This is a genomic window from Sporosarcina pasadenensis, from assembly GCF_047228845.1.
GTDB lineage: Bacteria > Bacillota > Bacilli > Bacillales_A > Planococcaceae > Sporosarcina.
On sequence record NZ_JBFEGM010000001.1, the window covers coordinates 403,700 to 461,370 of the forward strand.

Below are 57,671 nucleotides of genomic sequence, written 5' to 3' on the forward strand. Positions count from 1 at the left end.
AAAAAAAGCCGGATGCTCTCTCCGGCTTAAAACGGACGTGAATCTTTCCCTCTGTCATCATGACGCTTCTCTTCATCTGCTTTGTGATGGTCATGTTCGTGCCCATGGCCTTGATGGGAAGATGATTCATCCTTGAATGACCATTCTTCTTCGAATTGATGTGGATGGACAGTGATGCACACTTTTGTTTCACCAACGACTTCCGCAACCAATTCCCTTTCCACTTTAATGATGAATTTTTCCCCACACTCGGAAATGAGTGCTTCCGTGCAATTCGGATGCTGGACAACATTGACAATAATTTCTTCCTGACCGGACACCGGCTCATCCCGATAATGAAGCCTAATCCTATCCTTATACGGCACCGATTCCGAATAGACGGACGTCTTGGAGTGATCATGGTGTGAATACCAGACATTCACATCGAATTTCCCAGTCACTTCAATGTAACGACCCACTTTTTTCGCATGATGCGTGTGGTTGATCACCCAACAGCCCAATATGCTCGACGGATTATTCGGCGGCTTCAGCGAGACATTCGATTCCGTCCTTAACTTCCCTTTAGCAATGACTGCCTTCGTCACAATTTGCCGTAAATTCTTCAGTTCGTTTCCTCCTTCGTTGACGTCTATTTATCCTATGCACCAGAAGCCCAGAAAGTGAAAAAACCGACGAGGAAATTATCCTCATCGGTTTTCAGCCTGTTGACATGCGTTTTCAATCAGGCTGAGGAAATCACTATTAATCGTGTTTTCCCTAAAATTATGATAACGGCTTATGTTTTGTATTTTTGACGTATGACCCAGTTTCTCCGCGTCGGACATCTCCGCCTGTGGATTCAATGATTTCGTCCGTTACACTGTTGGCAATCGTGTTCGAGACGAGCTGGAGAAGTTGGTTCACGTCAATTTGTGATTGCTTGAACTCTTGTACAATCGGAACTTCGTCGATTTCTGCTTGAATCGCCTCAATTTTCCCTTCGATGATTGCAAGCGCCCTCTCTTTTTCATACATTTGGAAATTGACCGCTTGCGTTTGCAACGATTTCAAGCTCGCAATTTTTTCACGGATTTTTTGGTTTTCATTAATTTGTTCTTCCGCACGCTTGAAGAATTCAACTTGTTCTGTATTTGCGATCATATGTGCAATTTCACGCGCTTTTTCTATTATCTCTTCTTTAGTATAAAGTTTTTCCATTATGACATCACCTTTTCCTCTTTTACGACACCGATAAATTCGCCGTCGAGCGACCATGTTTTGGCCTCAGTAATTTTTACATTGACAATTTCTCCAATCACCGAACGCGGCGCTTTGAAATTGACAAGCTTGTTTTTCTCTGTATAACCGGCAAGTACATCCGGGTTCCTTTTACTTTCGCCTTCGACAAGCACTTTGACGACTTTCCCTTTATATGGCTTCATCGCTTCCGCTGACATGTCATTGACGAGCTTATTGAGGCGTTGGAGACGTTCCTTTTTCACTTCCATCGGAATATTGTCCACCATCTTGGCAGCAGGCGTCCCTTCACGCGGAGAATAAATATACGTATAAGCCATTTCGAATCCGACTTCCTTATACAAAGAAAGCGTTTCTTCAAACTGCTCGTCCGTTTCATTAGGGAATCCAACAATGATATCCGTTGTCAGCGTGACATTCGGGATGGCAGCCTTAATTTTACCGACAAGTTCTAAAAACTGTTCCCTTGAATATTTCCTAGCCATAATCTTCAAAATATCGCTTGAACCCGATTGGACTGGCAGATGAATATGATCTAGCAAGTTTCCGCCTTTTGCTAGAACTTCAATGAGATGATCGTCGAAGTCCCTAGGGTGGCTCGTTGTAAAGCGGATACGCGGAATATCGATCTGGCGAAGGTCGTCCATCAAATCTCCTAGGCGGTATTCGATATCATCAAAATCTTTTCCATAAGCATTGACGTTTTGGCCAAGGAGCATGATTTCCTTATATCCATGAGCAGCGAGCTGCCTAACTTCCTGGATAATGTCCTGCGGCCGTCTGCTGCGCTCTTTCCCGCGTGTATAAGGTACGATGCAATACGTACAGAACTTATCGCAGCCATACATGATGTTGACCCAAGCTTTTATATTTCCGTGTCGGACTTTTGGAAGGTTCTCAATGATGTCCCCTTCCTTCGACCATACTTCGACGACCATTTCTTTGGACATATATGCTTCGTGCAGAATATTCGGCAATCTATGGATGTTATGCGTCCCGAATATCATATCGACTTGATCGTAAGTTTTCAGGATTTTATTGACGACGGACTCCTCTTGCGACATGCAACCGCAAACCCCAATGAGCAAATCCGGTCTTTCAAGCTTCAACGGCTTCAGATGTCCCAATTCACCAAACACCTTGTTTTCCGCATTTTCCCGGATCGCACAAGTATTCAAAAGAATGACGTCTGCATCATCCACCGTGTTCGTCGCTTCGTATCCCAAGCTTGTGAAGATGCCAGCCATTACCTCGGTATCATGTTCGTTCATTTGACAACCGTATGTACGGATATAAAATTTACGTCCAGCACCCATTCCAAGAAAGCGTTCTTCGATTTGGAAATCGTCGTGGTAGGCAATTTCCTCTTTTCCTCGTTTTTTTGCTTCCTTCAAGGATGGAGGTGTATAGACAGTCTCAAAATATTTACTATAGTCTTTTTCCGGTGCAGATGCAGTTTTAACTGTATCCGGTTTGACAAGCCCGGCTTCCAGGCGTTGTTCTTCATTCATGCAAAAACTTCCCCTTTCTTCAAACCTTGTGGGAATTGAACAGATTCGACTTCATTATACATGAACTTTCTACCACTTTGAAGTGGCGTGATTTTTTTCACTTCTGGAATTCAGTAGTTTTAGGCAACTGTGTGACAAGATAACGGATTCTCTACAAAACGTTATTTATAAGAACAGATGTTAATAAAAACTTTGATTTCCGCTCTAGGTGGACGCTTTCCGCGGGCACGGCTTCAGCCGCTTCCTTCGCTTTGCTCAGTCCAGGGTCTTCAGCTCGTGCTATTCCCGCAGGAGTCGCCACCTTCCGCTCCAATCAACAGAACTAGCCAGCAAATTAAACATTTCAATAAAGACAATATTAAACATCAGATTGTCAGAATGACCTGCAATGCGGTCTAATAAATAATCTATAGATTACTGATAGCGGAATCGATTTGAAAGGTGCATGCTTTTTATAAGTAATCACTGTAGTTTTTAATAATTGGGTATTTTATTAAAACCATTAGAAAAACAAGTGAAGGTAACTGTTTCGCCACCTTCACTTGTTTAAGTAGGAAAATATAGAAAATCGCCAGAAAAGGCGAGACTCCTGCGGGCAAAGCCGTTACGAAGAACGGCTTTTGCGACCATAAGCGATAGCGTTGGGAGCAGCGGATGTATAAATTCTACGAAGAACGCAGAATTTATACAAATCGAACCCTTCGCTGTTCGATTGGCTAAGGCAACGCCCGCGGAAAGCGAGCCGTTTTGGCGATTTTCGGTCTTTCGAGTATCCACATTTTAACTATTACGTTTCTTTCTTAACTTCTTTTTCTCTTTTCCACTAACAGCTTCAGAGCTGTTCTACCTTCGCCGTTAATTTCAATATCGGTAAATGCCGGGGCGCATACGAGGTCGCTTCCGCTTGGGGCGACGAAGCCGCGTGCTATCGCGACCGCTTTAATGGCTTGGTTCAATGCGCCGGCGCCAACGGCCTGCATTTCCGCATACCCTTGATCCCTGATTACCGCTACGAGTGCTCCTGCGACGGAATTCGGATTAGAGCGGGATGATACCTTCAATGGACTCACCATGTTTCCTCCTTGTTTTCACGATGTCTATGGAATGTATTTATCCATAAGTCATCTTATGAAAAGAAGGAGATGATTAGACTCACTTCATGCTTCGAATCGGTGATCCTCATTAATCATTATTCGCTCGATTGCTACCGCTTTCCCGGTTTGGTCATTCAACTCAACGAACAGCCCACTCAATTGAGCACGACCTTTTTTCGGCACTTCAAACCGGACAGGCAAATTCGTACGGAATCGATAGATGACATCTTCTTTCTTCATCCCTAAAATCTCATCATACGGACCCGTCATTCCAGCATCCGTCAAATAAGCTGTACCTCCTGGTAAAATTCGGTCGTCTGCCGTTTGGACATGTGTATGGGTCCCTACGACTACGGATGCTTTCCCATCCAAATGCCATCCCATTGCAATTTTTTCACTCGTCGCCTCTGCATGGAAATCGACGAATATGAGCGGAGAAATCTTGCTTGCTTCTTCTATCAATTCTTCTGCCTTTTCAAATGGATCACCATGAGGAGGGAGGAATGTGCGGCCATGTAGATTGATGACTGACAACGTTACGCCATTTTTTGTAATAGTTGTCATGCCTTTACCCGGAGCATCGTCTGAGAAGTTTGCTGGGCGGATCAAATAGTCGGTATCATCGATGAAATCGTAAATTTCCTTCTGATCCCACGTATGATTACCCATTGTCACAACATCAACTCCCGAACGGAGAAGATCATCAAAAATCGCTTTTGTAATCCCTCTCCCTGACGCGGCATTCTCCCCATTGGCAATGACTACATCCGCCTTATATTTCCTTTTCAACCGTGCGATATGATCAAACACCATGTCCCTTCCGATTGACCCTACGATATCACCTATAAAAATAACTTTCATAATTGTAACCTCTTTCTAGTTATACGAACTTCTTTGGAAACGATAAGAAAAAGACTCCTGAACCATGGCTGGACAGGAGTCATTTTCATCATTTTGCATATTCGACTGCACGCGTTTCGCGAATGACCGTCACTTTGATGTGACCCGGATAATCGAGTTCCTCCTCGATCCGTTTCCTAATATCCCTGGCCAAGCGATGCGCTGTAATATCATCGATCTGGTCCGGTCGGACAATGATTCGGACTTCGCGGCCAGCTTGGATGGCGAATGATTTTTCTACGCCTTCATATGATTCCGAAATTTCCTCAAGTTTCTGTAGCCTACGAATGTAGTTTTCCAGAGTCTCACTTCTCGCACCTGGTCTTGCCGCAGATAATGCATCTGCCGCAGCAACCAATACTGCAATGACTGATGTCGCTTCCTCATCACCATGATGGGAGGCGATACTGTTGATGACAACTGGGTGTTCCTTGTATTTCGTAGCCAGCTCGACCCCAATTTGGACATGGCTTCCTTCAACTTCATGGTCGATCGCCTTGCCGATATCGTGGAGAAGGCCAGCACGTCTTGCAAGGGTGACATCCTCGCCAACCTCTGCTGCCAATAGTCCCGCAAGATAAGCGACTTCAACAGAGTGCTTCAGGACGTTTTGACCGTAGCTTGTACGGAAGTGCAACCTTCCAAGGATTTTGATCAGATCCGGATGCAGATTATGAACTCCTACATCAAATGTAGTCTGTTCCCCTTTTTCGCGGATCAACTCATCTACTTCCCTACGAGCCTTATCCACCATCTCTTCAATACGTGCCGGGTGTATCCTGCCATCTTGCACGAGCTTTTCTAGTGCTAGACGAGCAGTTTCGCGACGTACTGGATCGAAGCCTGAAAGTATTACCGCTTCTGGCGTATCGTCGATGATCAAATCAATACCAGTCAATGTTTCCAAAGTTCTGATATTACGCCCTTCCCTTCCGATGATACGGCCTTTCATTTCATCGTTAGGCAAGTTCACGACAGATACGGTTGTTTCTGCAACATGGTCTGCTGCAAAACGTTGCAATGCAAGGGATAGGATTTCACGAGCTTTCTTTTCGGATTCCTCTTTTGCACGTTGCTCCGATTCTTTCGTCATGACGGCGATATCTGTGGAAAGCTCCTTCTCGACATCATCCAGGATGATCCGTTTCGCTTCATCTCTAGTAAGTGCCGAGATCCTTTCAAGTTCCGTCTGTTGCATGGCAACAAGATCTTCCGCCTTGCGTTCCATTTGTTCAATATGCTGTTGTCTACTGGAAAGCGCGTCGTCTTTGCGTTCCAGTCCTGCTTCTCTTTTATTGAGAGCATCATCCTTGCGGTCAAGATTTTCTTCCCGTTGTAAAAGGCGGTTTTCCTGTTTTTGCAGTTCCGCTCTTCGTTCACGGATTTCTGATTCCGCTTCAATTCTCAGTTTGTGATTTTCATCTTTCGCTTCTAAGAGTGCCTCTTTTTTCATAGCCTCCGCTTCACGTTTCGCATCTTCGACGATTTGTTCGGCAGAGTTTTTGGCACCCGTCACTCTTGAATCATTCACCTTTTTGATAACTAAATAGATAACAACTGCACCGACGAACAGACCGAGCAAAGCGGAGATGATGTTTACGATGATTCCATCTGGCATCCAGGTCACCTCCTCCTGCTATTCTTTTCGTTTTCAGTCGGCTCGTATATCAACATTCAACATACTGCCATTATGATTTCATTGGTGTGAAATTATACAATTCTAATTGTATCTATGAAAATTTGCGATGTCAAGGATTGTAAACAAAAGCGAAGGGGGCCGCCTAGGGGCGACAGGCATAAGGCAAAGATACGCAGTGGCGATTTTTGCCACGTAGTAGCTTTGCCTTATGACCCGAGCTCCTGGCCCCCGGAGTCTAGACGGAAACAAAAGCGAAGGGTGCCCGCCTAGGGGCGACAGGCATAAGGCGAAGATACGAAGTGGCGGTTTTTGCCGCGCAGTAGCTTTGACTTATGACCCCGAGCTCCTGGCGCCCGGAGTCTAGACGATAACAAAAGCGGAGGGCGCCTGCCTAGAGACGACAGGCATAAGGCGAAGATGCGCCGTGGCGGTTTTTGCCACAGAGCAACTTTGACTTATGACCCGAGTCTCTGGCGCCCAGAGTCTAGACGATAACAAAAGCGAAGGGCGCCTGCCTAGGGGCGACAGGCATTAGCTGGATGAAAATAAAACGGACTGCCCTTAAAGGCAGTCCGATTGTAAATCAATTATTTTTCATCTTCTAATAGCAATAGTTCCAGTTCGTCGTCTTCATCCTCGTCATGAGCTGCAATCACGTAGTTGGCTGCAGCCATACCATAAGAAGCCCGGATTTTATTTGCGATTTCAGAACGGACATCCGGATTTTCCTTCAGGAATTGCTTGGCGTTCTCACGTCCTTGACCTAGACGTTCCCCTTCATAGGAATACCATGCGCCGCTCTTTTGTACAATTTCAAGCTCAGCGCCAAGGTCGACGATTTCCCCTTCTCTGGAAATCCCTTCACCATACATGATATCTACTTCAGCAGTACGGAACGGAGGAGCGACTTTGTTTTTCACGACACGGATACGTGTTTTGTTACCCATGATGTCGTTGCCTTGCTTAATAGCTTCACCGCGTCGCACTTCCAAGCGGACCGAAGAATAGAATTTCAAAGCACGGCCGCCCGGTGTCACTTCAGGATTCCCGAACATGACGCCGACTTTTTCACGGATTTGGTTGATGAAGACGGCAATCGTCTTCGATTTATTGATAGCGCCGGACAGTTTGCGAAGTGCTTGGGACATGAGACGAGCCTGCAAGCCGACGTGCGAGTCGCCCATTTCCCCTTCGATTTCCGCTTTTGGCACTAACGCTGCAACAGAGTCTATAACAACGATATCGATTGCACCACTTCTGACAAGTGCTTCTGCAATTTCAAGCGCCTGTTCGCCGGTATCCGGTTGCGATAAAAGCAATTCGTCAATATTGACGCCCAGCTTTTGTGCATAGACAGGATCCAATGCATGCTCAGCGTCGATGAAAGCGGCTTGTCCGCCTGAAGCTTGTACTTCCGCAATTGCATGCAATGCTACTGTCGTCTTACCGGAACTTTCCGGTCCATAGATTTCAATGACACGTCCCCTTGGATAACCGCCAACCCCTAATGCTGCATCGAGAGCAAGTGAGCCGGTAGAAGAGGTTGCAATCTCCCGATCGGTCTTTTCCCCCAATTTCATGACGGAACCTTTACCGAATTGTTTTTCAATTTGTTTCAAAGCTTGGTCCAAAGCTGCTTTACGATCGCTCAAAAACGATTCCTCCCTTAAAAGGCCTTATTCTTTTCTTCCTGTCTCTACTATACTCCTTTTATGAGAAATACTCAAATAAAAAACGAACGCTTATTCGATTTATTTTATCAAAATCCATTTTTAAATGAGAATGAGGGGGAAAATCCATTTTTAATTGAGAATATGCGTCAAAATTCAATTTTCGGTTTCATGCTTATTCATTTCTTTTATCAAATAATAGATGGCGAATCTGGCCGCACGTTTGCGATTGGCATTTCTGGAACCTGAAAGGTTGAGTTTAAATGTGTTCACTTCTTCGCGACAAGCTATCCCGATCCACACAGTGCCCATCGGTTTCCCATCATGCGGATCCGGTCCAGCTGCTCCCGTCAACCCGACGCCGATATCCGAGCCGAATTTCCGTTTCACATTCCGGGCGAGCGCTGCTGCGCATTCCGGACTGACAACGCCAAACTCATCAAGCAATGAAGCTGGAATATCTAGCTGATTCATCTTTGCCGTCTCATCATAGACGACTACCCCGCCTTTTAAGGAAGAGCTGATTCCTGGTTCATCCGCCAACTCCGCCATGAATAGACCTGCCGTCAAACTTTCAGCGGCAGCGATTGTCAGCTTGTTTCCTAACAATAATTCAGCAGCTTTCGATGACAAGGTGTCTTCATCTATGCCATAAATGAATTCGCCTACTAATGAGCGTATTTCAGATTCTACAGGTGCTATTAACTTTTGCGCCGTCTCAACCGATTCTGCCTTTGCCGTCAATCTCAATATGACCGAATCGGGTGATGCCAAAGGAGCGATAGTCGGATTTGTCTGCTTCTCCAAAATCGTTAGGACACGATACTCAAGCTCGGCCTCCCCGATACCATAAAACTTCAACGCTCGGGAAACGATAACTTCACGTTTGCCTGAAGCCCCCAATAAATAGGGAATCGCTTCTTTTTCAAACATCGGTTCCATTTCGTGCGGCGGTCCTGGCAATAATATATAACATTTGCCATTCTTTTCGATGGCCATGCCTGGTGCCATCCCGTGATTATTTGTCAAAACCTTCGATCCGGTAAGTACTAGCGCTTGCTTCTTATTATTTTCAGTCATCGTCCTGCCTGTCCGCTTAAAATAGGCTTCAATAGATGCTAATGCCGTATGATCGCTCTCAAGTTCTTCACCAAGCATTTTGGCAATGGTTTCTTTTGTTAAATCATCCTTTGTCGGTCCTAATCCTCCCGAAAAGATGATAACATCGGTACGGTTTTGCGCAATTGTTATTGCTTCCTCCAACCTTTTGGGGTTGTCCCCGACGACCGTATGATAATACACATTGATGCCAACTTCAGCAAGACGCGCCGAAATGAAGGCTGCGTTCGTATTTGTAATTTGGCCTAATAGAAGTTCTGAACCCACTGCGATGATTTCCGCTTTCATTACGACATCTCCTTACATGGAGTCGAGTAAGATCCTCCGGTTTTTATAGAAATAATCAGCCCCTGACCAAATTGTAAAGAATAGGGCGATATAAAGCATGATGGAGCCGAATGGGAAGTTGATTGCTTCAAAGAATATGTTGTTAAGCAGCAAAGATGCGATTGCAACAAGTTGTGTAGCTGTCTTAATCTTCCCTAATTGGTTTGCAGCCACAACTTCTCCGCCACCTGCGAGCAAGAGCCTCAATCCGGTAACCGCAAATTCCCTGCTAATGATGATGATAACGATCCATGAAGCGGCAGATCCTAATTCAACTAAAATGATTAGCGCAGCTGATACAAGAAGCTTATCAGCGAGAGGATCCAAAAATTTCCCCATGTTCGTGACGAGATTATGTTTTCTCGCTAAATGACCATCGAACCAATCCGTCGCTGCCGCGATGATGAACAATAGCGCACCGATCAAATGCTCCACGGAGAGAATAGTGCCTCCGTACTCAAAGGACCCGAATCCAAAATCCACAACCATGAAGATAATAAATATAGGGATGAGGAAAATGCGGGATACTGTAATTTTATTTGGTAAATTCAATTGTCTCACCTATCCTTCTAGAATGAAAAAAGTCATCTTTGTAGATGACTATTTTTCATTTCTCATATTCTATAAAAATGTTTTGCGTTGAAGCATCTGATACATATTCGAGTTTTTCCCCATTTACATAAATATCGGTAAATGGAGTCACAGCAACTCGAATTCGAACAAACTCAACATCCGATACATCCAACTCAATCGTTTCCCCATTTTTCATAACTCTTGCCATTGGTGTAAGTTCTTCTTTGTTCTCATTTTGCACACCAATCCACGTATCGCCGAATGTATCGATCTTCAGCTTGAATTCTTCAGCATCCGTCAACGTATACTTCGAGTCTTGCCCGCTTGTACTGACGTATGTGAGAGACTGTTCCTTCACTTCTTCCTCAGGTTCAGGATCGGGCTCAGTTGTCTTTTCCTCGTCGGACTTTTCATCCGCCGTACCACCGTCCCCATTACCTGCTGGCGGCTGATTGCCGCGATCCATCGTAATTGGCTGTTCCGGTTCAACGTCCATTCCTGCATTATTGGAAGCGTTTTTCTGCCATAAAACCCATACGACGACGATGATGACTACAATAAATAATGCCACAATAATTTTCGGGATTGCTTCATTCAGACGGCTGTTTCCTTTAATGCCTCTGTTCCTCGTCATGGGAGGAGTGATTTGCGCATTTTCTTCTTCAAGTTTCTCATGCATTGCAGACTCTTTATATAAGGATAACATTTCATCTGAATCCAAACCGACAGCTTCTGAATACTGTTTAATGAATGCACGTACATAGAAAGCGCCGGGCATCATACTGTAATCTTCATTTTCAATACCGGAAAGGTACCGTTTTTGAATTTTAGTTATCGATTGTAAATCATCCAGTGAATATCCCTTAGCTGCTCTCGCCTCTTTAAGACGATCACCTAATCCGGTCATTTGTATCACCTGCCTGTTTAAAAGTTGAACGTACCAAATCCACCCATCGGTCCGACATCGGACATCATATGGTTTTTCTCCATCATTTCATATGTAATTTCCTGGTCGGGATCTGTCCGCAATTCGATGATATAATCAAAATCTTCCATGTCGTATTCAGAATGCTGAACGAACATGTCCGGGTGCTCGACCACTTTGATGGTTGGCATACTCATCATTTCACGGACGAGTTGCATATGCCTTTCATCTCCTGATTTACGTGTGACAATACCGTCGAGGATAAATATATTATCCTTCGAAAACTCATCCCCCGCCAAAGTGTTTCGTACGGTCTGTTTGATCATTGTGGAAGAAAGGAAAATCCATTTCTTATTTGCGCAAACACTTGCAGCTACGACTGATTCCGTTTTCCCGACCCTAGGCATTCCCCGGATCCCGATCAATTTATGGCCATCCTGCTTGAACAGTTCCGCCATGAAATCAACGAGGACACCTAATTCGCTGCGAATGAATCTGAATGTCTTCCGATCGTCGACATCCCGTTGGATATACCGTCCATGCCTTACTGCCAAAATATCGCGTAATTTTGGTTCACGGATTTTTTTCACCTGAATGGTTTCCATCGTCGATGCAATCAATTCGAAACGTTTGATTTGATCGTCATTTTCCGTCCGGACTAGCATGCCGCGATGTCCGCCATCGACACCGTTGATCGTTACGATATTGACTCGCAACATCCCGAGTAGGGAAGCGATATCTCCAAGCAACCCCGGCCGATTTACTTGTATCTCGTATTCGACATACCATTCACCCATTCGACACACCCCTTCAATCCGTTTTCAACACCTTACACCTAAGCTTGAAAGTGATTACCCGACCCTTTTTTGAAGTGCTTCTATTTGTAGGACGCAAAAGACGCAACTTAGTTCTATAATAGCGGATTCGACAGGCGAAGAAAAGGAAAAAAGAAAAAGGGGATAAATGTGTCCCCCTATTATGGTTAGATATACCATCCGCCATTCAGCTTCAAGATATCCCCAGTCATATAATCCGCTTTTCCACTGACGAGAAAACTTGCGAGATCCGCCACTTGCTCGGGCTGGCCGGTTGACTGCAATGGAATTTGATCTATGACTTGCTGTTTATCTTCTTCCGATAATTCCCCATTCATTTCCGTTTCAATCCAACCTGGCGCGATGGCATTAACTCTCGTCCCGGTATAAGCAGCCTCTTTTGCATACGCTTTGACGAATGCATGCTGGGCACCTTTTACTGCGGAATACATCACTTCCCCTGCAGCTCCGGTATTACCCCAGATCGAACCTATGAAAAGGACGTACGAAATGGGATGGCTCCGCAATTGAGGCGATGCCAGGCTAATGAACATTGCAGGGTTTTGCATATGTACACGCCATAATTCGTCCATATCGCTACTACTCGTGTCGGTTAATAATTTTAACATCGACTGACCGAGAGCAACGATAATCGCTTGGACGTGTCCGACCTGTTCTGCAAGCTTTACGGCGCCGTCCTGTTTTGAGAAATCCGATTGGATAATTTGAAAGGAACAGTCTGGGTATTTTTGTGTTAATTCTCTCTTCAACTCTGTGGCCCGCTCTGCGTTACTATTGTAATGAAGATACAAGGACCATCCGTCGGCGGCGAGTTTACGGCTAACCGCTTCCCCGATGCCTCCGGATGAACCTAGGATCACTGCATAGCGTTTCATTTCAGCCTTCTTTTGAGCTTGGGACGATTGTCATGACTGTATGGCTATCTTCATTGGAAATCGTCTTAAACGCGTCCTGCAAATGCTCAATTTCAATTTTCTCAAGTGTCGGTACAACATCGAAAAGGTTCATACCATTGAAGTTATATTGTGTGAACTGATTCGAGATAAATTCGATTGAGTTCAATGAACGCATGAATTGGCCAATCCTACGCTTTCTTGCACGGTTCAAGTCTTCTTCGGAAATCGTCCAATTTTCCGCTAGTGATTTCACTGTAGCGCGAACGGCCGCTTCTAATTCAGCCGGCTTATCCGTATCCGATTCGACCATTGCGAACCCGAAGCCCTTCTCGAATATGAAATCGTAATGATATGTTTCATCGATTAAATGTTCCTTATATGCGTTCGTGTAAAAATCGGAAGTCCGACCGAACAAAATATCGAGGAGAAGATTGACCGACAAATCTTGGCGAAGCATTTCATCGCCTTCCATCAGTGTGTTGTTGCACTTCATGCCATAATTGAATTTCGGACGTAGCACATCCATTTCAAGCACAGTTTTCTTCTTGTTTGCTTCAATTGGCTCTTCAGGATATTTGCGCGTGATTTCCTCAGGCTCCGAAAATTCTTTGCTGTTTTGGTCTTCACGGATATAGTTCATCATCTCTTCGGGATCGACAGCTCCTATGACGAAAACAGTCATGTTCGAAGGGTGATAAAACGTTTCATAACATTCATAAAGGTGCTCGGCCGTAATCTCCTGGATTGTGTCGACCGTTCCCGCTATATCGATATTGATGGGATATTCCTTGTATAGGCTTTGGATTGTCCCAAAATAATTGCGCCAATCCGGATTGTCGTCATACATCGTGATTTCTTGCGCAATGATGCCTTTTTCCTTTTCCACTTTTTCTTTTGTGAAATAAGGCTCTTGCACGAAATCAAGCAGCACTTTCGTGTTTTCATACAAGTTCTCAGTCGTGGAGAATAAGTAGGACGTGCGCGTGAATGAAGTAAATGCATTCGCGGAAGCACCTAGGACGCCGAATTTTTGAAATACGTCTCCTTCCTTCTTATCAAACATTTTATGCTCTAGGAAATGGGCAATCCCATCAGGAACAGTTACGAATTCGTTCTTGCCCCTCGGGATGAACGTCCTGTCAATTGAACCATATTTTGTTGTAAACGTCACATACGTTTTCGAAAATCCTCGCTTAGGCAAAATATACACATGTAGTCCATTGTCGAGCCTTTCGTGGAATAAAGTTTCCTGTAAGTTGTCAAACGTAATTTTTTCCATCGTTACGCCTCTCTTCCCGATAACAAGTAGATGAGTTCAAGGTGGATCTGTGATGCCATTTGTTTAACATCTTCAATGGAGACTGCTTCCCATTTGGCGATCCATTTATCGGCTGTGAAATCCTCATCCAACTGTTTGTATTGATCGTAAACCTCGATTTGGCCTCTTGCAGAGTCGAATGCACTACGGATGCTATTCGTCAATAAAGCGACTGTTTGATCGAGCTCCAAATCTGAAACGACACCATTTTGCAGTGCATCGATCTGTTCATCGATCAATTTCACGGCTTTCTCCTCGAGGTCAGCATCAATTCCAGCCATGACATATAGAATGCCGTAGTAAGCTGAATAAGCACTATTGACAGTGTACGCCATGCTTTCTTTTTCGCGCACATTCATAAACAACTTGCTATGGGCGAACCCGCCCAACACACCATTGGTCACTTGCATTTTAGGATATTCAGGATGGAAGAAGGAAATTGGGGTGCTATATCCGACTTGCAGCTTCCCTTGCTTCATGTCTTGCCGTTCAAATACTTTCTGCACCTCTTTAGCTTCCATCTCTTTCTGTTCATATTGTTTCCTCGTAACGTCCCTTGCAGGAAATGCGAACATCGATTTCACTTTCTCAACAAGCTCATCTTCCTGGACATTTCCGACGACATAAATGTCTATCTCATCTTCATCCAACATTCTCTTGTATGTATCAAGGAGCGTGGCACTCGTAATGCTCTCAACATCCTCTTCGGTGCCGCTAGCCGACATGGAAGCAGGGTCATTCGGACGCATCAGTTCGAGCATTCGTTTATGGGCATATCTTCCCTTATCATCATAAATGGATCGGATTCTCTCAATCACCGTCCGTTTTTCACGGCTGACGACGGACTCATCGAAAGTTCCATCCTTTAAGTTCGGATTGAAGATGACTGACCGAACCATTTTTAACGCTTCATCAAATACGCCGGATGTTGAAAGGTATTCATCGTTTACACATTCCATATTCAACGAGACGATATGTGCATTCCCTCGTTTTCCTGCATCCATGTAAAAAACAGTGCCATATAATTCATCCAACGCTTTCCGCAAATCGCTCTGTTTCGGGTAATCAGCGTTTGAATCTTGGAGGACATTTGATAGAACCGCACGATAAGCTGCCTGTTTTTCATCCAGTTCAGCCAACCATTTAATGGACATCGTAATCGTTTTGAATTGCTCTGTCTTGCGGATATATAAATTGACTCCCTTTTGAAGCTTGACCTTTGTAAACATACGGACACCTCGTTTTTTTCTTTATTATACGAATACCTTCCTACAATATACATTTCATCATGTAGGCAAGGCAAAATAAACGCATTTTAAGATAAAACCGCCTGAACCCCAACGAAGGGAATTCAGGCGGTACACAATTCGATTTATCTGCTGCCTTTGATATAAGGCACTCCGTTCGCTTTCGGGGCATTCGCCTTTCCGATGAACCCTGCCAATGCTAAGATCGTCAAGACGTACGGCAAGATGTGGAAATAGACAGTCGGGATTTTCTGGATGAAGTCGATATCGATGGATCCCGCACTTATTGCTAGCGCTTGGGCAACGCCGAAGAATAATGCTGCACCCATCGCACCAATCGGATGCCACTTTCCGAAAATCATCGCCGCCAACGCCATAAATCCTTGACCGTTGATTGTTGCATGACCGAAATCGCCGGTCATTGTTTGTGAGTAGATAGCCCCACCGATACCAGCGAGACCACCTGAGATGATAACTGCCGTGTAACGGATTTTTGTCACATTGATACCCATCGTGTCTGCAGCCATCGGATGCTCTCCTACTGAACGTAGTCGAAGGCCGAATGGTGTCTTGTAAATGACAAACCATGCAGTCACTGCGACAAGTATCGCCAATACGGAAGTACCGTAAACCGATTTGAAGAACATCGGTCCAATAACTGGGATGTCCTGCAAAAACGGAATGTTAATACGCGGAATTTTCTTTTGGATAAAATCCGTCTGTCCTTTTCCGAACATCATTTTCACAGAGAACAATGCAATTGCAATACCGAGCATATTGATGGCCACCCCGGAAACAACCTGGTCTGCCCGGAAGGAGACCGAAGCAACAGCGTGCATGATCGAGAAGATAGCGGCAGCTAGCATGGCAACTAACAACGCAATCCATGGAGTCCATCCGCCGAATACGTCGGCAAATGCCAAGTTAAAGACGATCCCTATGAATGCACCCATGACCATCAGGCCTTCGAGTCCGATATTTACAACTCCGGAACGTTCAGAGAAAACGCCACCGATGGCAGTTAGAATGAGAGGGGCGGCATAAGCGATCGAAGTCGGTACGATAAAATATAGAACTTCCAAAAAGCTCATGTCATTTCGCCTCCTTTTTCTTCTGATTCAACCGTTGCAGTCCCACCCGGATGATATACCCGCAGGCGACAAAGAATATGATGAGTGCAATGACGATTGAAACGATTTCAAGTGGAATGCTTGCTGCATTCGGCATGTTATTCGCGCCGTATTTCAACGATCCGAACAATGATGCACCGAAGATGACACCAATCGGGGAGTTGGCACCGAGCAAGGCGACGGCAATCCCGTCAAAACCAATGCCAGTGAATCCGCCTTGGTTCGTCATGCTTCCAAATGTCCCGAGACCTTCCATGGCACCCCCCAGACCTGCAAAAGCACCCGAAATAACCATGGACAAAATGATGTTTTTATTTACATTCATCCCTGCATATTGGGATGCGTTCTCGTTAAATCCGACAGATTTCAATTCGAATCCGGTTTTCGTTTTTTCAAGAATGAACCACATGACAACGACCATGGCAAGTGCTATAAAAATCCCATAGTGCAGTGTGGAATAATCGGTCAAATTTGAAAGGAAGTCCGAACGCAAAGAAGCAGTTGGCTGTATTTTGTCTGTTTTATAGCTTCCACCGGATACTGTTTTGATTAACGCGTTCACAACATGAAGTGCAACATAGTTCATCATGATTGTGACAATTACTTCATGGACTCGTAACGTTGCTTTCAAAATGCCCGGCACCAAGCCCCATAGCGCCCCTGCCAATGCCGCAGCCAATAGGGCGAAAGGCAAATGGATGTACATCGGTAATTCAAACGCCGCACCGACGTACGCCGAAGCAAACCAGCCAACCATGAGCTGCCCTTCGACACCGATATTGAAAAGCCCTGTACGGAAAGCGAATGCGACCGCTAGACCCGCTAAGATATACGGGCTTATTTGCCGAATCGTTTCACCGATGGCATAGCTATCTCCGAATATACCGTTCCATAATGCTATATAACCCGCTACTGGATCGTAGCCGCTGAAAAGCATGACGACGGCTCCGACGAGTAAACCGAGAATGATCGAAATGATCGGCACTAAAATGTTGATTACTTTATTCGACATTTCGATCCGCACCTTCTTTCATATCTTGTTGCCCCTTCTCTTTCGCTGAATGCCCGGCCATTAAGAGACCAAGTTCCTTTTCAGTCGTTTCCGATGGAATGACCGTATCGACGATCTGGCCATCGTGAATCACCGCAATACGATCCGACACGTTCATGACTTCATCTAGTTCAAAGGAAATAAGGAAAACCGCTTTTCCATTATCCCTCTGTTCAATAAGCCTTTTATGGATGAATTCAATTGCCCCGACATCCAGTCCTCTCGTAGGCAATGCAGCTATAAGCAACTCTGGATTACGTGAAACTTCACGTCCGATGATCAGTTTTTGTTGATTCCCACCGGATAAGGCGCGAGATAGCTCGTGTTCGCCTTGCGTCCTCACGTCATACTCTTCAATGATTTTCTTTGCCTGCTCGGAGACGACATCATAATGCATGAGGCCTTTTTTGGAATACGGCTCATGGTAATACTCCTGTAGAGCGGCGTTGTAGCCTACTGAGAAATCGAGGACAAGTCCGTGTTTATGACGGTCTTGCGGAATATGTCCCAATCCTGCCTCCGTAATTTTTCTTGGCTTCAATCCCGTAATATCTTTTGAATTGATAGTGATTTTTCCGCTCTTCACTTTTCGAAGACCTGCAATCGCTTCAATCAACTCGGATTGCCCATTTCCATCGATACCGGCCAGACCGACGATCTCGCCTTTTCGAACAGAAAGATTCAATCCCTTTACTTTTTCGATTCCCCTATAATCCAACACTACAAGATCTTCAATCTTCAATACTTCTTCCTGCGGATTAGCAGGACCTTTTTCCGTCTTGAATGTAACTTGCCTTCCAACCATCAAAGTGGCAAGCTCTTCAGGATTCGTTTCGGAAGTTACTACCGTCCCTATCCCTTGCCCTTTTCGGATGACAGTGACCCTATTGGAAACGTCCATGATCTCTTGCAACTTATGGGTAATGAGGATAATTGATTTTCCTTCGGTAATGAGCTTCTTCATAATCGCAATTAGTTCTTGTATTTCCTGAGGCGTCAAGGAAGCAGTCGGCTCGTCAAAGATTAGTATATTTGCACCACGATAAAGAGTTTTCAGAATTTCCACCCGTTGTTGCATTCCAACCGAAATATCTTCGATTTTAGCGTAAGGATCGACATTTAACCCGTAAGTCTTGGAAATCTCAGCCACTTTCTTTGCCGCGTCTTTTATATTGACGACACCCATTTTTTTCGGCTCATTGCCTAAAATGATATTCTCAGTGACTGTCAAGTTTTCGACGAGCATGAAATGTTGGTGAACCATTCCAATCCCTAGATCATTTGCAACATTCGGACTTGTTATATTAACCTTTTTCCCGTTGACGCGTATTTCTCCCTCATCAGGTTGATAAAGTCCGAACAACACATTCATCAATGTCGTTTTCCCAGCGCCGTTCTCACCTAGAAGCGCATGGATTTCCCCTTTCCCCAGTTGCAAGGTGATGTTGTCATTCGCCCGGAAATTACCGAACTTCTTCGTGATGTTCAACATCTCAATGACATATTCCAATGGTTTCACTTCCTTGTATAATAGTTTCTCTCTTATAGTTGGGTAATAAAATGAACACAATAAAAGGTTCTTTTTGTATAAAAACCTTTTACTCTATCATCTTATTGGAAGCTTTTGTCACAACAAAGGCCGGATTAAACCGGCCTTTGTCGCATCATATATTATTCAACAAACTCAGGTACTTCAATTTCACCATCAGCAATCTTTTTGGCAAATTCGTCGATTTGCTTCAAAACATCCTCAGGAATTGCGCCACGTGAATCTGCTAGTTTTACACCGTCATCATGAAGACCATAAACTTTCGTTTCACCGCCAGGGAATTTACCTTCCTGGGCAAGCTTCGCAATGTCTTGGACCGCAACATCAACGCGTTTGAGCATTGAAGTCAATGTGATGTTATCATCGCCGACTTTACCTTCATCATACTGATCAGAGTCAACTCCGATTACCCATACGTAAGCATCTTTGTCAGCCGCTTTACGCTCTTTCGCTTCTGTGAAGACGCCGTTACCAGTTCCGCCTGCTGCGTGGAAGATAATGTCGACTCCAGTAGAATACATACGGCCAGCTGCCGCTTTACCAAGTTCCGCTTTGTCGAAAGCTCCTGTGTATTGTACGTCTACTTTGATGTCAGGATTAACAGCTTCAACTCCAGCAACAAAACCTGCATGGAAACGTTCGATAACCGGAATTTCCATACCGCCTACAAAACCGACCTTGTCAGATTTCGTCATCAACGCCGCAGCAACTCCTGCTAGGAATGCACCTTCTTGCTCCTTGAACAGGATGCTAGCCACGTTTGGCTGATCAACAACACCATCGATAATTCCGAAGTTTGTATCAGGTTGTTGTGAAGCAATTGTATTGATTGCTTCTTCCATCATGTACCCGACACCGAAAACCAAGTCGAAGTCACGGCGGGTAAGCGCATTCAAGTTGGACGTATAATCTGCTTCACCTGTTGATTGAAGGTAATCGAAGCCACCGTTGCCTTTACTTAGACCGTTGTCTTCACCGAACTTTTTGATTCCTTCCCAAGCGGATTGGTTGAATGATTTGTCGTCAACACCGCCGACATCCGTAACCATCGCTAGTGAAAAGTCCGATTCATTTCCACCCTTAGAAGTTGCTTTTTCTTTGTCCGTGCCGCATGCACCGAGTAATGTGCCTGCTGCGAGAACCAATGATAATGCAAGACCGTATTTACGTTTGCTCACTGATTGGACCTCCCTGTTTTTTTATTTTGGTATGAAATATGACGTATGAACGTCTTAAATGCACACTCAAAAAGCAAACTGCTGCAGTCAAAATGACAGGCGGTTATTGCTTACACTAGCTGCCTGTCATTTACTATTGCTTGCCGACCGCTTCAAGAGAATGTGCCTTATACCCTTTTTCGGACTACGTGGAAGCTGAATTTATCAGCCCTAAAATAGTTTTTGGAGTAAAGGACCATTTCGCCTTCCTCACTATAATGATGCTGGATCAAAACGAGAAGAGGAATGTCAACTCCACATCTAAGTATGGATGACGCTTCATCGTCATAACCGACAGGTTCAATGTTCGCCACTGCCTGTACAATCCGGATCTTACCTGATTTCTCAATCGATTCGAAAATCGATTCGTTCAACAATACATCGGAGCCGGCATCGAGATTTTTGGAAAGCACCTGATCGACACAATAAACGACCGGCTCTCCATCTGCTGTCCTGACTCTTTTAATAGTTACGAGACTATCATCTGCTTCGCAATCAAACTTCCCCATCAATTCATCAGTTGGGAGACTCTCATGCACTTCCATGAAAATTGTGCCCGGAACCATTCCTGCATCACATATCATGGAGGAGACACTTGATAGCTGTTCAATGCCAGAAGAAAATAATGGCCGCGGATTTACGAAAGTTCCGACACCGTGTTTGCGGACAATGACTTTTTCCTCTTCAAGGACACGTAATGCTTCCCGAAGCGTTGCCCTACTGACGCCAAGTGATCTGGCAAGCTCAAATTCGGATGGGAATCTTTCGTTTTCCTTGAAGACTCCAGCCTCGATGTCTTCCTTCAACCGCTCGATCACTTGCACGTATAAATGCCTTTGATCCGTTTTAACCACCATTTAAATCCCGCCTCCTGATGAGGTTAGACCTCAGATGTGTTACCTCATTTCCTAATCATCCATACTATATCATTTTCATACTACAAAATAAACATCTGTTTTTCAAAAAAGAATGAATCTATGAATAAACCGGTCTGAAATGTACTTCTTTTGTCACGTTTTCATGAGTGATAATCCGGATCTGCTGTCGATGTCAGTACTTGTCTCGGCTTGCTGCCCTCCGGAGGACCTACGACTCCACGCATTTCCATTTGATCAACAATCCTCGCCGCTCTCGAATAGCCAATACGGAAACGTCTCTGCAACATGGATACGGACGCTGTCTGCATTTCTACTACGAGCTGTACCGCTTCATCATACAACTCATCGGTTTCTTCATACGGTTGGATTTCTTCCACCTCTGTCGGAATCATCTCTTCCTGGTATTGCGCCTTTTGCTGCTCAATGACAAAATTAACGACAGCCTCAACTTCCTGATCGGAAACGAAAGCCCCTTGGACCCTGACCGGTTTGGAAGCCCCTGCAGGCAGAAATAGCATGTCGCCGCGTCCGAGCAATTTCTCGGCGCCCCCTCCATCCAATATCGTCCTCGAATCTACTGCGGATGAGACTGCAAACGCAATTCGTGATGGGATATTCGCTTTAATAATACCTGTAATGACATCCACACTCGGGCGCTGCGTGGCGATGATTAAATGTATTCCCGCCGCTCGCGCCATTTGGGCAAGTCGAGTGATGGAATCCTCTACATCGCTTGAAGCGACCATCATTAAATCGGCAAGCTCGTCGACAATCACGACGATATATGGCATACGAGGATGCTTTTCATCGTTTTCTTCATTCCACTGTTCGATATGTTCGTTATATCCTTCAATATTCCGAGTGCCTGTATGTGAAAACAGCTCGTATCTACGTTCCATTTCAGACACAACCTTTTTCAAAGCTTGGGATGCTTTGCGCGGATCGGTCACGACAGGCGCCAATAAATGCGGGACGCCGTTGTAGACGTTCAATTCAACCATTTTTGGATCGATCATCATCATTTTCACTTCGTGTGGCTTGGCACGCATCAATATACTGATGATAATTCCATTAATGCACACACTTTTCCCGCTTCCTGTCGACCCTGCAACAAGGACGTGCGGCATTTTATTCAATTCGGCCATCATTGCCTGTCCTGTCACGTCTCGTCCAAGAACGATACTTAACTTCGAGTCGGGTCGATTATTTTCCTTCGAATCAATCACTTCCCGCAAACTTACAATGGCAACTGATTTGTTCGGCACTTCTATACCGACTGCCGATTTACCAGGGATCGGCGCTTCAATTCTTATATCGCTCGCAGCAAGAGCAAGCGCGATATCATCCGCCAAGCTGACGATCCTGCTTACTTTCACACCCGTATCAGGCAGCACTTCGTATTTTGTTACGGCAGGTCCTAAATGAACTTGGGTCACTTTCGCTTTTACACCGAAGCTTAAGAATGTCCGTTCTAGCTTCTGGGCATTTGCATGAATAGAGTCATATTCTGCAGATTGATCATTCGCTGGCGTTTGCTTAAGCAATGACGGCGGAGGCAATATGTATGAAACATTTTCCTCCTCGCCAGATACGCCCGAATATGTCGGGATCTCACCAGCTTCAGAATCGATAGCCGGTGGAGCCTCCACTTCCTTCTCGATGACAGCGGCATGCTCATCGTTCGTCGGGGTCGGTTCAATCCGTTCATTGAACGCAGATATGATCGGTTTAGATATAATCTCTTCGTGTTCCTCGATCGTAGCAACTGGCCCAATGCCTGGCTCGTCCATTGGTTGCGACTGTTTGGAACGTGTCGTCCTTGATTGTGTCGGTTGATTTCTCTTTTTGGGAGCTTTCGTACCTTTTCTATCCACTTTCGTTTTTAAAGAAGCAATAAGCTTCGGATAAAGTTCGGCAATATACGGGACGAGTGCCTTTCCAGTAAGAAGTATGATACCGATCATTAAGAGAAGCACACCCGCCACTGTTGCTCCGGCGGAATCAAATAAAGAGTGGAAAAGGGCGAAAAGCAGAGCTCCTGCCAATCCTCCCCCGAGGGCACCGCTTCTCGATGCAATGCCTTCGTTCGTGACGAGGACTTTCCACGTCTCTTTAAATGCTGAATTGGACATGAGCACTTTGCTCTCGTACAACTCCTTGAATAAATAAATATGGCTAAATAATAGCAGACTTGCCAATATGAATAAGCTGCCGCCGACAATCCGGTTTCTCCAACCGATCGTTTGCCGTTTCACCATGAAAAGAAGCGCCTGGACAATCAATAAAAGCGGGACAGCCCCATGCCAATTCCCGAATAATAGTCTCGCAAACGAGGACAAGCCTCTTCCGACGATGCCGAACTCAAAAATGATGATGATAGAGAAGCCGATCATCGTCAACCCGGCCACTTCGTAAATTAGCGGATGTATGCCGTCATTCTTCTTTTTGTACGCGGCAGCCTTCTTCCTTTTCTTCGCCTTTTTAGACAATGTTACTCCTCCTTGTTAAAAAAGGATTTCCCGCCGTCAGGTCGGCATGGAAATCCTTTTTTTGTACCTCGTGCAATTATGTCGATTTGCCAGATGATCAGTATTCCATAATAATCGGAATGATCATCGGTCTTCTCTTCGTTTGTTGGAATAAATAAGAGCTCAATGTATCACGGATCTCTTGCTTTATGTTTGTCCATTCGAACGTATCTTTATTCACATACTTTTCCACGATTTTCCGTACGAGTTTCCTCGACTCATCCAGCAGCTCCTCGGACTCTCTCACATAAACGAAGCCACGGGAGACGATTTCTGGACCTGCAGCAATTCTTTTCTGTCTGCGGCTTAACGTAATGACGACAGTGAAAATGCCGTCTTGCGACAATAGTTTCCTATCACGCAGGACGATATTGCCAACATCGCCGACACCGATTCCGTCAATCAGGATATTTCCAGCTTGCACACGGCCGCTCATCCGCATCTTGTCATTTTTATATTCAACAATATCCCCTTTGTCCGCAATGAAGATCTGGGATTTTTGCAATCCGACCTGCTGTGCCAGTTTCGAATGGGCAATCAGCATTTTGTATTCCCCTTGGATAGGAATGAAATACTTCGGCTGCATTAAGTTCAGCATCAGTTTCAAGTCTTCCTGGCTGCCATGTCCCGATACGTGGACATTCTTTGAAGCGGTGAGGACGTTTGCCCCAGCTTTCGACAATTCATTTGCCATCTGATACATCGACACTTCCATGCTTGGGGATGGCGTGAATGTAATAAGGACCGTGTCAGTCTCTTTTATTTTAATATCTTTATGGAATTTACGGACGATTTTTTCAAGCGCATCCAGCGGCTCGCCTTGATTGCCCGTAACGATGATTACGATTTGATCATCGGAATACTTGCCGATATCTTTTACGGAGATGACCGTTTCTTCGTCAATTTGCAAATAACCTAATCGCTTGCCGACTTCAAAATAGCTTTCCAGACTCTTTCCGACTACTGCTACTTTTTTGCCTGTTTCAAGTGCTTTGTCGAAAACCTGTTGAATCCGGATGAAGTTGGAAGCATACAACGCTACAAGGATACGGCCTTCCGCGCTATGGAATGTGTTTGACAAATGTTCTTCTATGACAGATTCGGAAGTTGTATAGCCTGGACGTTCAGCTTCATTTGAATCGGACATAAGGATAAAGACGCCTTCTTCTCCCAAGGCAGCCATTTTTGCAAAGTCCGGTCGATATTTCCCTTTTGCGGATTGATCAAATTTGAATTCTCCCGTATGAACAATTGCACCTTCACTAGTATGGAAGACGATTCCGAGGGAATCCGGAATGCTATGTGTCGTATGGAAGAAAGTCACATAGGTCTGTTTGAAATTCATCCGGCTTTTATTTGTCACTTCAAAGAACTTCACGCCTGCAGGTGCCGGCATCTCTTTCAGATGTTCTTTGGCGAGGGCGAGCGTCAGCTTGGAACCGTATACAGGCGCTTGCACTTTTTGTAGAAGATAGGCGATCGATCCGATTGCATCTTCGTGTCCATGCGTCAGGAAGATCCCTTTTACCCGATCTTTGTTTTCCTCGATGTATGTCAGGTCTGGTATAACGATGTCAATACCGAGCATTTCGCCTTCTGGGAACATGAGTCCCGCGTCGACGATGAAGAGCTCGTCGTCGATTTCGATGACGTACATCGCTTTTCCGATTTCCCCGACCCCTCCTAACGGAATTACTTTTATAACTTCATTTTTTGTTTTTGCCACATTGTTTCCTCCTATACATTGTTTGAAAAAGACTGGTGTTGGATCATGAACCGTCTATGTATGAATTTTGGTGAACCTTTTGTAATTGCATATAGTTACTTATTTGAATTCCAACTGTCTATTTTCATTTGATTATGTAGTTGCTTGTTTGTTGTATACCCGTCCACAACGACTAAGTTTCATTATACGTGAGAATGCCCTTACTACACAAACAAAAAAAGCCCGGCCTGTTGATTTCCGCTCCAGGCGGACGCTTTCCAATCGAACAGCGAAGGGTTCGATTTGCCGTATTTCTGCGTTCTTTGCAGAAATTAAGGCAGCCCCTTCCTGCTCGCAACGCTACGCTTATGCTCGCAAACGCCGTTCTTCGTGACGGCGTTCGCAGGAGTCGAGCACCTCCACTCCAATCAACTAGATTGCCTCACACTTGATATTACCTATAAAAAAAGGTGTAATCCCCCAACCTCACGGGGATTACACCTTTGTGTGTAGAGTTAATTATTCAAAAACATGATCGTTGCTTTTGAATTTATCCCATACTGCATCGAAGGCGGCGGAGTCTTTTCCGAATGCTGTTAACGGCATCCGGACGCCTCCCGTTTCGATTCCCATCTTGTTAAGGGCATACTTGACCGGGACGGGATTTGGAGCGGAAAATACTGCGTGGAATAACGGAAGCAATGTTCTGTGCATCAATGCAGCCATTGCCGTATTTCCTGCTTTGAATGCATTGATCATTTGCTGCATTTCAGCTCCGACGATATGGGAGGCTACGGAAATGACGCCATCACCACCGATTGATAGTAATGGCAATGTCAATGCATCATCTCCGCTATACACTTTGAATCCATTGTCCGTTCCCGAAATGATTTCGGACATTTGGTCAAGGCTCCCGCTAGCTTCCTTGACAGCGCGGATGTTTTTTATTTTCGATAGTTCGATGACGGTGTCCGCTTCCATATTGACCGCTGCCCGGCCAGGGATGTTGTATAGAAGTATTGGAAGATCCGTTTCCCTTGCTATATGAGTAAAATGTGTAACAATCCCTTTTTGGTCGGGCTTATTGTAATAAGGTGTCACAAGCATAATTCCGTCAGCACCTAGCTGATCTGCCTGCTTTGTCAATTTGATCGTTTCCGCCGTATTGAAAGTACCAGTTCCGGCGATTACAGGAATTCTTTTTTTAACGATTTCTATTGCGTATTTGAATATATTCGATTTCTCTTGATGATTTAATGTGGGCGATTCCCCTGTAGTTCCACAGACAATCAAGGAATCTGTCCCCGTCGCGATCAAATGCTCGATCAGTTGCTCAGTCAAGTCAAAATCGATGTCTCCAGACTTTGAAAAAGGAGTGACCATCGCTGTGCCTATTTGTCCAAGTTCCATTCTGACCATTCCTTTTCATGGCTTTTATGTTGAAGCGATTGCTTCGACATGGAACAATCGTTTCAAATGTTCACTTAATCAATTCCTCTGCAATTTGGACCGAATTCAGTGCTGCGCCTTTCAGCAAGTTGTCTGAAACAATCCACATGTGGAAGCCGGCCGGATGTTTCGGGTCTTTCCGTATACGGCCGACAAAAATCTCATCTTTCCCTTCAGCAAACAGCGGCATCGGATACAATTGTGCAGACGGATCATCCTGAACGACGACGCCAGGAGCTCCAGCCATTGCGGAACGAATATCAGCGACAGTTGCATTTTCATCATCTGTTTCGATATAGACTGATTCCGAATGGCCTGTCACGACAGGAAGACGGACACATGTAGCTGTGACTGCCATCTGCTGATCGCCGAATATTTTTTTCGTTTCATTCATCATTTTCAGTTCCTCTAAAGTGTACCCTGATTCATCGAAAACATCGATTTGAGGAATAGCGTTGAATGCGATCGGATAATGGCGTTCTGCAGAAGCACTTGGAAGCAATTCCGCTTTGATATTCGCTCGTTCCTCGAACTGAGTGCTTTGCTGCTCAAGTTCGTCGATCGCTTCCGCACCCGCTCCTGAAACTGCTTGATATGTCGAGACGATGATCCGGTTGATGCCGAATTTTTCTTTGATCGGTTGAAGCGCTGCAACCATTTGAATCGTCGAACAGTTTGGGTTCGCGATGATTCCTGAATGGTTCTTCAATGTTTGTGGATTTACTTCTGGAACGACGAGCGGAATGTTTTCATCCATTCTGAATGCGCTCGTATTATCGATAACGACCGCACCGCGTTTCACCGCTTCATGTGCAAACTTTTGGGAGATGGAACCTCCCGCACTGAAAAACGCGATATCGACGCCCTCAAAAGATTCAGGAACCGTTTCTTCGACAACATATGTTTGACCGCCGACTGTAATTTCAAGTCCAGCGGATCTTTTAGAAGCAAGTAACTTTATGGACTTTGCAGGGAAATTCCGTTCCACTAGCTTTTCAAGAATTTTTGTTCCTACTGCTCCAGTCGCTCCAACAATTGCCACATTCAAATTAGTATTCTTCATCTCAATCTCCCTTTCATTTATAAGGACTATCGGATAAATATACATCTCTTCGGTTATTAATGCAACGGAATAAAATTCAAATTTATGCATGAATAAAACCGTATCCTATGTCCTGTAAGAGTTCATTGGAGAAATTATAACATATCTAGAAATATTCTGCTTTGTATCTTTAGTTTTATTTATGAATAATTAATAGTGGCTGGAGTTGTCGGTGTTCGAGGGCTGCTGCCGCAGCAGGGACCATCAATGTAAAATCGGAGATCAATGAGTTCGGTTTCTTAAAAGGATCGTCTTGACCGAACGGGATGAAATACACATTTTTCGTATTCAATAATTTCATGATGTTAGGACCATTCAGACCTAATGCGTCATTTGTTGATATGCCTAGCAGCACTGGACTGCCATTCCGCAAAGTGGCCTTTGCCGCCATCAATACAGGCGAATCCGTAGCGGCGTTTGCAAATTTGCTAATGGAATTTCCGGTCATCGGAGCAATAATCATGCAGTCGACCGGCGAACTTGGACCGAACGGCTCAGCTCCAACTATTGTCGAGATAACCTTTTCACCTGTCGCTTCTTCAATTTTAGCAATCCATTCTTCGCCTGTACCGAATCGTGTCGCGGCAGTCAAAACGGAATGTGTAATGACAGGAACTACAGTCGCCCCATTATCCTGTAAATCGCTAATGACAGGCAATATTTGGTCATACGTACAATGGGATGCCGTAATACCAAGGCCAATTCTTTTCCCTTGTAGCATCTTTTTCCCCTTTCATCTACTATTCATCCTCAGCAACGCTTCGGACAAAGCCTTAGCTGCGTCTGCCGGAAAATGTTTTCCCGGCAATCCGAGGTGTATTGTATAGTATTCATCAGGGGCATTGTCCCTTAGGCAACCCGGCGCAGATGCCAAATCATAAATGCGCAAAGTGGAGTCCGTTCCGACATCCAGCCATTTCGCAGGTATTGTATTTACGAGAATTCCTTTTAAGTCAACCATACCTGTCGGCAATTGCATTGTTTCATAGCCGCTTGAGGCCGCTTCACCTAGCTGATCAGGGGAACGCGCCAAAATCGTTACAGAGGCCCCAAGTGACGAGAGGACGGCAGCTGTCATTTTACCGACTTTGCCAAACCCTGCAATATGGAAATGTTCACCTGAAATACGTCGTTTTGACGATTGATAGTATTCAAGCAGAAACCCTTCCGCTGTTAACACTGCATTTTCCCAGACGAATTCAACTTCCTTCAAATAGGGTCGGATGGTGATGCCCGCATCGTGAAAAGCCGCCAGCCAATCATTAGTGGCCATTCCTGGATAGAGAATCGCTGTTTTATTAATTTTATCGACTGGAATGGTGCCTTCCATTTGCAGTATCGGAAAAACGATATGTGTGGGAGCGATTTCGTCAAGGATGTCGGCTAACTGGTCGGAATAATTGTTCCCTTCATAATGAAGCACATCGAAACCGCGTTCCTTCATAATGCGGCTGCATTCGAATATTCTGCGGTCTGTTCCGATGAACAGCCAGTTTCCGTCAATTGTCGTCAATATCAAATTCCCCCAGACTATGCGTTTTTCCAAATAGAATGCGATGTTCGCCAATCAAAACGATTTCACTCCACGGTATGAATTCTGTTGTCTCCTGTTCCCTGCCGCGGAATGGAAATCGACCAAATTTCTTTTTCACTTCGAAACCTATGATCGCTCCTGTTTTTCGATTGAAAATCAGATCCGTATCTGCTAGAAATCCATACCGGATTCCTTCTTCCACTTGGATAAGCTCTTTTTGAGCCATTTCGGATAGCAGCAAGTCGTTGCCCCCTTTTAATTGTCCTGCATTATCATATGATTCGGGAAGGCAAAGCTGCACATTTCTACAAGCGGATCTTTTTCACAGTTTTTTTCGGAGCGATAATGGAAATAGCGCATTCTTTGGCAAATGTCTCACGTGCAATCAAATTTACATTTTCCAATTGCACATTCTGAACCAATTCAACGACTTCATCAATCGTTTTATGTTCAGAAAGGATAAGTTCATTCTTTCCGTTCCGATGCATTCTGGACTCCGAACTTTCAAGGCCGAGCAGGAAGCTGCCTTTCAATTGCTCCTTTGCATTGTGCAATTCCTTCTCTGTAACCCCATCCGCTACGATTTCACCGATGATCTGATTCATCGTTGACACCATCTCTTCCAAATGTTCCGGTCCCGTTCCTCCGTAAACGACGAATGAGCCAGTAGACATATACGATGAGTAATACGTGAAAACGGAATATGCAAGGCCCTTCTCCTCCCTAATCTTTTGGAACATCCGGGAGGACATCGTGCCCCCGATGATGCTATCCAACAGAATCAGATCGTGGAGCCTTTCATCGGTAAGTGAAAGTCCCGGATAACCGATGCAAATATGTGCCTGTTCAATATCTTTATATTTTGTTGACCTGCCGCTATGGAAAATAGGATGCGTCTCTTCATCCGTATCCTTCGATTCGTTTACACTAAACGAGTTGAACAGATTTTCAATGTAGGCGATCAATTTATCATCGTAATTTCCTGCAATCGAAATGACGATATTTTCAGCAGTATAATGTCTCGACATATAACTCTCGATCATTTCCTTATCAAACGAACTGATCGTTTCTTTAATTCCTCCGATAGATCTTCCAATCGAATGTTCTGGATACATGACAGACCACAGACGTTCATCGACATCATCGTCAGGCGTGTCTTCCACTGAAGCGATTTCATCGTAAATGACAGATTTCTCTTTTTGAATATCCATTGCGTCAAAACGGGAATTAAAGAACATGTCAGCCATTATCATTAGCGCTTCTTCTGCATGGTGATCAAGTACGGTCGCATAATAGCAAGTCATCTCTTTGGAAGTGTACGCGTTAATATCCCCGCCCATCCGGTCGAATTGCTCTGCGATCATTTTTGCGCTTCTCGTTGATGTCCCTTTGAAGAGCATATGTTCAATGAAATGGGAAAGTCCCCATTCTGTTTCCGTCTCATCGATGGAGCCCGCCTTTACAAATAGGCCGATTGCCAAAGACCGGACATACGGCATCTTTTCATGAATGATTCTGACACCGTTTTGGCTAATTTGCTTTTGTATCAATTTCATTTCCCTCCACTTTTTGAAAGAAGAAAAAGCCACCATCTTCACACCATCGTAAAGAGGGGCTTTCCATTATAGTATGCAAGCTGATTATTCGTTTTTCCCTTTTTCCGCCGCTTCTTTCTCTTCTTTTAAAACGGCTTTGCGGGAAAGGTTCACACGACCTTGATTGTCGATTTCGATGACTTTAACGAGAAGTTCATCGCCCATTTTCAATACATCTTCGACAGCTTTCGTACGCTCTTCCTGAATTTCGGAAATATGAAGAAGACCGTCTTTGCCAGGGAAAATTTCTAGGAATGCACCGAATTTCTCAATCCGTTTCACTTTACCTAAGTAATATTCTCCGGCTTTCGCTTCGCGGACGATGTTTTCAATCATCGATTTCGCTTTTTCATTCATATCCGAATTAGGGGAAGAGATGTAGATCGTGCCATCTTGTTCCGTATCGATTTTCACATTCGTTTCTTCGATGATCTTGTTGATCACTTTTCCGCCAGGTCCGATGACATCACGGATCTTGTCAGGATTGATACGGATCATGATGATCTTCGGCGCAAATTGTGAAAGTTCTTCACGAGGCGCGGAAATCGTCGCCATCATATGGTCAAGGATGTGCATTCGTCCAATTTTCGCTTGCGCTAAAGATTCTTCTAAAATTTGACGGGATAATCCTTCAATTTTAATATCCATTTGCAGAGCTGTAATTCCTTTTTCTGTCCCCGCAACTTTAAAGTCCATATCGCCAAGATGGTCTTCCATCCCTTGGATATCGGAGAGAACGGAATAATTTTCCCCTTTTTTCACAAGCCCCATAGCAATTCCTGCTACCGGAGCCTTGATCGGAATTCCTGCATCCATCATCGCCATAGTAGACGCACAAATCGATGCCTGAGAGGATGAACCATTTGACTCCAATACTTCCGCTACGAGACGAATCGTGTATGGAAACTCTTTCTCATCTGGAATGATTGCTTCAAGCGCACGCTCACCAAGGGCACCGTGACCGATTTCACGACGACCAGGTCCACGGATAGGACCCGTTTCACCAACGCTGAAGTTCGGGAAGTTATAGTGATGCATGAACCGCTTCGACTCTTCAAGTCCAAGGCCGTCAATGATCTGTACTTCACCAAGGGCTCCAAGTGTACATACGCTAAGTGCTTGAGTTTGTCCACGTGTGAACAAGCCGGAACCATGAGTTCGTTGTAAAATGCCTACTTCCGAAGCTAACGGACGGATTTCATCCAATCCACGGCCATCAGGACGAACCTTCTCATCTGTGATAAGACGACGGACTTCCTCTTTCACAAGGTGATCCAAAATGCCCTTAACTTGCTTGAGTGTTTCCTCATCCGCTTCTTCAGCTGTGTATTGTTCCAACACTTCATCTTTAACGGCAGTGATTGCTTCTTCGCGCGCGTGCTTCTCTTCAGTCTGAATAGCGCTGATCAAATCGGATTCACATTTATCCTTCACTTCAGCTAGCAATGCTTCGTCTAGCTCGAATAATGTAATTTCCATTTTTTCTTTGCCGACTTCAGCAATGATTTTCTCTTGGAATTCAATCAACTTGATGATCTGCTCATGACCGAACATAATTGCTTCGAGAATGATATCCTCCGCAACTTCTTTCGCCCCTGCTTCGACCATATTGATGGCATCCTTTGTCCCTGCAACTACAAGGTCAAGCTCGCTCACTTCCAATTGTTCAGGTGTCGGGTTGACGATGAACTCCCCATCGATGCGTCCGATTTGGACTCCTGCGATTGGGCCTTCAAACGGAATATCAGAAATGGACAACGCGAGTGACGAACCGAGCATTGCAGCCATTTCGGATGAGCAGTTCTGATCTACTGACATGACGAGCGAAATGACTTGCACGTCATTACGGAATCCATCCGCGAACAACGGTCGAATCGGACGGTCAATGAGACGGCTCGTCAAAACGGCCTTCTCTGACGGACGACCTTCACGCTTGATGAATCCGCCTGGGATTTTCCCAACGGCATAAAGTCTTTCTTCATAATTAACGGTCAATGGGAAGAAATCAAGCGCTTTCGGTTTTTTCGAAGCGGTCGCTGTAGAAAGTACAGTCGTGTCTCCGTATCGTACGAGCACAGCACCGTTCGCTTGTTTCGCTAGCTGGCCCGTTTCAATCGTTAACGGTCTCCCAGCCCAATCAAATGTATAAACCTTTTTCTGTTCTGTCATTATGGTACCCCTCTCTAATTTCAAACATGGACATCATACGAAGTATGTATTAAGTAGTAGTGTATCAAAAAAGAAGGACATATGCGAAATATAATCATTCAATAAAAAAAAGCGGGCAAGGCCCGCTTTTTCGTATACATCTTATTAACGGCGAAGGCCGAGTTTGGCAATAAGATCACGGTAGCTTTGAACTTTAGTTTCGCGTAGATATTTAAGCAATCTACGGCGAGTACCGACCATTTTATAAAGACCACGACGTGAATGGTGATCCTTCTTGTGCGTACGTAAATGGTTGTTCAAGTTGTTGATCTCTTCAGTAAGGATAGCGATCTGTACTTCAGCAGATCCAGTATCGTTTTCATGAGTTTTGAATTCGTTGATCAATTCATGTTTACGCTCTTGTGTAATAGCCATCCTTTTCACCTCCTAATCATTAAATATCCCCAAATCCCGAGCAAACGTTGGTGATTCGATCTGCCAAGGAAAGGTTAGTGCTACTGCACTGATTCATCATAACATGCGCGGATTACGGATGCAACAATGAAGTCCCAATTAGCGCTGCTACTTTCCGTTCCAGGCGGACGCTTTCCGTGGGCATGGCTTCAGCCAATCGAACCACGAAGAGTTCGATTTGCCGTATTTCTGCGCTTTTTGCAGAAATTAAGGCATCCGGTCTACCATTCCTGCTCGTAACGCTTCGCTTTTACTCGCAAACGCCGTTCTACGTAACGGCGTTCGCTATTCCCACAGGAGTCACCGCCTTGCACTCCAAGTAGCTGGAATCGCCTATAAAATATTATTAATTCACTTATTTAACAATTGCCGTGCCGTCTCCTTGTCCTTACTGATTTGATCAATCAATTCGTCAACAGAATTGAATTTTTGTTCAGCACGAATTCGAGCAATCCAATCGACAGACGCCTCTATCCCGTACAAGTTCGAATCGAAATCGAGCACATGGACTTCCACATTCGGCTTTCGAATATTCGGATCGTGGAAGGTCGGTTTTACACCGACGTTGCACACCCCTTTATACGATTGACCAGCAACGGAAAAAATGACTGCGTAAACGCCGTTGGCTGGCAGAATTGTCTCTTCGTCAAGCGATATATTCGCCGTCGGGAACCCGAGTTGCCTGCCTCTTTTCTCGCCGTCTATGACGTTGCCAACCGTCCTGAATGGCCTTCCTAGCAACGAAGCGGTTTTCTCAACGTCCCCTTCAGATAGAAGTTTCCGGATCCGGGTCGAAGAAATCTTTTCTTCGGAATCAGTTACTTTTTCGATGATTGTCGTGCCGTATTCACCATCGGATAGGGCCGCCATTTGCTCCATCGTCCCTGCCCCTTTTGATCCGAATGAGAAATCGAATCCCGCGGTCACATGCTTAATTCCTAATTGTTTAATGAAAATCTCAATGAATTGTTCAGGCGAAAGGGAGGCGAGGTTCCAGTCGAAAGTAACGATAAATAGGACATCGATTCCCATCTGTTCCAATAGGCGAGATTTTTCCGGATATTTTGTTATGTATCCGACTTTATCCGCATCTTTGCCAAACAGATGCGATGGATGCGGATCGAACGTCATGACAGCGGAGCGGATTCCCAATTCCTTCGCCTTGGCTTTCGCCTCGGTGATGACTGTCTGATGTCCTTTATGAAGCCCGTCGAAAAAACCGATAGCTAACGAAAAAGGGCCATTGTCATCGATAGTTGTATGAGATGGATATTGCAAATGGTAAATTTCCATATGATTCTCCCCTACTGATTGAATGGAAACATCTTTTCAGGTTTCATCAATCCTTCTTTTGTCGGATGATTGCAATAGATTGCAATTGCCTTTTCCGATCTTGCAAAAACGATTTTCTCCCTTTTTACTAGTAAAGGATGTCGTTCAAGCACTTGTCCGTTCATTATTTTACCATACAAATCCTCGTCGGCTTCAACGAATGCAAAATCTGCTAGCGCGTCTTCCAGTGGCCGGATAAATTGATGAAGTGTTTGGTTTCCTTTCTGCTCCTCCACTTCCGCAAGCGTCAAACAATCATGTTGACGGAAGTTTCCGGAAGCCGTACGGACCAATGTCGCCATATGCGCAGGAAATCCAAGCTGTTCACCGATTTGCACGGACAACGTTCGGATATATGTACCTTTTCCACACGCAATCCGAATCATGAACCGTATTTCTTCCCCCTCGAACAACTCTCTATCATCGAGCATTTCGATTTCATATATATGTACAGTTCGTTCGGGCCTTTCCACTTCAATTCCTTTTCTTGCGTATTCATAGAGTCTTTTGCCATTCACTTTCACTGCCGAATACATCGGTGGAATTTGGACAATCTTACCGGTGAGCTGTTTCAGCGCATGTAGAATTTCTTCACGGCTGATTTTTTTATACGTGTCATCGGACAACACGATTGCGCCATCCGCATCCTCCGTCTCAGTTGAGGAGCCTATCGACACGGTTGCGATATACTCCTTGCCTGCATCGGTAACGTATTCGGCAACTTTTGTCGCTTGGCCGAGGCAGATTGGCAGTACTCCTTCCACGTTCGGATCAAGCGTTCCTGTATGACCCACTCTTTTCATGCCTAAGATTTTCCTAAGCTTGAATACGCAATCATGTGAAGTCATCCCTTTTTGTTTCCATAATGGAAGAATTCCATCCATAGCCATCCTCCTAACTTATTCTTTTTAAAAAAGGAGGAAGCCGGAAAGTCCATTCGGACGCCGACTTCCTCCAATAGTTCATTCCTCTTCGCTGTTCACTTGTCGAAGCAGCGATTCAATACGATTTCCGTATTCAACAGAATCATCAAAAGCAAATTCGATTTCAGGTGTCTTCCTGAGTCTGATCCGCTGCCCGATTTCTGTGCGGATAAACCCTTTCGCCTTTGTCAGGCCGGCAAGAGTAGCTTCTTTTTCTGACTCATTTCCTAATACCGAAATGAAAATAGTTGCCTGTTGAAGATCGCCCGTCACTTCGACGTCCGTCACTGTGACGAAGCCGATTCGAGGATCCTTTAATTTTTGGCCGATGATTCCGCCTAATTCTTTCTTCATCTGTTCAGCAACACGATTCGCACGCATAGACATGGATGGTCACCCCGATTCCGTATCAATAGTAGTCAAGTATCATTTCTGTCATTTCCCAATCAGGATTCGATTCCAAGAAACGAATGGCTCTTCTCGTCTCCCCTTCGGCCGCATCTTTTGACGAGGCGACCGAAACGAGAGCGATTGTAGTCCTTTGCCACAAATCTTGGTGATCGATCTCAGCGATGGAAACATTGAATTCATTTTTCACGCGATCCATCATTCTTTTCAGGACAGATCGTTTGCCTTTCAATGAATGGACGTCAGGTATGAAGAATGTACATTCCGCATAGACGATCATGTCCGTTTGATTTCCTCCATGATGAAGGCTTCAAAGATGTCGCCTTCCTTAATATCATTGAAGTTTTTGACGGTAATTCCACATTCATAACCTCTAGCGACTTCTTTAACGTCGTCCTTGAATCGCTTCAATGTGTCAAGTTCGCCTTCGAAAATGACGATATTGTCACGGAGGACACGTACGCCAGCATCACGGGTGATTTTTCCTTCCGTTACATAGCTTCCTGCAATGGTACCGATTTTCGAAACTTTGAATGTTTCGCGGACTTCAGCCTGCCCGATCACTTTTTCTTCGTATTCAGGATCTAACAAGCCTTTCATTGCCGATTCAATTTCCTCAATCACCTTATAGATGACGCGGTGCAATCGTATATCGACACCTTCTTCTTCAGCTGCACGTTTAGCATTGACATCAGGGCGCACGTTGAAACCGATGACAATTGCATTTGATGCAGCAGCAAGTGAGATGTCCGATTCGTTAATGGCTCCTGCTCCGGTATGGATGATCCGTACGTTAACGCCTTCGACTTCAATTTTCATAAGGGATGCCGCCATCGCTTCGACCGTTCCTTGAACGTCGGCTTTGACGATAAGGTTCAATTCCTTCATTTCCCCTTGTTTCATTTGATCGAATAGGTTATCGAGCGTCACGCGCGTTTTCTCGCCACGTTGCTCTTGCAAGGCATCGCCCGCTCTCGATTCAGCGATTTGACGAGCTGTCTTTTCGTCTTCGAATACGACGAAACGATCGCCTGCTTGCGGTACGTCGCTCAGACCCGTAATTTCAACTGGCGTGGATGGACCGGCTTCCTTCACCCGACGGCCAAGGTCGTTGATCATCGCACGGACTCTCCCGTAAGTGTTCCCGACGACGATCGGGTCTCCTACACGCAATGTCCCATCCTGCACGAGCAGGGTTGCGACCGAACCACGGCCACGGTCCAATTGAGCTTCGATGACCGACCCTTTTGCTCGGATGTTTTTACTCGCCTTCAATTCAGCGACTTCCGCCACTAACAAGACCATTTCCAAAAGTTGATCGATTCCTTCGCCTTTTAATGCAGAAATCGGTACGAAGATCGTATCTCCTCCCCATGCTTCTGCTAAAAGACCATGTTCCGTCAGCTCCTGCATGACTCGGTCCGGGTTTGCTGTAGGTTTATCCATTTTGTTTACAGCGACGATGATTGGAACTTCAGCAGCTTTCGCATGGTTGATCGCTTCAATTGTTTGAGGCATAACCCCGTCATCTGCTGCGACGACAAGGATTGTAATATCAGTGACTTTCGCTCCACGCGCACGCATTGTTGTAAAAGCTGCGTGTCCTGGTGTGTCCAGGAATGTGATTTTCTTGCCTTCCGCTTCGATTTGATAAGCGCCAATATGCTGTGTAATTCCGCCCGCTTCTCCCTGTGTCACTTTCGTGTCACGAATCGAATCAAGAAGCGTTGTTTTACCATGGTCGACGTGACCCATGATCGTAACGACTGGCGGACGTTCCGTCAATTCACCTTCGGGCTCTTCAGAATCCTCAAAGTAAATTTCCAAATCTGTTACATCAATACGGATTTCTTCTTCCACTTCCACGTCATATTCCGCACAAATCAATTCAATCGCATCTTTATCTAGCTCTTGGTTGATTGTCGCCATGACACCGAGCATGAATAGCTTTTTAATGATTTCAGACGGTTCCCTGCCTAATTTGTTCGCAAGCTCACCGACTGACAACGATTCGTAGAAAGTGATTTTTTCCGGCAACGGCTTTTCCACCTTCGGCATTGGCGCCGGACGATGTCTTCTACGTCCTTGGTTAATGCCGCGTGCAGGTGGTCTTCCGCCACGTCCAGCTGGACGATTGCCGCCTTGTGCACCTTGGCCTGGACGTTGACCGCCTTGAGCTGGTCGATTGCCACCTTGTGTACTTTGGCCTGGACGTTGACCGCCTTGAGCTGGTCGGTTGCCGCCTTGTGTACCTTGGCCTGGACGTTGACCGCCTTGAGCTGGTCGGTTGCCGCCTTGTGTACTTTGGCCTGGACGTTGACCGCCTTGAGCCGGTCGGTTGCCGCCTTGTTGTGCGCCTTGCCCTTGGCGTTGACCGCCTTGAGCTGGTCGGTTGCCGCCTTGCTGTGCGCCTTGCCCTTGGCGTTGACCGCCTTGAGCAGGTCGGTTGCCGCCTTGTTGTGCGCTTTGGCCTTGGCGTTGACCGCCTTGAGTCGGACGGTTGCCGCCTTGTGTACTTTGACCTTGACGTTGACCGCCTTGAGCTGGTCGGTTGCCCTGTTTTTTATTATCCTGTGTGTTGCCTGCTGGTCTTGATGCGTTTGAAACAGGCTTTCGATCATTTTGTCCGCTATGAGACTTGTTGGAAGGAGCAGAGCCACCTTTTCCAAAACGCTGATCCAATTTCGCTGTCGCCTCTTTATCAAGCATCGACATATGGTTTGTAACATTCACATTAATTTTTCCAAGCTCTTCGATGACTTCTTTACTCGTCCGATTCACTTGTTTCGCGTATTCGTGTACACGTATCTTCGTCATTAGCCCACCCCCGGTTATATTCGTTGAGGAGCCCGGATAATTTTCCGGCGAAGCCGGCATCCGTTAACGCGAGTACGACCCGCGACTCTTTTCCGATTGCATGGCCGAGAGCTTCCCGGCTCCCGAACACATGCTTCTCAACGTTGTAAAAATTACATTTATCATTCACTTTTTTATGTGTGTTTTTTGAAGCATCTTCAGAAACGATGACTAAACGCGCATTTCCCGAACGAACCTCTTTGACGACCAACTCTTCGCCTGTGATGAGCTTTCGTGCTCTCGCAGCCATCCCTAGCAATTGGAAGATTTTCGTAGGATGATTCATTTCAATGCCTCACGACGGATAGCATGCAGAAGATCATCGTACACTTCCGCAGGCACCGATGTTCCAAGCTGGCTTTCAATCGATCGATTGCGTTTTGCTGTTTCAACAGCCTCTTCAGTTTTTGATACATATGTACCCCGTCCTGATTTTTTGCCTGTCAGATCGACTGAAACTTCACCTTCCTTTGTGCGAACAATGCGGATCATTTCTTTCTTTGGCAACATCTCACCCGTCGCCGCACATTTACGCAAAGGGATTTTCTTTTTGCTTGTCATGGGCAGTCATCCTTTCAACTCAATTGTCTTCGTCTGTTTCTGAATATAAATCGATTGTTTCAAGATCGGATTCCTCTTCCGTTTCATTGTCGAAATAAGGATCCTCATCATATTCATCGTTTCCATTTTCGGTAACGGCGTATACATCATTATCAAACAGTCCCTCTCCAACCGATTGGGCGGAAGAAGGAGGATAGATGCCAAGTTCACGGGCATCCGTTTCACTTTTAATATCGATCTTCCATCCAGTCAACTTGGCAGCTAACCGCGCGTTCTGCCCTCGTTTCCCGATTGCCAATGATAATTGGTAGTCAGGCACTACGACCGTTGTCGATCTGTCTTCTTCATTCACTTGCACGTCCAGTACTTTTGAAGGGCTCAGTGCATTCGCGACAAAGATGACCGGATCCTCTGACCATTCAACGATATCGACCTTTTCTCCATTCAATTCATTTGAAATGGATTGGACGCGCGCTCCTCTGGAACCTACGCAAGACCCGACCGGATCCACTTCTTCATTATTCGTATGGACGGAAATTTTCGAGCGGTCCCCCGCCTCACGGGCAATCGATTTGATTTCAACCGTGCCATCATAGATTTCAGGCACTTCCATTTCAAACAGTCGGCGCAAAAGGCCTGGGTGTGTACGGGAAACAAAAACTTGAGGCCCTCTTGAAGTGCGCTCCACTTTTGTAATGTACACTTTGATACGGTCATGAGGCTGATAGGTTTCTGTAGTGATCTGTTCGCTTGCAGGCAGTACTGCCTCCACTTTCCCAAGACCTACATAGAGATTCCTTGCATCCAGGCGCTCGACGATTCCATTGACAATATCATCTTCCCTGTCGACGTATTCATCGTAGATCAGACCACGTTCAGCTTCACGTACGCGCTGCGTCACAACTTGCTTTGCAGTTTGTGCTGCAATACGGCCGAAATCGCGTGGAGTCACCTCTTCTTCTAAGATATCTCCCAATTCATATGCAGGGTTGATGGCCAAAGCGTCTTCAAGAGCGATTTGAAGCCTTTCATCTTCCACTTCTTCCACGACATCTTTACGGGAATAAACTTTCATTGTGCCTTTTTCCAAGTTCAAATCGACACGTACGTTTTGCGCCTGGTTGAAGTTCCTTTTATATGCGGTAACAAGTGCCGCTTCAATCGCTTCCACAATTACATCCCTCGAAATTCCTTTCTGCTTCTCGAGGGCTGTCAATGCATCGAGTAGATCACTACTCATAATTAATCACTCCTATATTCAATTATGCGGAAAAATCGATCGCCAATCGTGCAAATGCGATTTTATCCTTGTCGATGACGACTTGCAGTTTCCGGGTCTTGATGCGGATTTCAACTTCTGCTGCATCCGGACCATAAGATAGCAAGTAGCCTTCAAACTCTTTCATGCCATTAATCGGTTCATACGTTTTAATGAACACATATTGACCGACCGCCTTTTGGAAATCCTCTTCTTTTTTCAACGGACGTTCTGCGCCCGGTGAGGATACTTCAAGGAAATAATTCTGAGGAATCGGATCTGTACAGTCCAGTTCCTCACTAAGCCTTTCACTTACTAGTGCACACTGTTCAATATCGATATTCCCTTCCGGCGTATCGATATAAACGCGTAAGAACCAGTCTCTTCCTTCTTTCACAAATTCAATATCAACCAATTCCAACTCTAGGTCATTCACTATCGGACTGACGAGCTTTTCAACTTCTTCTGTAATTTTACTCATCATAACCCTCCCGAGATTTGATTCTAACTTGTCTTATTCGAATAGAACAACAGAAAAGAGCGGGAAATCCCACTCTTTTTTCGCAAGACATATAGCAAAAGTTGCTCCAATTGTACCATCTACTGGGCGTCATTGCAAACAATGTGCCAAAAGCGGAGGGCGCCCGGAGTCTAGACGATGCCGAATGCTTGCCGTTTCCAATTGACATATCGCTTAGAAAAGTGAAAGTTGGTTTGAATCGGGCATGCCTTCCAAGCAGCCTAATGAATCCATATATTCGATGACTGTTTTCGATACCCTTCCCCGCTGCTGAAGATCTTCCTTCGAAAGGAAGATGCCATCCTTGCGGGCTTCGACGATCGCTTTGGCGACGTTCGTCCCTAAGGAAGGAATTGCATCGAACGGCGGTATCAATTGATTGCCGTCGATGAGAAATTCGGATGCATCGGATTTGTATAAATCAGGTTTCGCGAATGAAAAGCCACGTTCGCACATTTCCAATGAAATCTCGAGAACTGTGAGCAAGTTCTTTTCTTTAGGTGATGCTTCCAATCCTTTATCATTGATCTCTTTGATTTTTGCACGGATTGAGGCATTACCTTTCGTCATTGTTGCAAGATCATAATCAGTTGCGCGGACAGTGAAGTACGCAGCGTAATACATGATTGGATGATGCACTTTGAAATAGGCGATCCGCAGCGCCATCAGTACGTAGGCGGCGGCGTGCGCTTTCGGGAACATGTATTTTATCTTTTTGCAGGAATCAATATACCAGCCGGGCACTTGGTTGGCTTTCATCGCATCTTCGAATTCAGGTGTCAGCCCTTTCCCTTTTCGCACAGATTCCATTATCTTAAATGCCATCGCAGGCTCAAGCCCTTGGTAAATCAAATAGACCATAATATCATCACGGCATCCGATCACATCGGACAATTGACAGATCTTATTTTGAATTAGCTCTTGGGCATTGCCAAGCCATACGTCCGTCCCGTGGGAAAGACCGGAAATCTGGATCAATTCCGAGAATGTGGATGGTTTCGTCTCCTCGAGCATCTGCCTTACGAAGCGTGTACCGAATTCCGGTACACCTAAAGTTCCTGTTTTGCAATCGATCTGCTCTTCCGTCACGCCTAATGAGGAAGTCCCGCTAAACAGCGCCATGACTCCTTCATCGTCAGGCGGAATCGTTTTCGGATCGATGCCTGAAAGGTCTTCGAGCATTTTGATCATCGTCGGATCATCGTGTCCGAGTATGTCCAGCTTCAGAAGATTATTATCGATGGAATGGAAGTCGAAATGCGTCGTCCGCCAGCTCGAAGCCGTATCGTCGGCAGGGAATTGAATCGGAGTGAAATCAAAAATCTCCATATTATCCGGGACGACAATAATCCCGCCCGGATGCTGCCCCGTATTCCGCTTTACTCCCGTACAGCCTTGTACGAGCCGGTCAATTTCTGCACCGCGCAAATGGAGGTTATTATCATTCATATATCCCCGGACATAACCGTAAGCTGTCTTTTCTGCAACGGTTCCGATTGTCCCCGCACGATAAACGTAGTCCTCTCCGAACAGCTCCTTCGTATAGTTATGCGCATGAGCCTGATATTCTCCACTAAAGTTCAAATCGATGTCCGGAACTTTATCCCCGTTAAAGCCAAGGAATGTTTCAAACGGGATGTCCTGTCCATCTTTTTTGAACATCGTGCCGCATGATGGACACGCTTTGTCCGGTAAGTCGAAGCCAGAGCCGACAGATCCATCATCAAAGAACTCCGACAGCTTGCACGAAGGGCAAACGTAATGCGGCGGCATTGGGTTTACTTCCGTAATTTCCATCATCGTTGCGACGAGTGAGGAGCCGACTGATCCGCGGGAACCGACAAGATAACCATCATCCAATGACTTCTTAACGAGCTTATGTGAAATAAGATAGATAACCGCGAAGCCGTTGTCGATGATCGATTTCAATTCCTTCTCGATCCGCGCCTCGATGATCTCAGGTAATTGTTCACCGTAAATATGGCGTGCCATAGAATAGGTAAGTTCCCTTACTTCATCATCTGCCCCGATAATTGTTGGCGTATACAAATCATCTTTAATTACTTTCACTTCTCCGACACGGTCTGCCACTGCCCGCGGATTATCGATGACAATCTGCTCTGCGACTTCCTTACCTAAAAACGAGAAATGTTCGAGCATTTCATCTGTCGTCCGAAAATGGACTTCAGGCAAGGAATGACGATTCATCGGATTGGCACCGCCTTGGGACCGGACAAGCACTTGACGGTATGTGGCATCCGTCTCGTCAATATAGTGGACATTCCCTGTTGCACAGACGGGAAGACCGACCTTTTTCCCGAGTTTGATCATCTTCCGCATAATATCTTCTAAATTCCATTCATCCCGAATCAATTCCAATTCAATCAAATGGGAATAGGCTGGCTTCGGATGCAATTCCAGATAATCGTAAAAGCCCGCTATTTCCTCGACTTCCTCCATTGACTTCTGCATAAGACCTTCAAAAACCTCGCCTTTGTCACACCCTGATCCGACGAGAAGTCCATTTCGGTATTTCATCAATAGCGAGCGAGGAATACGTGGAACTCTATAAAAGTAATCCATATGGGAAATGGAGACGAGCTTGAAGAGATTTTTCAAGCCTTCATCATCTGTCGCAAGTAACGTGCAGTGGGACGGCCTTGATCGTTTGTAGGCATCTCCTTCGCCGATGTTTTTATTGAAGTCATCCAAGTATTCGATTCCTTTTTCTGTTGCAGCTTCCTTCATGAGCCGGATGAACAGATAGGCTGTCGCTTCCGTGTCGTAAATCGCGCGGTGATGCTGCGTTAATTCAATATCAAACTTCTTTGCCAACGTATTCAATCTGTGATTCCGCATTTCTGGATAGAGGAAACGCGCCAACTCGAGCGTATCGATAACCGGATAGCTTTTATCATGCAATTCGGCTCTCTTACTCGCTTCATAAAAGAAGCCCATATCGAAGGAAGCATTATGGGCGACAAGGATGGCGTCGCCAATGAATTCCTTGAAATCCTTTATTACTTCCGAAACTTCAGGAGCGTCCTTCACCATGTCATCCGTAATGCCGGTCAGTTCAATTGTAGTTGAAGACAGAGGATGATGAGGGTTCGCAAACCTTTCAAACCTCTCTTTAATTTCTCCATTGACCACTTTGACCGCAGCCAACTCAATGATTGTGTCATACACGGCGGAAAGGCCTGTCGTTTCTACGTCAAATACGACAAATGTATCGTTTTCAAGCTCTCGATGCTGCTCGTCATAGACAATCGGAACACCATCATCAACTAAATTCGCCTCTAAGCCGAATAATACTTTTATGCCATGCTTCTTACCAGCAGAGTAGGCTTCCGGAAACGATTGGACGTTCGCATGATCAGTGATCGCTATCGCGGGATGCCCCCATTTTGCAGCCTGTGCTACTAAGGCTGAAGCTGATGTTACTGCATCCATCTGGCTCATCGTCGTATGTGCATGCAACTCGATCCGTTTACGATCCTCAGGAGCGGTATCTTTCCTGATGACCGGAGAAACTTCCATGATATCCTGAGCCATCATAATGAGATCTCGGACGAATGTATCGTTCTGGATGCTTCCTCTAGCACGGACCCATGCTCCTTTTTTCAAAGTTTTCATGAGTTCGGCATCTTCGTTGTCTCGCGAGAACATCTTCACCAGTATGGAATCGGTGTAATCGGTCACTTTGATTGTGAGCAATGAACGCCCACTTCTCAATTCCCTTACCTCTGCATCGAATACATAACCTTCGATTGTTACGCGCCTTTCTTCATCCTGTATCGTATGGATGCCGACGATCGGTTCGTCAGGCTTGATCGGGACGCCCAATACAAATGGCCTGTTCCCGATATCCCCGTTCTCTTTCTTCATCGCTTCCATTTTTTGCAGGTTGGCTAAGGCGTTTTTCGCATACTCTTCCTCTTCAGCCTGTTTCTGGGCAATGAATGCGAGTCGTTCAGCTTCGTTATCTTCAGTCTCTTCAGAGATTGTGAATTCAATAGCCATCGACGGAAAACCGAATGATTCATAAACCTCTGCGATAATGCGTCCATATTTGTTTTTCATCGTTTGCTGCTCAAAGTCATTTGCGCAAGTCAATGTCATTTTTTCGCCAACGAGTACTGGTTTCTGCCCTCCAAGCCTTTCGCGGATCGGAGGCGACATATCCCTCATTTCTTCAATGACATGCGGCCAATAGCCGACGATCAGTTCCGGATCTCCTTCTGTCGTTCGGACTGTTATTTGAAGGCGTACCGCAGCTATGGACGTAAAGGCTTCCTTCATCCTTTGTTGAAATAACTGATAGACGTGGACAGGTAACGTTTTTTCTAGCTCTACATTAAATTGCCATACTCTAGATTTACGATGAATATCGACTCGTTCTAGTGTTCCATGTTCGAAATAGACAATCGTTTGATCATCCGTCATTCCGATCTGTTGCAGCAACGTCAGTAATTTCATTTTTGCATCCATATGTATACCTCCCCCTTTCATACAGTGAAAAGAAGGGAAGTGCCGATTCAAGTCGGCCTCCCCTCCTTACCAAATTCATTAGCCGAAAAAGGCTTGCAGCTTTTCGGTCACTTCTTCTTTTTGCCACTCAACTGTTTCACCGGTCTCCCTGAATCTCACTTCAATGATTCCGTCTTGGGCTTTCTTGCCAATCGTTAATCTAACTGGCAATCCAATTAAATCGGCGTCCGTAAATTTCACACCCGCTCTTTCATCCCGGTCGTCATGTAAAATGTCATACCGATATGATTTCAATAGATGATAAAGCTCCTCAGAAAGTTTTGTCTGCGCTTCATCTTTCATATTGATTGTTACAAGATGTATATCATACGGTGATAGCTGTTTCGGCCATTTTAACCCATTCGAATCATTATGCTGTTCCGCGACAGCTGCCAAAATCCGTGAAACTCCGATGCCATAACAGCCCATAATAAACGGTTGAGCTTTTCCGTTTTCATCCAAATACTTCGCTTTCATCGGTTCGCTATAAACGGTTCCCAATTTGAAGATATGACCAAGCTCGATGCCTTTGGCAAATCGGATTGTGCCATTCCCGTCGGGTGAAGGATCCCCTTCTTTAATGAACCGCAAATCAAGATAGCGTTCAACGGCAAAATCGCGTTCCGGATTGACGTTGACTAAATGGTATCCATCTTCATTCGCCCCGCAGACGCCGTTTACGACCTTTTCGACAGCGTAGTCGGCATATACTTTTAAATCAAGGGGCAGTTTGACAGGACCGATCGAGCCTACTTTACAAGATAGCATCTCTTCGATTTCTTCTTCTGTTGCGAGATCGATATGAGTAGCCTGCAATGCATGTTTAAGCTTTATTTCATTTATGTCATGATCACCGCGTGAGAGTACGACGACTAGCTTATCATCCACTTTGAAAATGAGCGTTTTGATCACTTTCGAAGGGTCGGTGTTCAAGAAGTCCGCAACTTCTGCTATCGTCTTCTGGTCTGGCGTATCCACTTTCACGAGCTCTTTCAATGTTTCTTTAGGTTTCACATATTCCGTATTGACTTCGGCCATTTCGATATTGGCGGCATATGAGGAAGAGTCGCTATAAGCGATCGTGTCTTCTCCGATGTCGGACAACGCCATGAATTCATGTGTCCCTTTGCCTCCAATCGTGCCGCCATCAGCAATGACAGCCCGGAAGTCTAAGCCAAGTCTCGAAAAAATATTCGAGTATGCCTGCATCATTTCATTATACTTTTCTTCCAGACTTTCTTCGCTGGAATGGAATGAATAGGCATCCTTCATGATAAATTCCCTGCCACGAAGCAGTCCGAATCTTGGCCGTTTCTCATCCCTGAACTTCGTTTGGATCTGATAGACCGTAAGTGGCAGCTTTTTATAGGATTTCACTTCATCCCTAATGAGCGATGTAATCACTTCTTCGTGGGTTGGACCTAGAGCCATTTGACGTTCGTGGCGATCCTTTAGCCTGAAAAGTTCAGAGCCGTAAGCATCCCATCTGCCGGTCTCTTCCCAAAGGCCGGATGGCTGCAACGTCGGCATGAACATTTCGACTGCGTCGATTGCATCCATCTCTTCCCGGATGATGTTCTCGATTTTCCTTATCACTTTCTTCGCCAATGGAAGAAAGGAATAGACCCCACTCATATGTTGACGGATATATCCTGCCCTCAACAGTAGTTGATGGGACAGGATATCGGCATCCGTCGGAATTTCACGCATTGTCGGGATGAATGTCCGTGATTGTTTCATGAAAGGTTTCACCTCGAATCAAATTATACTACTGATTTCCACTCCAGGTGGACGATTTCCGTGGGCGTCGCCTCAGCCTCCTCACTACGCTAGCGCTTCGTTCCGGGGTCTTCTGCTGACGCTTTTCCCACTGGAGTCGCCGCCTTCCGTTTCAATCGGATAAACTTGTAATTAACACACATTTAGTTCAAGTAATTAAAAGAAAAATCGTTGAATGTCATTCCAGGTGACGACGAGCATAAGAACCATCAGCAACATGATGCCGACAAAATGGACCATGCCTTCCTTCTGTTTATCGACGGGCTTGCCACGCACTCCTTCAAATAGGAAGAAGAGCAATCTTCCGCCGTCCAATGCAGGCAATGGCAATAGGTTCATGATTCCAAGATTGATGCTTAACACAGCTGCCCAGTTCATAAGGGAGAATACACCCCATTGCGCAACTTCCTCAGTCGCTTTGTAAATGCCTACAGGACCGCTTAATGCGTCAATTGTAAACTTGCCGGTAACGAGCATTCCTAATAGCTCGAATATCCTCTTCATCCAGCTAAATGTCTGCTCTGCTCCGAAGGCGAACGCTTTTAATGCATTCTTTTCCAACGGGCTTTCGTACATGACGCCGATTTGTCCATATTCACGCCCTGCATCGACGAAAGTTTTAGGAATTACGGCCAACGTCAACATTTCCCCGTCTCTCTCGACCTTCATTTGAAGGTTTTTACCAGGGTTTTTCTGGATCGTAGTGGTGAACTCTTGCCAACTCTCAATCGGCTTGCCGTCCACTTCCTTCACAAAGTCGCCGGCTTCCATACCCGCTGCATAAGCAGGACTGTCATTGACAACTTCTTTAATGATAGGCTCGTTTGTTGGGATGCCATGCAAAAGGCCAATTGCCAAGAAGATGAAGAATGCGAGGATGAAATTGAATAGAGGCCCTGCAAAAATAGCCATCGCCCGACTACCAAGCGACTTGGAATCGAATTGGCGATCATAAGGCGCTATAAGCGTCTCCTGACCCTTTTCATAGATAACCGCAGTACGGGAAACCTCATATCTCACAAGATTTCCATCTTCGTCATACCCTTCGATGAAAAGTTCCTTGCTTAAATCAGCGGATTCCGTCTCCAAAAACAGTACATTCGGATTGGATACATCTCGGTTCAAATAGATTTTTTCAATTTTATCGTTATCATTCAAAATGACCCCTACACGATATCCGGGTTGCAATTCGACAGTGTCGAAATCCTCGCCTGCCATTCTCACATATCCGCCAAGAGGAAGTAAACGAATTGTATACAGAGTTTCCTTTTTCCGGAGGGCGAGAATTTTAGGTCCGAATCCAATTGCGAATTCACGTACCATGATTTCAGCCCTTTTCGCGAAGAGGAAATGCCCTAATTCATGAAAGAAGACGAGAGAACCGAAAATGATAATAAACGCTATTACGGTTTCCATAAAAAACCACCTTAACTGGCCCAATCGGCCGATTTATGAATTACTCATTTCACCATATCATACACCATTTTACGGGTGATTGAATCGGTTTCTAAAATCGCTTCCAAATCCGGGGAGGAAATCGACTGATGATTGTCCATCATACGTTCCACAATGTCCTCGATTTGCAGGAATGGAATTCTGCCTTTCATGAATAATTGAACCGCCACTTCATTCGCAGCATTCATCACTGTCGGCATCGTTCCGCCTTGCTTGCCTGCCTCGTATGCGAGGGCAAGGGCTTTGAACCTTTCAAAATCCATCTTTTCAAAGTGGAGTGTTCCAATTTCCTCAAGACGAAGCGGCTTGGCATTTTGCATTGGAATCCGATCCGGATATGTCATCGCATATTGAATCGGCACCCGCATGTCCGGAGAACCAAGCTGAGCCATGACACTCGTATCTTCAAATTCAACCATGGAATGGATGATGCTTTCCTTGTGCAATAAGCAATCGATCCTATCATACGGCATGTCGAATAAATGATGTGCCTCGATCACCTCAAGCCCTTTATTCATCATCGTTGCAGAATCGATCGTCAATTTATTGCCCATTGACCAGTTAGGATGGGCCAACGCTTGCTGTACAGTCACGCCTTTCAATTGGTCCCTCGTCAAATCCCTGAAGCTACCGCCTGATGCTGTCAGAATGAGCCGTGAAACTCTTTTCGGATTTTCTCCATTTAAGGACTGGAAGAGGGCCGAATGCTCGCTGTCGACAGGTAGCAAGGCGACATTCCTCTTTCTTGCTTCTTCCATGACGATATCTCCTGCAGCTACGAGTGTCTCTTTATTCGCAATGGAAATTGTGATGCCTTCTTGAATAGCTTTCATTGTCGGCTCCAAGCCAATGCTCCCGATGACCGCATTGACGAGCATGTCCGCGCCCGTTTGTGCCGCTACGGCAATGAGACCTTCTTTGCCATGCACGAATCGTGTGTCCGGAAATTCCGACTGCAGTGCATCGGCATCCTCCTTTTGCATGACAGACACGACTTCCGGATGAAATTGTGCCGTGATTTCCCTCACTTTAGCAATATTCATCCCGGCTGAAAAAGATACTAGTTTAAATTGCTCTTTGTTTGATTGAATAATATCGAGAGTCTGAGTGCCAATTGATCCCGTAGCACCGAGCAGACTAATTTTCTTCGTCATAGTATAAATAACTCCCTTTCCATCAACCGACTAGGTGTAAAAAATGAATGAGCGGCAACACGAAAAGGAGACTATCGAATCGATCAAGAATTCCTCCATGTCCCGGTAAAAGATTCCCTGAATCCTTCACCCCGAAATGCCTCTTCAACGCCGACTCGACCAAATCCCCCAACTGTCCAACAATCGAGGCGATGATCGTAACAATGATCAGCATCAGATAGCTAGGCGCTATCGGATAAAAGATTTGGAACACGCATGCAAACAATACGGCAAAGACGATACCGCCGATAAACCCCTCCACTGTCTTATTCGGGGAAATATCCGGCCAAAGCTTTCGTTTGCCGATCTTTCTGCCAACAAAGTATGCGCCTGAATCTGTCGTCCAAATTACTAGAAGTGCATAGAATACATACTCGAAACCATAAAAGCGGGTTTCGATCAAATAATAAAATCCTATGCCGACATATAGTGCACTAAATGCAGTAAACGCCGCATGATCAAAAGTGAACTTGTTTTTGGAGATGACAGTATAGATTAATAAAATAAGTATAAGTGCGAACAACATCTCGATTTTCGTATAGCCGATCCATTGTTGGACTTCGCCAGTCCACTTTGAAGGCATTAAAAGAAGCGCCAATGCAACCCAGACGAGAATACCCTCAAAAGAAAATATACGGATATCCTTCATGCGCAGCAATTCATATAAACCGACTGAAGCGATAATATAAATGGCGATTGTAAATGGGAGTCCGCCAATGATGACTAGCGGAAAAAAAATGGCCAATGCGGCGATTGCTGTAATAATTCTCTGTTTCAAACTCCTTTATCCCCTTCCACACTTCCAAATCTTCGGTTGCGCATTTGGAATTCCTCGATTGCACTTAACATGCATGACTCATCGAAGTCCGGCCAGAGAACCTCTGTAAAGGAAAATTCCGAATAAGCTAGCTGCCAAAGCATGAAATTCGACAATCGCACTTCGCCGCTCGTTCGGATGAGTAAATCCGGCTCGGGTAAGTGAGATGTCATGAGATGTGACTCGATCAATGACTCGTCAATCTCATCAATTGCTATTTGGTTGTTGACTGCCAATTGGGCGATTTCTTTCGCTGCCTTCACCATTTCAAGGCGGCTGCCATAGTTCATTGCGAAGTTCAAGATGAGTCCGTCATTATTTGAAGTGGCCTCTATCGCTTTCACAATCGCTTCTTTCGTATGTGGCGGCAACGCATCGAAATTACCGATCATTTCAACCTTGACATTTTGCTCGATCAGTTCGGGCAAATATGTTGTCAGGAACTCTCCAGGCAGTTTCATAAGAAAATCGATTTCCATTTTTGGCCGTTTCCAGTTTTCTGTTGAAAAAGCATACAATGTCAAGACTTTGATGCCTATGTCATTTGCAATACGGGTGATTTTCCGAACAGTCTTCATACCTTCATGATGTCCGGCAATCCGCGGTAAACTGCGTCGTCTTGCCCATCTGCCGTTCCCATCCATTATGATGGCGACGTGTGAAGGGATTGTTCTACTTTTGACTTTCGTTAGCCTGTCGGAAATTGATGGTCCGTTCTCTGTAGTTTTTTTCCGTAACAGTTTATCTAGCATTCCGTTTCCTCCACTCGCCTGCTTTTTGAGCAAGTACCTAGTCTATCGTAACAAATTAGCCGATAAATTTCATTTAAAACAGCTAAAATTTGAGTTGGTGTCCTTTTAGATTATGCTTGCCGTATGGTGAAATATTTATCATTCATCAAAACGAATGAAATACGGTCAGAAAAAAAGGCGTCCTGATAGTAGGACGCCCCAATGTATAGAAAGTTCTTCGATCAGATTTCCATAATCTCATTTTCTTTTTCTTTGGCAATCTCATCGATTTTTACAATGTAGGAATCAGTCAGTTTCTGGATTTCTTCACCTTCACGGCGCAATTCATCCTCTGTGATGTCCCCATTCTTTTCAAGCTTTTTCAACTCGTCATTTGCATCCCGACGTACGTTGCGGATTGCAATTTTGGAGTCTTCTGCTTCTTTTTTAACTTCTTTCACCAATTCTTTACGGCGCTCTTCCGTCAATGCAGGGACTGCCAAACGGATGACCGATCCATCATTTGATGGAGTGATACCGATATCCGATTTCAATATCGCTTTTTCAATATCACCCAACGTCGTTTTATCGTATGGCTGAATGACCATCAGTCTCGCCTCAGGCACTGAGATGCCTGCCATTTGGTTCAATGGTGTCGGAGCTCCGTAATAAAGTACTGAAATTCGATCCAGCAATGAAGCGTTCGCACGCCCTGCACGGATAGAAGCAAGCTGTCTCGTGAAAGATCCAATCGCTTTTTCCATTCTGTCTTTTGTTTGATCCATTAGCTCTTTTGGCATTTACCCATTCCTCCTCACAACCGTACCGATTGGTTCACCAAGCACGGCCTTTTTAATATTTCCATTATCCATAATTGAGAATACTACGAGAGGGATATCGTTGTCCATACATAGGGTTGAAGCAGTGGAGTCCATAACTTCGAGTCCTTGGCTGATCACTTCCAAGTAAGTCAATTCCGTATATTTCACCGCATTCTCATCTTTTAACGGATCTGCTGAATAGACGCCGTCAACATTGTTTTTCGCCATTAAAATGACGTCCGCTTCGATTTCCGCTGCTCTTAGTGCAGCTGTCGTATCAGTGGAGAAATAAGGATTTCCTGTTCCAGCAGCAAAGATGACGACACGCTTCTTCTCCAAGTGACGAATCGCTTTCCTGCGAATATACGGCTCAGCCACTTGCCGCATATCGATAGATGACGATACACGGGTTTCAACGTCTAATTTTTCAAGAGCGTCCTGAAGAGCCAATGAATTCATGACTGTAGCAAGCATACCCATATAATCGGCGGTAGTTCTGTCCATGCCCATTTCACTGCCGACTTTACCTCGCCAAATATTTCCTCCACCAACTACGACCGCAACTTCCACACCTAGGTCGACAACTTCTTTTACTTGTTCAGCGACTGTTTTAATAATTGCAGGTGACAGACCGTAGCCTTTCTCACCCGCAAGTGCTTCACCGCTTAGCTTCAAGACAATTCTTTTATATTTTGGGACGCCCATATGTACCCTCCGTCTACTGTGTTTTTCTCGAAAAATAGGGAACACAAAGTTGTGTCCCCTAATTGATCTTTATATCTAATCAGTTGCCTTTTACTTGGCTCATAACTTCGTCCGCAAAGTTATCTTCGCGTTTTTCAATTCCTTCACCGACTGCAAAGCGAACAAACTCTTTCAAGTTTCCGCCAGTCGATTTAACGAAATCACGTACTTTTTGGTCGGAGTTTTTAACGAATGCTTGGTCAAGAACACAAATTTCTTCAAAGTATTTTCCAAGACGGCCTTCAACCATTTTCGCAACGATATTTTCAGGTTTGCCTTCGTTCAACGCTTGCTCAGTAAGGACTTTACGCTCGCGCTCTACTTCTTCCTCGGACACTTCATCACGTGAAATGTATTTCGGGTTCATAGCTGCGATATGCATCGCAACATCTTTAGCAGCTTCAGAGTCAGTAGTTCCTTCAAGAATCGTCAATACAGCAATGCGTCCACCCATATGAAGGTAAGGACCGAAAGCATCGTTGTCCGATTTTGTTTTCACTTCAAAGCGGCGAAGAGTGATTTTCTCACCGATTTTAGCGACTGCATTGGAAATATGGTCAGCGACTGTAAGTCCGTTTTCCATTTTCGATTCAGTAGCTTCTTCGATTGTTGCCGGTTTTGTTGCTAGAAGGTGCTCACCAAGTTCTTTAACAAGTGCTTGGAACCCTTCGTTTTTCGCAACGAAGTCTGTTTCAGCGTTCACTTCGAAAATGACAGCGTCGTTTCCGTTTACGATGATGTCAGTTGTACCTTCCGCAGCGATGCGGTCAGCTTTTTTAGCTGCGCTTGATAGACCTTTTTCACGAAGGAAGTCTACCGCCGCATCCATATCACCGTTCACTTCAGTAAGTGCTTTTTTGCAGTCCATCATACCTGCGCCTGTTTTTTCGCGCAGCTCTTTTACCATTTGTGCTGTAATTGCCATTGTTAGTTCCTCCTGTATGAGTGATTTGAGACGACAATCTTTGGAATTGTTAATCAACAATGTTGATTTCCGCTACAGACGGACGCTTTCCGCGGGCGAGGCTGAGCCAATCGAACCACGAAGAGTTCGATTTGCCGTATTTCTGCGGCTTGTGCAGAAATTAAGGCATCCTTATCCTGCTCCCAACGCTTCGCTTTTGGTCGCAAACGCCGTTCTACTTAACGGCGTTCGCTGGAGTCGCCGCCTTTCGCTCCAATCAACGAAGCACGCTAATATCAACAACGTAGTCTAACAAGACCTAATCTTTAAAAAAGACGATAAGGGGGTTGGCCGCTTATCGTCTGTTTTATTACTAATATTACTCTGCAGCTGCCGTTTCAGTCGCTTCTTCAGATACTTCTTCATCAGCGCCTTGTCTTGATTCGATCAATGCATCTGCCATTTTGCTAGTAAGTAGACGAACCGCACGGATTGCATCGTCATTCGCAGGAATGACATAGTCGATTTCGTCCGGGTCACAGTTCGTGTCAACAATACCGACGAGTGGAATGTTCAATTTGATTGCCTCTGCCACAGCGATGCGCTCTTTACGAGGGTCAACAACGAAGATGACGTCAGGCAATGATTTCATATCACGAATACCGCCAAGGAATTTCACTAGACGATCGTGTTCTTTTCTTAGTTCAGAAACTTCTTTCTTAGGAAGTACATCAAATGTACCGTCCTCTTCCATCGTTTCGATCTTTTTCATACGTGCAACACGTTTTTGGATCGTACCGAAGTTTGTAAGTGTACCACCAAGCCAACGTTGGTTGATGTAGTACATTCCTGCGCGCTCAGCTTCTTCTTTGATTGCATCTTGTGCTTGCTTCTTAGTACCAACAAATAGTACTTTTCCGCCTTCTGCACCAACTTGACGCATGAAGTCATAAGCTTCTTCTAGTTTTTTCACCGTCTTTTGAAGATCGATGATGTAGATTCCGTTACGTTCAACGAAAATATACTTTTTCATTTTCGGGTTCCAACGACGAGTTTGGTGTCCGAAATGTACACCTGCTTCAAGCAGTTGTTTCATTGAGATTACTGACATTTGTTTTTCCTCCAATTTGGTTAGATTCCTCCGTATGATTCATGTGACGGAATGACCTTTCGGCACCTTTTCCCATCATCCACATACGTGTGTAGTAACACCATTTGATAATATACCATAGGGATAATCTTATTGCAACTCACTTCATCTGAATTTAAGCAGCAATTCCACTTCGGTTTTCCCTTTGCCGAGCCTTTTGGCGATTTCCTCAACCGGCTTGCCTTCGTCATAGTAGTGGATGGCGAGCGAGCGACTATCCATTTCATGTACTTTGGATACCGGCTTGGATAAGCTGTTATCTCTTAATGATGGTGCCGTCTGGTAAGATTTCAATGCCGCTTTCATTGGGTAACTCGGTGTCACAATGGTGAAATCCTTCTTTTCCGCTTGCTGTTCAAACTCTTGGCTACGTCTTTCAGGTGCACTTTCTTCGTGCTTGTCATTTTCCTGCCGCTTTTCAATTATCTTAATAAGTCGTTCGTTTTCCTCTTTTAATTCGGATAAGTATGCACCGATGGCATCGTCCATTTCCGCCATCATTTTCTGCTGCTTCTTTTCCAAGTTGTTGAATTTTGAAACTTTCATATAGAGCAACGCCATGAAATAAAAGCCGATCACTTGTAAAATGAATAAAAATAATAAAAATACCGTTTGCATGTCCATCATCCTGTAAAGTCGACAAATGAACCTTTGTATGGATGCATCGTCTTCTTTTCCTCTTCGTTATGTTGATGTTCCTTTTCTTTCTGATTCATGTCCTGATTTTTCCCCTTTGAATCTTTATCCGTTTTGGCGTATTTCTCTGAATGTCGAACAGTTTCCCGGTTTTTCACTGTTTCCTTTTCATTTTGGAGCTGTGCCTGATCTTGGTTGAGCTGTGATTGCTGTTGTTTCTGTTCCGCTATTCTTCCCGCCTCAAACGTTTTAGGAATGGCAATTTGGAGTTCAATTCCTTTCAGGCTCATAAAATCCCTCCGTCAACAATTTCCGGCAATAGTAATTTGCGGAGCTTGAATAACGCCTTTGAATGGATTTGCGAAATTCTGGATGTCGATAGATTTAGAATTTCTCCGATTTCTGTCAAAGTCATTTCATCCGTGTAGAACAGATTCAAAACCAGTTGTTCATTTTCATTTAATTCTTTAATCTTCATGGCCAAATCACCGACGAGCTCTCCCATGACGATTTGCTGTTCAGGAGTGCGCTCGTGGTCGTCCTTTAAAACGAAGGACTTCTGCCCTTCTTCCTCATCATCGCCCATACGTTCATCCATGGAAAGCACATTTGAAAAATAGTGTTCATGCACTGTCTGGTACACTTCTTCGACTGAAACGCCGAGATGATCCGCTATCTCTTCTGGAGTTGCATGACGCAATAATTTCTGCTCTAGTATAGAAATCTCTTCCTCCAGCTTTTTCGATCTTTCACGGGATGAACGGGGAAGCCAGTCTTCCTTTCGCAAACCATCAATGATGGATCCGCGAATCCTGAAGGAAGCATACGTATCAAATTTCAAATCCCTGCCAGGGTCGAACTTCGTCAAAGCGTCAAATAGTCCTTGAAGTCCAAGACTCATAATCTCATCCCGCGAAACATTCCTCGGCAAGCCGGAGCTAATTCGTTGCACATGGTAATTGACGAGAGGTGTATACTTCCGGACAAGTCTGTCGCCGGCATCGGGATCCCGATCATTCAACCATAGTTTCCAACATACATCTTCTTCCGTCAGATCCTCTTTGGACATCGAATCCCTCACCTTCCATGATGTTTCCGAAAACATTATTAAAATACTTAATTTCTATTATATCAAATTTCGACAAAAAATAGCGACTGAACCGTCCAGTCGCTCTGCAAAGTCTATTCTAGTAAAATAGAGTCAAATTTCCTTCGTTCCCAAATTAACAGTCCGAATGCTCAATGCACTTGTCATCGGATCGAATTCAATTGTCCGCCCACTGGAACCGCCGGTATCTTCCGCGACAAGCGGAATGGAAAGGCGGGCAAGCTCCTTTTTGACTGCTTCGACGTTGCGTGGCCCGATACGAATGGAGTCACTGGAGCCGAATTGAAACATTTG

52 protein-coding genes (1 of these 52 cut by a window edge) are annotated in these 57,671 nt (G+C 45.1%); all 52 read right to left on the reverse strand.

Annotation, left to right across the window (positions count from 1 at the left end):
• Positions 1–26: 26 nt before the first annotated feature.
• Positions 27–584, reverse strand: a complete 558-nt coding sequence (gene cotE, locus AB1K89_RS02085) for an outer spore coat protein CotE (RefSeq protein WP_413053145.1) — start codon at positions 582–584, stop codon at positions 27–29.
• Between the two features lie 178 nt (positions 585–762).
• Positions 763–1,197 carry a YlbF/YmcA family competence regulator gene (locus AB1K89_RS02090; RefSeq protein ID WP_252503539.1) on the reverse strand — a complete coding sequence of 145 codons (435 nt, stop codon included), beginning with the start codon at positions 1,195–1,197 and terminating at the stop codon, positions 763–765.
• On the reverse strand, positions 1,197–2,747 hold the full coding sequence (gene miaB, locus AB1K89_RS02095) for a tRNA (N6-isopentenyl adenosine(37)-C2)-methylthiotransferase MiaB (protein WP_413053146.1): 1,551 nt from the start codon (positions 2,745–2,747) through the stop codon (positions 1,197–1,199). Before miaB ends, AB1K89_RS02090 begins: the two co-directional genes overlap by 1 nt.
• 800 nt (positions 2,748–3,547) lie before the next feature.
• Positions 3,548–3,817: a stage V sporulation protein S gene (locus tag AB1K89_RS02100; protein WP_153010004.1), complete on the reverse strand. Its 270-nt coding sequence runs from the start codon at positions 3,815–3,817 to the stop codon at positions 3,548–3,550.
• Positions 3,818–3,904: 87 nt separating this feature from the next.
• Positions 3,905–4,702 carry a TIGR00282 family metallophosphoesterase gene (locus AB1K89_RS02105; protein WP_413053147.1) on the reverse strand — a complete coding sequence of 266 codons (798 nt, stop codon included), beginning with the start codon at positions 4,700–4,702 and terminating at the stop codon, positions 3,905–3,907.
• An 88-nt stretch (positions 4,703–4,790) separates the two neighbouring features.
• Positions 4,791–6,359: a ribonuclease Y gene (gene rny / locus AB1K89_RS02110; protein WP_413053148.1), complete on the reverse strand. Its 1,569-nt coding sequence runs from the start codon at positions 6,357–6,359 to the stop codon at positions 4,791–4,793.
• Between the two features lie 608 nt (positions 6,360–6,967).
• Complete coding sequence (gene recA / locus AB1K89_RS02115) at positions 6,968–8,032, reverse strand: recombinase RecA (protein WP_413053149.1); 1,065 nt, start codon at positions 8,030–8,032, stop codon at positions 6,968–6,970.
• A gap of 174 nt (positions 8,033–8,206) precedes the next feature.
• Positions 8,207–9,457, reverse strand: coding sequence for a competence/damage-inducible protein A (locus AB1K89_RS02120; protein ID WP_413053150.1), 1,251 nt, complete (start codon positions 9,455–9,457; stop codon positions 8,207–8,209).
• 12 nt (positions 9,458–9,469) lie between these two features.
• On the reverse strand, positions 9,470–10,048 hold the full coding sequence (pgsA, locus tag AB1K89_RS02125) for a CDP-diacylglycerol--glycerol-3-phosphate 3-phosphatidyltransferase (RefSeq protein ID WP_413053151.1): 579 nt from the start codon (positions 10,046–10,048) through the stop codon (positions 9,470–9,472).
• A 55-nt stretch (positions 10,049–10,103) separates the two neighbouring features.
• Positions 10,104–10,976, reverse strand: coding sequence for a helix-turn-helix domain-containing protein (locus AB1K89_RS02130; RefSeq protein ID WP_413053152.1), 873 nt, complete (start codon positions 10,974–10,976; stop codon positions 10,104–10,106).
• Positions 10,977–10,993: 17 nt separating this feature from the next.
• On the reverse strand, positions 10,994–11,791 hold the full coding sequence (locus tag AB1K89_RS02135; protein ID WP_251624082.1) for a YmfK family protein: 798 nt from the start codon (positions 11,789–11,791) through the stop codon (positions 10,994–10,996).
• A 185-nt stretch (positions 11,792–11,976) separates the two neighbouring features.
• The gene (gene ymfI, locus AB1K89_RS02140) at positions 11,977–12,705 is read right to left on the reverse strand and encodes an elongation factor P 5-aminopentanone reductase (protein WP_413053153.1); all 729 of its coding nucleotides are present in this window, start codon (positions 12,703–12,705) and stop codon (positions 11,977–11,979) included.
• A gap of 1 nt (position 12,706) precedes the next feature.
• Positions 12,707–14,005, reverse strand: a complete 1,299-nt coding sequence (yfmH, locus tag AB1K89_RS02145) for an EF-P 5-aminopentanol modification-associated protein YfmH (RefSeq protein WP_413053154.1) — start codon at positions 14,003–14,005, stop codon at positions 12,707–12,709.
• A gap of 2 nt (positions 14,006–14,007) precedes the next feature.
• Positions 14,008–15,273, reverse strand: coding sequence for an EF-P 5-aminopentanol modification-associated protein YfmF (gene yfmF, locus AB1K89_RS02150; protein WP_413053155.1), 1,266 nt, complete (start codon positions 15,271–15,273; stop codon positions 14,008–14,010).
• A 143-nt stretch (positions 15,274–15,416) separates the two neighbouring features.
• Entirely contained in the window at positions 15,417–16,382 is a 966-nt protein-coding gene (locus AB1K89_RS02155; protein ID WP_413053156.1) for an ABC transporter permease, read from the reverse strand.
• A gap of 1 nt (position 16,383) precedes the next feature.
• The gene (locus AB1K89_RS02160) at positions 16,384–17,433 is read right to left on the reverse strand and encodes an ABC transporter permease (RefSeq protein WP_413053157.1); all 1,050 of its coding nucleotides are present in this window, start codon (positions 17,431–17,433) and stop codon (positions 16,384–16,386) included.
• The gene (locus AB1K89_RS02165) at positions 17,423–18,982 is read right to left on the reverse strand and encodes an ABC transporter ATP-binding protein (protein WP_413053158.1); all 1,560 of its coding nucleotides are present in this window, start codon (positions 18,980–18,982) and stop codon (positions 17,423–17,425) included. The genes AB1K89_RS02160 and AB1K89_RS02165 overlap by 11 nt, the downstream gene beginning before the upstream one ends.
• Positions 18,983–19,143: 161 nt before the next feature.
• On the reverse strand, positions 19,144–20,199 hold the full coding sequence (locus tag AB1K89_RS02170) for a BMP family lipoprotein (RefSeq protein WP_413053159.1): 1,056 nt from the start codon (positions 20,197–20,199) through the stop codon (positions 19,144–19,146).
• 167 nt (positions 20,200–20,366) lie between these two features.
• Positions 20,367–21,095, reverse strand: coding sequence for a GntR family transcriptional regulator (locus AB1K89_RS02175; protein ID WP_413053160.1), 729 nt, complete (start codon positions 21,093–21,095; stop codon positions 20,367–20,369).
• A gap of 161 nt (positions 21,096–21,256) precedes the next feature.
• A complete protein-coding gene (locus AB1K89_RS02180) occupies positions 21,257–23,605 on the reverse strand; it encodes a DNA translocase FtsK (protein ID WP_413053161.1) in 2,349 nt (782 codons plus the stop codon).
• A gap of 97 nt (positions 23,606–23,702) precedes the next feature.
• Positions 23,703–25,370, reverse strand: a complete 1,668-nt coding sequence (locus AB1K89_RS02185) for a ribonuclease J (protein ID WP_413053162.1) — start codon at positions 25,368–25,370, stop codon at positions 23,703–23,705.
• A 498-nt stretch (positions 25,371–25,868) separates the two neighbouring features.
• Positions 25,869–26,759: a 4-hydroxy-tetrahydrodipicolinate synthase gene (dapA, locus tag AB1K89_RS02190; protein WP_413053163.1), complete on the reverse strand. Its 891-nt coding sequence runs from the start codon at positions 26,757–26,759 to the stop codon at positions 25,869–25,871.
• A 70-nt stretch (positions 26,760–26,829) separates the two neighbouring features.
• Complete coding sequence (locus tag AB1K89_RS02195; protein WP_413053164.1) at positions 26,830–27,861, reverse strand: aspartate-semialdehyde dehydrogenase; 1,032 nt, start codon at positions 27,859–27,861, stop codon at positions 26,830–26,832.
• A gap of 175 nt (positions 27,862–28,036) precedes the next feature.
• Positions 28,037–28,621, reverse strand: coding sequence for a dipicolinate synthase subunit B (locus AB1K89_RS02200; protein ID WP_252503560.1), 585 nt, complete (start codon positions 28,619–28,621; stop codon positions 28,037–28,039).
• Between the two features lie 12 nt (positions 28,622–28,633).
• On the reverse strand, positions 28,634–29,413 hold the full coding sequence (locus AB1K89_RS02205) for a hypothetical protein (RefSeq protein WP_413053165.1): 780 nt from the start codon (positions 29,411–29,413) through the stop codon (positions 28,634–28,636).
• Positions 29,400–29,675 carry a YlmC/YmxH family sporulation protein gene (locus AB1K89_RS02210; protein ID WP_252503562.1) on the reverse strand — a complete coding sequence of 92 codons (276 nt, stop codon included), beginning with the start codon at positions 29,673–29,675 and terminating at the stop codon, positions 29,400–29,402. The genes AB1K89_RS02205 and AB1K89_RS02210 overlap by 14 nt, the downstream gene beginning before the upstream one ends.
• A gap of 64 nt (positions 29,676–29,739) precedes the next feature.
• Positions 29,740–30,984, reverse strand: a complete 1,245-nt coding sequence (locus AB1K89_RS02215) for a M16 family metallopeptidase (protein WP_413053166.1) — start codon at positions 30,982–30,984, stop codon at positions 29,740–29,742.
• A gap of 90 nt (positions 30,985–31,074) precedes the next feature.
• Positions 31,075–33,198 (reverse strand): polyribonucleotide nucleotidyltransferase, encoded by a 2,124-nt coding sequence (gene pnp / locus AB1K89_RS02220; protein WP_413053167.1) that lies wholly within the window; start codon positions 33,196–33,198, stop codon positions 31,075–31,077.
• A gap of 144 nt (positions 33,199–33,342) precedes the next feature.
• The gene (gene rpsO / locus AB1K89_RS02225; protein WP_060208062.1) at positions 33,343–33,612 is read right to left on the reverse strand and encodes a 30S ribosomal protein S15; all 270 of its coding nucleotides are present in this window, start codon (positions 33,610–33,612) and stop codon (positions 33,343–33,345) included.
• 390 nt (positions 33,613–34,002) lie between these two features.
• Positions 34,003–34,944, reverse strand: coding sequence for a bifunctional riboflavin kinase/FAD synthetase (locus tag AB1K89_RS02230; protein WP_413053168.1), 942 nt, complete (start codon positions 34,942–34,944; stop codon positions 34,003–34,005).
• 11 nt (positions 34,945–34,955) lie between these two features.
• A complete protein-coding gene (gene truB, locus AB1K89_RS02235) occupies positions 34,956–35,867 on the reverse strand; it encodes a tRNA pseudouridine(55) synthase TruB (RefSeq protein WP_413053169.1) in 912 nt (303 codons plus the stop codon).
• 78 nt (positions 35,868–35,945) lie between these two features.
• Positions 35,946–36,293, reverse strand: a complete 348-nt coding sequence (rbfA, locus tag AB1K89_RS02240) for a 30S ribosome-binding factor RbfA (protein ID WP_252503567.1) — start codon at positions 36,291–36,293, stop codon at positions 35,946–35,948.
• Between the two features lie 22 nt (positions 36,294–36,315).
• On the reverse strand, positions 36,316–36,594 hold the full coding sequence (locus AB1K89_RS02245; RefSeq protein ID WP_252503568.1) for a DUF503 domain-containing protein: 279 nt from the start codon (positions 36,592–36,594) through the stop codon (positions 36,316–36,318).
• Positions 36,591–39,131: a translation initiation factor IF-2 gene (gene infB / locus AB1K89_RS02250; RefSeq protein ID WP_413053170.1), complete on the reverse strand. Its 2,541-nt coding sequence runs from the start codon at positions 39,129–39,131 to the stop codon at positions 36,591–36,593. Before infB ends, AB1K89_RS02245 begins: the two co-directional genes overlap by 4 nt.
• Positions 39,079–39,456 carry a YlxQ family RNA-binding protein gene (locus AB1K89_RS02255; protein WP_413053171.1) on the reverse strand — a complete coding sequence of 126 codons (378 nt, stop codon included), beginning with the start codon at positions 39,454–39,456 and terminating at the stop codon, positions 39,079–39,081. The genes infB and AB1K89_RS02255 overlap by 53 nt, the downstream gene beginning before the upstream one ends.
• The gene (rnpM, locus tag AB1K89_RS02260; RefSeq protein ID WP_413053172.1) at positions 39,453–39,731 is read right to left on the reverse strand and encodes an RNase P modulator RnpM; all 279 of its coding nucleotides are present in this window, start codon (positions 39,729–39,731) and stop codon (positions 39,453–39,455) included. Before rnpM ends, AB1K89_RS02255 begins: the two co-directional genes overlap by 4 nt.
• Before the next feature lie 19 nt (positions 39,732–39,750).
• Positions 39,751–40,971 carry a transcription termination factor NusA gene (nusA, locus tag AB1K89_RS02265; RefSeq protein WP_413053173.1) on the reverse strand — a complete coding sequence of 407 codons (1,221 nt, stop codon included), beginning with the start codon at positions 40,969–40,971 and terminating at the stop codon, positions 39,751–39,753.
• 22 nt (positions 40,972–40,993) lie between these two features.
• The gene (gene rimP, locus AB1K89_RS02270) at positions 40,994–41,470 is read right to left on the reverse strand and encodes a ribosome maturation factor RimP (RefSeq protein WP_413053174.1); all 477 of its coding nucleotides are present in this window, start codon (positions 41,468–41,470) and stop codon (positions 40,994–40,996) included.
• A gap of 213 nt (positions 41,471–41,683) precedes the next feature.
• Positions 41,684–46,000, reverse strand: a complete 4,317-nt coding sequence (locus AB1K89_RS02275; protein ID WP_413053175.1) for a PolC-type DNA polymerase III — start codon at positions 45,998–46,000, stop codon at positions 41,684–41,686.
• 78 nt (positions 46,001–46,078) lie between these two features.
• Positions 46,079–47,779, reverse strand: coding sequence for a proline--tRNA ligase (locus tag AB1K89_RS02280; RefSeq protein WP_413053176.1), 1,701 nt, complete (start codon positions 47,777–47,779; stop codon positions 46,079–46,081).
• A gap of 195 nt (positions 47,780–47,974) precedes the next feature.
• Complete coding sequence (rseP, locus tag AB1K89_RS02285; RefSeq protein ID WP_413053177.1) at positions 47,975–49,234, reverse strand: RIP metalloprotease RseP; 1,260 nt, start codon at positions 49,232–49,234, stop codon at positions 47,975–47,977.
• Positions 49,235–49,278: 44 nt separating this feature from the next.
• Positions 49,279–50,427, reverse strand: a complete 1,149-nt coding sequence (locus AB1K89_RS02290; RefSeq protein WP_413053178.1) for a 1-deoxy-D-xylulose-5-phosphate reductoisomerase — start codon at positions 50,425–50,427, stop codon at positions 49,279–49,281.
• 22 nt (positions 50,428–50,449) lie between these two features.
• Positions 50,450–51,244, reverse strand: coding sequence for a phosphatidate cytidylyltransferase (locus AB1K89_RS02295; RefSeq protein ID WP_413053179.1), 795 nt, complete (start codon positions 51,242–51,244; stop codon positions 50,450–50,452).
• Positions 51,241–52,035, reverse strand: a complete 795-nt coding sequence (gene uppS / locus AB1K89_RS02300) for an undecaprenyl pyrophosphate synthase (RefSeq protein WP_413053180.1) — start codon at positions 52,033–52,035, stop codon at positions 51,241–51,243. Before uppS ends, AB1K89_RS02295 begins: the two co-directional genes overlap by 4 nt.
• Before the next feature lie 221 nt (positions 52,036–52,256).
• Positions 52,257–52,814, reverse strand: coding sequence for a ribosome recycling factor (gene frr, locus AB1K89_RS02305; RefSeq protein WP_252503579.1), 558 nt, complete (start codon positions 52,812–52,814; stop codon positions 52,257–52,259).
• Positions 52,815–53,540 (reverse strand): UMP kinase, encoded by a 726-nt coding sequence (pyrH, locus tag AB1K89_RS02310; protein WP_252503580.1) that lies wholly within the window; start codon positions 53,538–53,540, stop codon positions 52,815–52,817. It lies immediately after the preceding gene.
• A gap of 79 nt (positions 53,541–53,619) precedes the next feature.
• Complete coding sequence (gene tsf / locus AB1K89_RS02315; RefSeq protein WP_413053181.1) at positions 53,620–54,504, reverse strand: translation elongation factor Ts; 885 nt, start codon at positions 54,502–54,504, stop codon at positions 53,620–53,622.
• 358 nt (positions 54,505–54,862) lie between these two features.
• Positions 54,863–55,594, reverse strand: coding sequence for a 30S ribosomal protein S2 (gene rpsB, locus AB1K89_RS02320; RefSeq protein ID WP_252503582.1), 732 nt, complete (start codon positions 55,592–55,594; stop codon positions 54,863–54,865).
• Positions 55,595–55,738: 144 nt separating this feature from the next.
• Positions 55,739–56,251 carry a hypothetical protein gene (locus tag AB1K89_RS02325; protein WP_413053182.1) on the reverse strand — a complete coding sequence of 171 codons (513 nt, stop codon included), beginning with the start codon at positions 56,249–56,251 and terminating at the stop codon, positions 55,739–55,741.
• Between the two features lie 5 nt (positions 56,252–56,256).
• A complete protein-coding gene (locus tag AB1K89_RS02330; RefSeq protein ID WP_413053183.1) occupies positions 56,257–56,559 on the reverse strand; it encodes an RNA polymerase subunit sigma in 303 nt (100 codons plus the stop codon).
• A complete protein-coding gene (locus tag AB1K89_RS02335) occupies positions 56,556–57,338 on the reverse strand; it encodes a FliA/WhiG family RNA polymerase sigma factor (RefSeq protein WP_413053184.1) in 783 nt (260 codons plus the stop codon). Before AB1K89_RS02335 ends, AB1K89_RS02330 begins: the two co-directional genes overlap by 4 nt.
• 132 nt (positions 57,339–57,470) lie before the next feature.
• Positions 57,471–57,671, reverse strand: partial view of a chemotaxis protein CheD gene (locus AB1K89_RS02340; RefSeq protein ID WP_413053185.1) — the 3' end only. It continues 294 nt past the right edge of the window; the window shows 201 of its 495 coding nt (coding positions 295–495); its start codon lies beyond the right edge, outside the window; the stop codon is at positions 57,471–57,473.

What these genes read in the sequence shown, in the direction of transcription:
- AB1K89_RS02130 (WP_413053152.1), bottom strand. Translation starts at nt 10,976, where the DNA reads ATGACCGGATTAGGTGATCGTCTTAAAGAGGCGAGAGCAGCTAAGGGA.
- AB1K89_RS02175 (WP_413053160.1), bottom strand. Translation starts at nt 21,095, where the DNA reads ATGGTGGTTAAAACGGATCAAAGGCATTTATACGTGCAAGTGATCGAG.
- ymfI (WP_413053153.1), bottom strand. Translation starts at nt 12,705, where the DNA reads ATGAAACGCTATGCAGTGATCCTAGGTTCATCCGGAGGCATCGGGGAA.
- rpsB (WP_252503582.1), bottom strand. Translation starts at nt 55,594, where the DNA reads ATGTCAGTAATCTCAATGAAACAACTGCTTGAAGCAGGTGTACATTTC.
- rnpM (WP_413053172.1), bottom strand. Translation starts at nt 39,731, where the DNA reads ATGACAAGCAAAAAGAAAATCCCTTTGCGTAAATGTGCGGCGACGGGT.
- AB1K89_RS02230 (WP_413053168.1), bottom strand. Translation starts at nt 34,944, where the DNA reads ATGGAAATTTACCATTTGCAATATCCATCTCATACAACTATCGATGAC.
- nusA (WP_413053173.1), bottom strand. Translation starts at nt 40,971, where the DNA reads ATGAGTAGTGATCTACTCGATGCATTGACAGCCCTCGAGAAGCAGAAA.
- infB (WP_413053170.1), bottom strand. Translation starts at nt 39,131, where the DNA reads ATGACGAAGATACGTGTACACGAATACGCGAAACAAGTGAATCGGACG.
- AB1K89_RS02090 (WP_252503539.1), bottom strand. Translation starts at nt 1,197, where the DNA reads ATGGAAAAACTTTATACTAAAGAAGAGATAATAGAAAAAGCGCGTGAA.
- rimP (WP_413053174.1), bottom strand. Translation starts at nt 41,470, where the DNA reads ATGAGTAAAATTACAGAAGAAGTTGAAAAGCTCGTCAGTCCGATAGTG.
- rbfA (WP_252503567.1), bottom strand. Translation starts at nt 36,293, where the DNA reads ATGTCTATGCGTGCGAATCGTGTTGCTGAACAGATGAAGAAAGAATTA.
- uppS (WP_413053180.1), bottom strand. Translation starts at nt 52,035, where the DNA reads ATGCTAGATAAACTGTTACGGAAAAAAACTACAGAGAACGGACCATCA.
- AB1K89_RS02255 (WP_413053171.1), bottom strand. Translation starts at nt 39,456, where the DNA reads ATGAATCATCCTACGAAAATCTTCCAATTGCTAGGGATGGCTGCGAGA.
- pnp (WP_413053167.1), bottom strand. Translation starts at nt 33,198, where the DNA reads ATGACAGAACAGAAAAAGGTTTATACATTTGATTGGGCTGGGAGACCG.
- yfmF (WP_413053155.1), bottom strand. Translation starts at nt 15,273, where the DNA reads ATGTTTACAAAGGTCAAGCTTCAAAAGGGAGTCAATTTATATATCCGC.
- yfmH (WP_413053154.1), bottom strand. Translation starts at nt 14,005, where the DNA reads ATGGAAAAAATTACGTTTGACAACTTACAGGAAACTTTATTCCACGAA.
- AB1K89_RS02280 (WP_413053176.1), bottom strand. Translation starts at nt 47,779, where the DNA reads ATGAAACAATCACGGACATTCATCCCGACAATGCGTGAAATTCCGACG.
- rpsO (WP_060208062.1), bottom strand. Translation starts at nt 33,612, where the DNA reads ATGGCTATTACACAAGAGCGTAAACATGAATTGATCAACGAATTCAAA.
- AB1K89_RS02330 (WP_413053183.1), bottom strand. Translation starts at nt 56,559, where the DNA reads ATGAGCCTGAAAGGAATTGAACTCCAAATTGCCATTCCTAAAACGTTT.
- truB (WP_413053169.1), bottom strand. Translation starts at nt 35,867, where the DNA reads ATGGATGGAATTCTTCCATTATGGAAACAAAAAGGGATGACTTCACAT.
- frr (WP_252503579.1), bottom strand. Translation starts at nt 52,814, where the DNA reads ATGCCAAAAGAGCTAATGGATCAAACAAAAGACAGAATGGAAAAAGCG.
- AB1K89_RS02325 (WP_413053182.1), bottom strand. Translation starts at nt 56,251, where the DNA reads ATGCAAACGGTATTTTTATTATTTTTATTCATTTTACAAGTGATCGGC.
- rseP (WP_413053177.1), bottom strand. Translation starts at nt 49,234, where the DNA reads ATGGAAACCGTAATAGCGTTTATTATCATTTTCGGTTCTCTCGTCTTC.
- AB1K89_RS02155 (WP_413053156.1), bottom strand. Translation starts at nt 16,382, where the DNA reads ATGAGCTTTTTGGAAGTTCTATATTTTATCGTACCGACTTCGATCGCT.
- AB1K89_RS02195 (WP_413053164.1), bottom strand. Translation starts at nt 27,861, where the DNA reads ATGAAGAATACTAATTTGAATGTGGCAATTGTTGGAGCGACTGGAGCA.
- AB1K89_RS02245 (WP_252503568.1), bottom strand. Translation starts at nt 36,594, where the DNA reads ATGATCGTCTATGCGGAATGTACATTCTTCATACCTGACGTCCATTCA.
- AB1K89_RS02105 (WP_413053147.1), bottom strand. Translation starts at nt 4,702, where the DNA reads ATGAAAGTTATTTTTATAGGTGATATCGTAGGGTCAATCGGAAGGGAC.
- AB1K89_RS02335 (WP_413053184.1), bottom strand. Translation starts at nt 57,338, where the DNA reads ATGTCCAAAGAGGATCTGACGGAAGAAGATGTATGTTGGAAACTATGG.
- AB1K89_RS02160 (WP_413053157.1), bottom strand. Translation starts at nt 17,433, where the DNA reads ATGTCGAATAAAGTAATCAACATTTTAGTGCCGATCATTTCGATCATT.
- dapA (WP_413053163.1), bottom strand. Translation starts at nt 26,759, where the DNA reads ATGGAACTTGGACAAATAGGCACAGCGATGGTCACTCCTTTTTCAAAG.
- pyrH (WP_252503580.1), bottom strand. Translation starts at nt 53,540, where the DNA reads ATGGGCGTCCCAAAATATAAAAGAATTGTCTTGAAGCTAAGCGGTGAA.
- AB1K89_RS02200 (WP_252503560.1), bottom strand. Translation starts at nt 28,621, where the DNA reads ATGCTACAAGGGAAAAGAATTGGCCTTGGTATTACGGCATCCCATTGT.
- rny (WP_413053148.1), bottom strand. Translation starts at nt 6,359, where the DNA reads ATGCCAGATGGAATCATCGTAAACATCATCTCCGCTTTGCTCGGTCTG.
- tsf (WP_413053181.1), bottom strand. Translation starts at nt 54,504, where the DNA reads ATGGCAATTACAGCACAAATGGTAAAAGAGCTGCGCGAAAAAACAGGC.
- miaB (WP_413053146.1), bottom strand. Translation starts at nt 2,747, where the DNA reads ATGAATGAAGAACAACGCCTGGAAGCCGGGCTTGTCAAACCGGATACA.
- AB1K89_RS02275 (WP_413053175.1), bottom strand. Translation starts at nt 46,000, where the DNA reads ATGGATGCAAAAATGAAATTACTGACGTTGCTGCAACAGATCGGAATG.
- AB1K89_RS02120 (WP_413053150.1), bottom strand. Translation starts at nt 9,457, where the DNA reads ATGAAAGCGGAAATCATCGCAGTGGGTTCAGAACTTCTATTAGGCCAA.
- AB1K89_RS02135 (WP_251624082.1), bottom strand. Translation starts at nt 11,791, where the DNA reads ATGGGTGAATGGTATGTCGAATACGAGATACAAGTAAATCGGCCGGGG.
- AB1K89_RS02290 (WP_413053178.1), bottom strand. Translation starts at nt 50,427, where the DNA reads ATGACGAAGAAAATTAGTCTGCTCGGTGCTACGGGATCAATTGGCACT.